This window comes from Erythrobacter sp. NAP1, from assembly GCF_000152865.1.
Classification (GTDB): domain Bacteria; phylum Pseudomonadota; class Alphaproteobacteria; order Sphingomonadales; family Sphingomonadaceae; genus Erythrobacter.
Genome location: NZ_CH672390.1, coordinates 2,588,600 through 2,644,769, shown reverse-complemented (window position 1 = coordinate 2,644,769; position 56,170 = coordinate 2,588,600). Strand labels below are relative to the sequence as shown.

Annotated in this window: 54 protein-coding genes (2 of these 54 cut by a window edge); 28 read left to right on the top strand and 26 right to left on the bottom strand. The window is 61.2% G+C overall.

Annotated elements, in window-relative coordinates; translation table 11 throughout:
* Positions 1-361: the 3' portion of a gamma carbonic anhydrase family protein gene (locus tag NAP1_RS12615; RefSeq protein WP_007165697.1), read on the top strand. The gene continues 206 nt to the left of window position 1, outside the view; 361 of the gene's 567 nt are visible here — the last part of the coding sequence; the start codon falls outside the window, past its left edge; it ends in the stop codon at positions 359-361.
* A 4-nt stretch (positions 362-365) separates the two neighbouring features.
* Here NAP1_RS12615 and NAP1_RS12610 read toward each other — a convergent pair whose 3' ends face one another.
* The 5 genes from NAP1_RS12610 to NAP1_RS12590 form a co-directional block, all read right to left on the bottom strand.
* Entirely contained in the window at positions 366-878 is a 513-nt protein-coding gene (locus tag NAP1_RS12610) for a DUF1993 family protein (protein WP_007165696.1), read from the bottom strand.
* A gap of 51 nt (positions 879-929) precedes the next feature.
* Positions 930-2,522 (bottom strand): cisplatin damage response ATP-dependent DNA ligase, encoded by a 1,593-nt coding sequence (locus NAP1_RS12605; RefSeq protein WP_007165695.1) that lies wholly within the window; start codon positions 2,520-2,522, stop codon positions 930-932.
* Positions 2,519-3,556 carry a ligase-associated DNA damage response exonuclease gene (locus tag NAP1_RS12600; protein ID WP_007165694.1) on the bottom strand — a complete coding sequence of 346 codons (1,038 nt, stop codon included), beginning with the start codon at positions 3,554-3,556 and terminating at the stop codon, positions 2,519-2,521. The genes NAP1_RS12605 and NAP1_RS12600 overlap by 4 nt, the downstream gene beginning before the upstream one ends.
* Positions 3,557-3,622: 66 nt before the next feature.
* Complete coding sequence (clpA, locus tag NAP1_RS12595; RefSeq protein ID WP_007165693.1) at positions 3,623-6,028, bottom strand: ATP-dependent Clp protease ATP-binding subunit ClpA; 2,406 nt, start codon at positions 6,026-6,028, stop codon at positions 3,623-3,625.
* Positions 6,029-6,150: 122 nt separating this feature from the next.
* Entirely contained in the window at positions 6,151-6,354 is a 204-nt protein-coding gene (locus tag NAP1_RS12590; protein WP_007165692.1) for a DUF1192 domain-containing protein, read from the bottom strand.
* A 149-nt stretch (positions 6,355-6,503) separates the two neighbouring features.
* Here NAP1_RS12590 and NAP1_RS12585 point away from each other — a divergent pair, with 149 nt between their 5' ends.
* The 6 genes from NAP1_RS12585 to NAP1_RS12560 all read left to right on the top strand — a co-directional run bounded on the left by NAP1_RS12585 (position 6,504) and on the right by NAP1_RS12560 (position 13,062).
* Positions 6,504-7,490 (top strand): NAD(P)H-quinone oxidoreductase, encoded by a 987-nt coding sequence (locus NAP1_RS12585; protein ID WP_040465020.1) that lies wholly within the window; start codon positions 6,504-6,506, stop codon positions 7,488-7,490.
* A complete protein-coding gene (locus NAP1_RS12580; protein ID WP_007165690.1) occupies positions 7,483-8,112 on the top strand; it encodes a glutathione S-transferase family protein in 630 nt (209 codons plus the stop codon). The genes NAP1_RS12585 and NAP1_RS12580 overlap by 8 nt, the downstream gene beginning before the upstream one ends.
* Positions 8,113-8,262: 150 nt before the next feature.
* Entirely contained in the window at positions 8,263-9,210 is a 948-nt protein-coding gene (locus tag NAP1_RS12575) for a UDP-2,3-diacylglucosamine diphosphatase (protein WP_371170297.1), read from the top strand.
* Complete coding sequence (locus tag NAP1_RS12570; RefSeq protein ID WP_007165688.1) at positions 9,207-10,304, top strand: glycosyltransferase family 1 protein; 1,098 nt, start codon at positions 9,207-9,209, stop codon at positions 10,302-10,304. The genes NAP1_RS12575 and NAP1_RS12570 overlap by 4 nt, the downstream gene beginning before the upstream one ends.
* Before the next feature lie 156 nt (positions 10,305-10,460).
* Positions 10,461-11,282: a DUF1013 domain-containing protein gene (locus NAP1_RS12565; RefSeq protein WP_007165687.1), complete on the top strand. Its 822-nt coding sequence runs from the start codon at positions 10,461-10,463 to the stop codon at positions 11,280-11,282.
* 112 nt (positions 11,283-11,394) lie between these two features.
* Positions 11,395-13,062, top strand: coding sequence for a long-chain fatty acid--CoA ligase (locus tag NAP1_RS12560; protein WP_040465017.1), 1,668 nt, complete (start codon positions 11,395-11,397; stop codon positions 13,060-13,062).
* Positions 13,063-13,130: 68 nt separating this feature from the next.
* On the opposite strand, the gene NAP1_RS12555 is transcribed toward NAP1_RS12560, so the two are convergent.
* Positions 13,131-13,541: a polymer-forming cytoskeletal protein gene (locus NAP1_RS12555; protein WP_007165685.1), complete on the bottom strand. Its 411-nt coding sequence runs from the start codon at positions 13,539-13,541 to the stop codon at positions 13,131-13,133.
* Between the two features lie 55 nt (positions 13,542-13,596).
* Positions 13,597-14,628 carry a M23 family metallopeptidase gene (locus NAP1_RS12550; protein WP_241761218.1) on the bottom strand — a complete coding sequence of 344 codons (1,032 nt, stop codon included), beginning with the start codon at positions 14,626-14,628 and terminating at the stop codon, positions 13,597-13,599.
* A 383-nt stretch (positions 14,629-15,011) separates the two neighbouring features.
* Between NAP1_RS12550 and NAP1_RS12545 the strand changes: the two genes are divergently transcribed.
* The 9 genes from NAP1_RS12545 (at position 15,012) to NAP1_RS12505 (ending at position 22,578) form a co-directional block, all read left to right on the top strand.
* Positions 15,012-16,301: a glutamate-5-semialdehyde dehydrogenase gene (locus tag NAP1_RS12545; protein WP_007165683.1), complete on the top strand. Its 1,290-nt coding sequence runs from the start codon at positions 15,012-15,014 to the stop codon at positions 16,299-16,301.
* 17 nt (positions 16,302-16,318) lie between these two features.
* The gene (locus NAP1_RS12540; RefSeq protein WP_007165682.1) at positions 16,319-16,960 is read left to right on the top strand and encodes a nicotinate-nucleotide adenylyltransferase; all 642 of its coding nucleotides are present in this window, start codon (positions 16,319-16,321) and stop codon (positions 16,958-16,960) included.
* A 90-nt stretch (positions 16,961-17,050) separates the two neighbouring features.
* Positions 17,051-17,464: a ribosome silencing factor gene (gene rsfS / locus NAP1_RS12535; protein WP_007165681.1), complete on the top strand. Its 414-nt coding sequence runs from the start codon at positions 17,051-17,053 to the stop codon at positions 17,462-17,464.
* A 117-nt stretch (positions 17,465-17,581) separates the two neighbouring features.
* Complete coding sequence (locus NAP1_RS12530) at positions 17,582-18,004, top strand: 23S rRNA (pseudouridine(1915)-N(3))-methyltransferase RlmH (protein ID WP_007165680.1); 423 nt, start codon at positions 17,582-17,584, stop codon at positions 18,002-18,004.
* A gap of 4 nt (positions 18,005-18,008) precedes the next feature.
* The gene (locus NAP1_RS12525) at positions 18,009-19,247 is read left to right on the top strand and encodes a murein hydrolase activator EnvC (protein ID WP_007165679.1); all 1,239 of its coding nucleotides are present in this window, start codon (positions 18,009-18,011) and stop codon (positions 19,245-19,247) included.
* 166 nt (positions 19,248-19,413) lie between these two features.
* A complete protein-coding gene (locus tag NAP1_RS12520; protein ID WP_007165678.1) occupies positions 19,414-20,817 on the top strand; it encodes a S41 family peptidase in 1,404 nt (467 codons plus the stop codon).
* Positions 20,818-20,850: 33 nt separating this feature from the next.
* Positions 20,851-21,303 carry a disulfide bond formation protein B gene (locus NAP1_RS12515; protein ID WP_007165677.1) on the top strand — a complete coding sequence of 151 codons (453 nt, stop codon included), beginning with the start codon at positions 20,851-20,853 and terminating at the stop codon, positions 21,301-21,303.
* A 29-nt stretch (positions 21,304-21,332) separates the two neighbouring features.
* Complete coding sequence (locus NAP1_RS12510; RefSeq protein ID WP_007165676.1) at positions 21,333-21,854, top strand: demethoxyubiquinone hydroxylase family protein; 522 nt, start codon at positions 21,333-21,335, stop codon at positions 21,852-21,854.
* Positions 21,855-21,960: 106 nt separating this feature from the next.
* Complete coding sequence (locus tag NAP1_RS12505) at positions 21,961-22,578, top strand: hypothetical protein (RefSeq protein ID WP_007165675.1); 618 nt, start codon at positions 21,961-21,963, stop codon at positions 22,576-22,578.
* A gap of 10 nt (positions 22,579-22,588) precedes the next feature.
* On the opposite strand, the gene NAP1_RS12500 is transcribed toward NAP1_RS12505, so the two are convergent.
* The 4 genes from NAP1_RS12500 to NAP1_RS12485 all read right to left on the bottom strand — a co-directional run bounded on the left by NAP1_RS12500 (position 22,589) and on the right by NAP1_RS12485 (position 27,000).
* Entirely contained in the window at positions 22,589-23,602 is a 1,014-nt protein-coding gene (locus NAP1_RS12500; RefSeq protein WP_007165674.1) for an SDR family NAD(P)-dependent oxidoreductase, read from the bottom strand.
* Positions 23,603-23,632: 30 nt separating this feature from the next.
* The gene (locus tag NAP1_RS12495) at positions 23,633-24,628 is read right to left on the bottom strand and encodes a UDP-glucuronic acid decarboxylase family protein (protein WP_007165673.1); all 996 of its coding nucleotides are present in this window, start codon (positions 24,626-24,628) and stop codon (positions 23,633-23,635) included.
* Between the two features lie 112 nt (positions 24,629-24,740).
* The gene (locus NAP1_RS12490) at positions 24,741-25,508 is read right to left on the bottom strand and encodes a glycosyltransferase family 2 protein (protein ID WP_007165672.1); all 768 of its coding nucleotides are present in this window, start codon (positions 25,506-25,508) and stop codon (positions 24,741-24,743) included.
* 82 nt (positions 25,509-25,590) lie between these two features.
* Positions 25,591-27,000, bottom strand: coding sequence for a hypothetical protein (locus tag NAP1_RS12485; protein WP_007165671.1), 1,410 nt, complete (start codon positions 26,998-27,000; stop codon positions 25,591-25,593).
* Between the two features lie 186 nt (positions 27,001-27,186).
* On the opposite strand from NAP1_RS12485, the gene NAP1_RS12480 reads away from it, so the two are divergent.
* The 5 genes from NAP1_RS12480 to NAP1_RS12460 all read left to right on the top strand — a co-directional run bounded on the left by NAP1_RS12480 (position 27,187) and on the right by NAP1_RS12460 (position 32,750).
* Positions 27,187-28,794, top strand: coding sequence for a lipopolysaccharide biosynthesis protein (locus tag NAP1_RS12480; protein ID WP_007165670.1), 1,608 nt, complete (start codon positions 27,187-27,189; stop codon positions 28,792-28,794).
* A gap of 403 nt (positions 28,795-29,197) precedes the next feature.
* Positions 29,198-30,361 carry a DUF6418 domain-containing protein gene (locus NAP1_RS12475; protein WP_241761253.1) on the top strand — a complete coding sequence of 388 codons (1,164 nt, stop codon included), beginning with the start codon at positions 29,198-29,200 and terminating at the stop codon, positions 30,359-30,361.
* 72 nt (positions 30,362-30,433) lie between these two features.
* Positions 30,434-31,078, top strand: coding sequence for an SDR family NAD(P)-dependent oxidoreductase (locus NAP1_RS16040; protein WP_007165668.1), 645 nt, complete (start codon positions 30,434-30,436; stop codon positions 31,076-31,078).
* Positions 31,075-31,791, top strand: a complete 717-nt coding sequence (locus NAP1_RS12465; RefSeq protein ID WP_007165667.1) for a metallophosphoesterase — start codon at positions 31,075-31,077, stop codon at positions 31,789-31,791. Before NAP1_RS16040 ends, NAP1_RS12465 begins: the two co-directional genes overlap by 4 nt.
* A complete protein-coding gene (locus NAP1_RS12460; protein ID WP_040465013.1) occupies positions 31,788-32,750 on the top strand; it encodes an ATP-grasp domain-containing protein in 963 nt (320 codons plus the stop codon). Before NAP1_RS12465 ends, NAP1_RS12460 begins: the two co-directional genes overlap by 4 nt.
* A gap of 127 nt (positions 32,751-32,877) precedes the next feature.
* Here NAP1_RS12460 and NAP1_RS12455 read toward each other — a convergent pair whose 3' ends face one another.
* The 13 genes from NAP1_RS12455 to NAP1_RS12395 form a co-directional block, all read right to left on the bottom strand.
* Positions 32,878-34,380: a surface carbohydrate biosynthesis protein gene (locus tag NAP1_RS12455; protein ID WP_007165665.1), complete on the bottom strand. Its 1,503-nt coding sequence runs from the start codon at positions 34,378-34,380 to the stop codon at positions 32,878-32,880.
* Entirely contained in the window at positions 34,377-36,626 is a 2,250-nt protein-coding gene (locus NAP1_RS12450) for an N-acetylneuraminate synthase family protein (RefSeq protein ID WP_007165664.1), read from the bottom strand. The genes NAP1_RS12455 and NAP1_RS12450 overlap by 4 nt, the downstream gene beginning before the upstream one ends.
* On the bottom strand, positions 36,623-37,306 hold the full coding sequence (locus tag NAP1_RS12445) for a cytidylyltransferase domain-containing protein (RefSeq protein WP_040464456.1): 684 nt from the start codon (positions 37,304-37,306) through the stop codon (positions 36,623-36,625). The genes NAP1_RS12450 and NAP1_RS12445 overlap by 4 nt, the downstream gene beginning before the upstream one ends.
* Positions 37,303-38,262, bottom strand: coding sequence for a hypothetical protein (locus NAP1_RS12440; protein WP_156777271.1), 960 nt, complete (start codon positions 38,260-38,262; stop codon positions 37,303-37,305). Before NAP1_RS12440 ends, NAP1_RS12445 begins: the two co-directional genes overlap by 4 nt.
* 349 nt (positions 38,263-38,611) lie before the next feature.
* A complete protein-coding gene (locus tag NAP1_RS12435; protein ID WP_007165661.1) occupies positions 38,612-40,870 on the bottom strand; it encodes a polysaccharide biosynthesis tyrosine autokinase in 2,259 nt (752 codons plus the stop codon).
* Positions 40,871-40,902: 32 nt separating this feature from the next.
* The gene (locus NAP1_RS12430) at positions 40,903-41,649 is read right to left on the bottom strand and encodes a polysaccharide biosynthesis/export family protein (protein ID WP_050750489.1); all 747 of its coding nucleotides are present in this window, start codon (positions 41,647-41,649) and stop codon (positions 40,903-40,905) included.
* A 46-nt stretch (positions 41,650-41,695) separates the two neighbouring features.
* Positions 41,696-43,129: an O-antigen ligase gene (locus tag NAP1_RS12425; RefSeq protein ID WP_083776290.1), complete on the bottom strand. Its 1,434-nt coding sequence runs from the start codon at positions 43,127-43,129 to the stop codon at positions 41,696-41,698.
* Between the two features lie 9 nt (positions 43,130-43,138).
* The gene (locus tag NAP1_RS12420; protein ID WP_007165658.1) at positions 43,139-45,217 is read right to left on the bottom strand and encodes a nucleoside-diphosphate sugar epimerase/dehydratase; all 2,079 of its coding nucleotides are present in this window, start codon (positions 45,215-45,217) and stop codon (positions 43,139-43,141) included.
* Between the two features lie 40 nt (positions 45,218-45,257).
* Positions 45,258-45,818 carry a sugar transferase gene (locus NAP1_RS12415; RefSeq protein WP_007165657.1) on the bottom strand — a complete coding sequence of 187 codons (561 nt, stop codon included), beginning with the start codon at positions 45,816-45,818 and terminating at the stop codon, positions 45,258-45,260.
* 41 nt (positions 45,819-45,859) lie between these two features.
* On the bottom strand, positions 45,860-46,777 hold the full coding sequence (locus NAP1_RS12410; protein WP_007165656.1) for an NAD-dependent epimerase/dehydratase family protein: 918 nt from the start codon (positions 46,775-46,777) through the stop codon (positions 45,860-45,862).
* 23 nt (positions 46,778-46,800) lie between these two features.
* Complete coding sequence (gene fabI / locus NAP1_RS12405; protein ID WP_007165655.1) at positions 46,801-47,613, bottom strand: enoyl-ACP reductase FabI; 813 nt, start codon at positions 47,611-47,613, stop codon at positions 46,801-46,803.
* A 23-nt stretch (positions 47,614-47,636) separates the two neighbouring features.
* Positions 47,637-48,734: a YihY/virulence factor BrkB family protein gene (locus tag NAP1_RS12400; protein WP_007165654.1), complete on the bottom strand. Its 1,098-nt coding sequence runs from the start codon at positions 48,732-48,734 to the stop codon at positions 47,637-47,639.
* A 35-nt stretch (positions 48,735-48,769) separates the two neighbouring features.
* Positions 48,770-49,765 (bottom strand): DnaJ C-terminal domain-containing protein, encoded by a 996-nt coding sequence (locus NAP1_RS12395; protein ID WP_007165653.1) that lies wholly within the window; start codon positions 49,763-49,765, stop codon positions 48,770-48,772.
* Between the two features lie 234 nt (positions 49,766-49,999).
* Between NAP1_RS12395 and pdxH the strand changes: the two genes are divergently transcribed.
* Together pdxH and NAP1_RS12385 are read left to right on the top strand one after the other, a co-directional pair.
* Positions 50,000-50,653, top strand: a complete 654-nt coding sequence (gene pdxH / locus NAP1_RS12390) for a pyridoxamine 5'-phosphate oxidase (RefSeq protein WP_007165652.1) — start codon at positions 50,000-50,002, stop codon at positions 50,651-50,653.
* Between the two features lie 7 nt (positions 50,654-50,660).
* Positions 50,661-51,467, top strand: a complete 807-nt coding sequence (locus NAP1_RS12385; RefSeq protein WP_007165651.1) for a PhzF family phenazine biosynthesis protein — start codon at positions 50,661-50,663, stop codon at positions 51,465-51,467.
* A gap of 97 nt (positions 51,468-51,564) precedes the next feature.
* Here NAP1_RS12385 and NAP1_RS12380 read toward each other — a convergent pair whose 3' ends face one another.
* The gene (locus tag NAP1_RS12380; RefSeq protein WP_007165650.1) at positions 51,565-52,701 is read right to left on the bottom strand and encodes a serine hydrolase; all 1,137 of its coding nucleotides are present in this window, start codon (positions 52,699-52,701) and stop codon (positions 51,565-51,567) included.
* Positions 52,702-52,737: 36 nt separating this feature from the next.
* On the opposite strand from NAP1_RS12380, the gene NAP1_RS12375 reads away from it, so the two are divergent.
* Positions 52,738-53,097 carry a hypothetical protein gene (locus NAP1_RS12375; protein WP_007165649.1) on the top strand — a complete coding sequence of 120 codons (360 nt, stop codon included), beginning with the start codon at positions 52,738-52,740 and terminating at the stop codon, positions 53,095-53,097.
* A 3-nt stretch (positions 53,098-53,100) separates the two neighbouring features.
* Here NAP1_RS12375 and mnmA read toward each other — a convergent pair whose 3' ends face one another.
* Positions 53,101-54,273 carry a tRNA 2-thiouridine(34) synthase MnmA gene (mnmA, locus tag NAP1_RS12370; RefSeq protein WP_007165648.1) on the bottom strand — a complete coding sequence of 391 codons (1,173 nt, stop codon included), beginning with the start codon at positions 54,271-54,273 and terminating at the stop codon, positions 53,101-53,103.
* Positions 54,274-54,429: 156 nt separating this feature from the next.
* Between mnmA and NAP1_RS12365 the strand changes: the two genes are divergently transcribed.
* The 4 genes from NAP1_RS12365 to NAP1_RS12350 all read left to right on the top strand — a co-directional run.
* Positions 54,430-54,828 (top strand): hypothetical protein, encoded by a 399-nt coding sequence (locus NAP1_RS12365; protein WP_007165647.1) that lies wholly within the window; start codon positions 54,430-54,432, stop codon positions 54,826-54,828.
* Positions 54,828-55,127: a DUF1153 domain-containing protein gene (locus NAP1_RS12360; protein WP_007165646.1), complete on the top strand. Its 300-nt coding sequence runs from the start codon at positions 54,828-54,830 to the stop codon at positions 55,125-55,127. Before NAP1_RS12365 ends, NAP1_RS12360 begins: the two co-directional genes overlap by 1 nt.
* A 118-nt stretch (positions 55,128-55,245) precedes the next feature.
* Positions 55,246-55,512, top strand: a complete 267-nt coding sequence (locus NAP1_RS12355; RefSeq protein ID WP_007165645.1) for a GlsB/YeaQ/YmgE family stress response membrane protein — start codon at positions 55,246-55,248, stop codon at positions 55,510-55,512.
* Positions 55,513-55,746: 234 nt separating this feature from the next.
* Positions 55,747-56,170, top strand: partial view of an efflux RND transporter periplasmic adaptor subunit gene (locus NAP1_RS12350; RefSeq protein ID WP_007165644.1) — the start only. Its footprint extends 776 nt past the window's final position; 424 of the gene's 1,200 nt are visible here — the first part of the coding sequence; it begins with the start codon at positions 55,747-55,749; its stop codon lies beyond the right edge, outside the window.

Here is a 56,170-nt window from a genome sequence, read left to right as displayed (position 1 = left end):
CCTTCATTGCGATCCACCAAGGCCAGATGATCCCGACGGCTGTCCGCTTATCATCGGTGACGATGTGTTGATCGGTCATATGGCGATGGTCCACGGCTGCACGATCCATGACCGCGGCTTTGTGGGCCTTGGTGCAATCGTGATGAACAAGGCAGTCATTGGATCTGACGCCATGCTGGCAGCAGGCGCAATGCTAACCGAGCGCAAGGTCATGGGCGAGCGCGAGCTTTGGGCGGGCCGCCCTGCGAAAAAGCTCAAGGACCTCTCCGATGCCGCAATCATGGGCATGAAGATCGGCACGGCGCACTACGCCGAGAACGCCAAGCACCACACCACGGCAGTCCGCGACGCGCTGGGCTAAACGGTCAGCCCGGCCCCTTGGTCATGTATTTCATCATGTGCGGCATGAAATCCGCCTTGCCGATCTCAAGGCCAGCCATCCTTAGAAGCGCGTAGGCCGTGGTCAGGTGGAAATAGAAGTTAGGCAGCGACCATTCGCGCACATATTGCTCGGCGGTCATCGTAAATTGCATGCCATTAGGAAGGTCGAGCACGATCGTGTCTTCGGTCCCGACCAACTCGTCTGGGTCGATCGAATCGAGCAGTTCTGCGGTCTCGGCAATCTGCGCCTTCGCCTCGGCCAAAGTCGTCGCGTTTTCCTCGCGCGAGGTGAAGCTGCGTTCGGTGAGACGCGGCAATGCCTCGCCTGGTAGGTTCGCGACGAAGCGAACCTGCGTTGCGAGCGGATGCATATCCTCGGCAAGCTTGGCCTCGAGCAGCGCATCGCCTTTCGGGTGCGATTCGGCCTTAGTCAGAAGTGCGGCTAGGGTGTCGAGCCGCGTGCGATAGACGGCGATGGATTGTTGGTGCAGGGTCATTCGGTTCTTCTCCTCTTTCTGGAGAATAACAAGCAAGTTGCGAATTGCAACTCAATCTCGGATGAGCGCGCGCAAGGTTTCGATCCGGTCGGCCTCATGCACGGGCTTGTCCCAACGAATGCGGTGAATGCGGGGGAAGCGCATGGCGAGACCTGACTTGTGCCGTTTCGAAGTGTGCACGCTGTCGAAAGCGACTTCGAAAACCAGCGTCCGCTCGACTTCGCGCACCGGCCCGAAGCGGTTGAGTGTTGTTTGCCGCACGAGGCGATCGAGCTTTTTGAGTTCAGCATCGGTGAACCCGGAATATGCCTTGCCGACGGGAAGCAGTTCCGCCCCTTCGTCCGGATCGCCATCCCAGCATCCAAAGGTGTAGTCCGAGTAGAAGCTCGACCTCTTGCCCGACCCGCGCTGCGCATACATCAGCACGCAATCGATCAGCAGCGGATCGCGCTTCCACTTGTACCAATAGCCGACCTTGCGTCCAGCGATGTAGGGACTGTCCTTGGCCTTCAGCATCAAGCCTTCGATCGCATCGTCGCGCGTGCCCTCGCGGATCTCGGCAAGATGGTCGAAATCGCGCGCCTCGACGATCTCCGAGATATCGAAGTGTGATGGTGGGAGCTTGCCCATCAGCTTTTCGAGCGCCGTACGCCTTTTCGTCCATCGGTATTCGCGCAGGTCATCTCCCTCGACAATCAGCGCGTCGTAAAGGCGGACAAATGCAGGAAACTCGGCCAGCATCTTCTTCGAAACAGTTTTGCGGCCCAGCCTTTGCTGAAGCGCGTTGAAGCTTGCAGCACCGCCTTGCTCGCCGCCCTGGACATTTCCGCGCACTAGCAATTCCCCATCCAGCACAGCGTCGATTGGCAGAACTTCGAGCAGTTCGGGAAAGGTCGCCGAGATATCATCGCCTGAGCGCGAGTAGAGCCGCGTCTCACCGCCGACGCGGACGAGCTGGATGCGAATGCCGTCCCACTTCCACTCGGCTGCGAAGTCCGCAAGATCAACTCGCGTATCCTCAAGCGGATGAGCGAGCATGAACGGCCGAAAGCGCGGCGTATTCGAAACGTCCGGAGGATCGGCCCCATCGGCTGCCCATGCGAAAAGATCGGGGTAGGGTGCCTCGAGAGCGTGCCAATATTCCTCGACTTCCTCCACTGACACGTCGAAGGCCTGCGCAAAAGCAGTCTTGGCGAGCCGCGCCGAAACGCCGATGCGCATGCCACCTGTCGCCATCTTGATGAGCGCAAAGCGACCATTGGCATCAAGCCGATCGAGAAGGCCGGGCAATTCCTTGGGCGCGGTGTTGCGATTGAGCGCCGACAATTGGTCGACCACTTGCGACACGCTGGGTGGATCGTCATCAACCTCGCCGCCGGGCCAAAGCAGGCTCGCCGTCTCGGCAGTGTCACCCACGAAGTCGCGGCTAAGCGTCCAGAGGACTGGATCGACGCGATCCTTCATGAAGTTGCGGATCGTCGAGCTTTTCACCGCGGGAAAGTCTAGCTCGCCTGTGAGAGCAGCGAGAGCCCAGCCCCGATCGGGATCGGGTGTTTCGCGCAAATACTCGGCAATTAGCGCGAGCTTGCGGTTGCGGCTGGTCGTGTAAACCAGCGTGTCGAGGAGGGTAGCGAAGTCCTTCACTCGTCCTCCTCCTCGCGGCCCACTAGTGCCAGCGCCCGCGCGCGGCGCTGGTGAAGCTCGCACCAGCGCAGCAGGGCCTCCTCGCGTCCATGAGTGATCCAGGTCTCTTGCGGATCCACCTCTGCAATCGTGTCTGTCAGTTCATTCCAGTCAGCATGGTCGGAGATTACCAGCGGCAACTCGACCCCCCGCTGCCGTGCCCGCTGGCGAACCCGCATCCAGCCCGAGGCCATTGCGGTGATGGGATTGGGCAGTCGCCTGCTCCACCGATCATTGAGCGCGCTGGGCGGAGCCATGACGATGCTGCCCTGCATTTCCTCTTTGGAGTGGTTGCTGACCAGCCGCAATTCCCCGAGGTTCACCCCGTGCTCCTCGTAAAGCCGACACATCTTCTCGAGTGCGCCGTGAAGGTAGATCGGGGCACTGTGTCCGGCTGCGCGCAATTCGGCGATTACGCGCTGCGCCTTACCAAGCGCATAGGCGCCGACGAGCACGCATTGATCGGGATGTGCCTCCAGCGCGGAAAGCAGTTTTGCCATTTCATCGGCGATCGGCGGGTGCGTGAAAACAGGGAGGCCAAAAGTCGCCTCGGTGATGAAGATGTCGCATGGCGCAACTTTGAAGGGAGCGCAGGTCGGGTCGGCGCGCCTCTTGTAATCGCCTGTGATGATTACGCGCTCCCCAGCATGTTCAAGCAGGATCTGTGCCGAGCCAAGAACGTGTCCAGCCGGAATGAACGTCGCATCGACACCGCCGCCCAGGCTTAAGGTTTCGCCATATTCAACCGGCACGGCCTTGTGCGGAATCTCACCCGCCTCGTCCTGCGAGCCCGTGCGGTATCGCAATTCCATGATTGCGAGCGTTTCGGGTGTTGCGATGGTTTCGCCATGCCCGCCGCGCGCGTGGTCGGCGTGGCCATGTGTTACCAGCGCGCGTGGGACGGCTCTGCCGGGATCGACCCAGACGTCTGCTGGGGCAACGTGGATCCCCCAAGGTTCGGGGCGGATCCAATGAGAGCCAGAAGTTTGTGCCATGGTGTACTTACGAAAAGGGCGCGAGAAGGTTTCCCTGCTCGCGCCCCCAATTCGTTTGAAGCTGGATCAGCTTTCCTTGTCGCTGCCTGATTCTTCGGGCTTCGTATCGCCCTTCGGATCTTCCTTGGCAGCAGGCGGCGCCTTCTTGGCTACGGGCTTCTTGCGAGCCGGAGCCTTGCGCTTTGGCTTCGCCTTGGGCGGTGACGGGGTGAGTTCAAAGGAGGGTTTGCCGTCCTTCATCGTCACCGACACCTCGCCACCATCAGCGAGCTTGCCGAAAAGAAGTTCCTCCGCGAGCGGTTGCTTGATCTTATCCTGGATCAGGCGGCCCATCGGACGCGCGCCGTACAGGCGGTCGTAACCCTTGTCCGCCAGCCATGCACGCGCATCGCTGTCGAACTGGATGTGGACGTTCTGTTCGGCGAGCTGGAGTTCGAGCTCGAGGATGAACTTGTCGACCACGCGGGCAACCGTGCTCTTGCCGAGATAGGCGAAGGGCACGATCGCATCGAGACGGTTGCGGAATTCGGGCGTGAACATCTTGTTCACCGCCTCGGTCCCGGCATCTTCCTTGGAAACGTCGCCAAAGCCGATGCCGCTCTTCGCCATATCGGCCGCGCCCGCATTGGTCGTCATGATGAGAACCACGTTGCGGAAATCGACCGTCTTGCCGTGATGGTCGGTCAGGCGGCCATTGTCCATCACCTGCAGTAGGATGTTGAACAGGTCCGGGTGCGCCTTCTCGATCTCGTCTAGAAGCAGCACGCAATGCGGGTTCTGGTCGACCGCATCGGTGAGCAGGCCGCCCTGGTCGTATCCGACATAGCCCGGAGGTGCACCGATCAGACGCGAGACGCTGTGGCGTTCCATGTACTCCGACATGTCGAAGCGCTTGAGCTCGATCCCCATGATCGATGCGAGCTGGCGCGCGACCTCGGTCTTGCCGACGCCGGTCGGGCCGGAGAACAGGAACGAGCCGATGGGCTTGTCCGGATCGCGCAGACCTGCACGGCTTAGCTTCATTGCGGTGGACAGGCGGGTGATTGCCTCGTCCTGACCAAAAACGACATGCTTGAGGTCGCGCGAGAGGTTCTCGAGCGCCTTCTTGTCGTCCTTGCTGACCGATTTGGGCGGAATGCGCGCCATTGTCGCAATCACGGCCTCGATTTCCTTGGCGGTAATCTTCTTCTTGCGGCGGCTCGGCGGCACAAGCATCTGCATCGCGCCGACCTCGTCGATCACATCGATCGCCTTGTCGGGGAGCTTGCGGTCGTTGATGTAACGCGCCGAAAGCTCGACTGCGGTCTTAAGCGCATCGGGCGTATACTTGACGTTGTGATGATCCTCGAAGGCGCTGCGCAGTCCCTTGAGGATCTTGACCGTGTCTTCGATCGTCGGCTCGTTCACGTCGATCTTCTGGAACCGGCGAAGCAGTGCGCGGTCCTTTTCGAAGTGGTTGCGGAATTCCTTGTAGGTGGTCGACCCGATGCAACGGATCGCACCCGAAGACAGCGCGGGCTTCAGCAGGTTCGATGCATCCATCGCGCCGCCGCTGGTTGCGCCGGCGCCGATGACCGTGTGAATCTCGTCGATGAAGAGGATCGCGTGCGGCATCCCTTCAAGTTCGGAGACGACCTGCTTGAGACGCTCCTCGAAATCGCCGCGATAACGCGTGCCGGCAAGCAGCGCGCCCATGTCGAGCGAGTAGATCACCGCTTCGGCAAGCACTTCGGGCACATCGCCTTCGACAATCTTGCGAGCCAGACCCTCGGCGATGGCGGTCTTACCAACGCCGGGATCACCGACATAAAGCGGGTTGTTCTTTGAACGGCGGCACAGAATCTGAACCGTGCGATCCACTTCAGGCCCGCGACCGATCAGCGGATCGATCCGGCCATCCTCGGCCTTCTTGTTCAGATTGACCGTGAACTGGTCGAGCGCAGTTTCCTTCTTGGAGCCAGCATCCTTGGCCTGCTCGGTCTCGGCTGCGGCCTCTTCGGAACCCTGCGGCGCTTTCGATTCAAGCTGACGGCCACCCTTGCCGATGCCGTGGCTGATATAGCTCACCGCATCGAGGCGGCTCATATCCTGCTGTTGCAGGAAATAGACCGCGTAGGAATCGCGCTCGGAAAACAGCGCCACGAGGACATTAGCGCCCGTCACCGTGTCCTTGCCCGAGGACTGAACGTGCAGGATCGCGCGCTGGATCACCCGCTGGAATCCGGCGGTCGGTTGCGGGTCGGCGTCTTCCTCGGTCTTGAGGCTCTGATATTCCTGATCGAGATATTGCTTCACCACCTCGCCAAGCTCGGCAAGATCGACCCCGCAAGCGGCCATCACCTGCGCGCCGTCTTCATCATCGATCAGCGCGAGCAGCAGATGCTCCAAAGTCGCATATTCATGGCGACGCTCCGAAGCGTGAGCGAGCGCGTTGTGCAGTGTCCGTTCGAGATTCTGGGCGAAACTTGGCATGGATTAAGGTCTCTATTCGGGGGCGAAGAATGCTCCGACTATCGAAGCACAAAGGAGGGTGTACGAATTATATGGTACGCGTCTGCATAATTGCGAATCCGAATGGAGCTTCGCAAAAACGATCATGAGCCGGGACCCTTAAAAAGTGCATCTGCCGCCGCGCGATGAGCACTTGCCTTGTCGCGGTGCGCCGTGACCCGATCAATCTCCGCTTCAAGCAACGCAATACGCTCGGTCAGTTCATCCTGAGAGTAGGGTGCAAGGTCCTCTGCTGCCAGCTTGCTGGCGGCGTCTCCTTTGGGGCGCGGGAGATCGAGATCATCCATTGACGCCAGCATCGCTCGACACGCGGCTTGCTGTCAATGCGCTTGGCCTGTATTTCCGCTCTCCGCATCAAGGGTCGTCGCATGTGCGATCGCCAAATCCGGGGGCAGAACTCATGCTAGAGGCGAAAGCGCCAGTCATTCCTGACACCATGCGGGCTGTGGGATTTGATTCGCCCGGTGGCCCCGAAGTCCTTCGGCTTGAACAGACAGCCACGCCTTCACCCAAGCAAGACGATGTTCTCATCAAGGTGGCTTTTGCAGGCGTAAATCGCCCCGATTGCGCGCAGCGTGCAGGAATGTATCCACCGCCGCCGGGCGCATCGCCGCTGCCCGGTCTTGAAGTAGCAGGCGAAGTGGTCGCGATCGGGAGCGGTGTCCCGGCCGAAATGCTCGGCCAGCGTGTCGCCGCCCTGACGCCGGGTGGTGGTTATGCCGAATTCTGCACCGCACCGTGGCAACATTGTCTCTCTCTGCCCGATGGCATGGACCTCAAGACCGCCGCCGCTCTCCCCGAGACGCTCTTTACCGTCTGGCACAACGTATTCGAGCGAGGGATGGCACGTGATGGTGAGCGACTCCTCGTTCACGGTGGAACTAGCGGCATCGGCACGATGGCGATCATGCTCGCCAAGGCGTTCGACATCGAAGTGATCGTGACCTGCGGCGATGAGGCAAAATGCCAGGCCGCGCGCGACCTCGGCGCAGATCTAGCAATCAATTACCGCGAGCAGGATTTTGTCGAGGTGATCAAGGAACACACGGGCGGCGAGGGCGTGAACGTGGTGCTCGACATGGTTTCTGGCGACTACGTCCCGCGCAACCTGCAGTGCCTTGCCGAAGATGGTCGCCACGTGACGATCGCCATGTTGGGCGGCGCCAAGGCCGAGCTGTTCATGCCGATGGTGATGATGAAACGCCTGACGCTGACGGGCTCGACGTTGCGCCCGCGCTCGGATGCTTTCAAGTCTGCCCTCGCAGATGAGATCGCTGCGAATGCGTGGCCGCTATTCACCTCTGGCGAATTGGCGCCGGTAATGGACCAGACCTTCCCGCTTGGCGAGGCTGCCGCTGCGCATACCCGGATGGAAGCGGGCGAGCATATTGGCAAGATCGTGCTGGAAGTCTCCGGTGGCTGAGCAATTCACGCTTCACGAAGATCCGCGCAGCGGCAACTGCTACAAGATCAAGCTCACCGCCGCACTGCTCGGTCTGCCGCTAGCGACCCGGCAATACGACATCATGAAGGGCGAGACGCGCACACCCGAATTCCTCGCCAACATCAACGCGAATGGCCGCATCCCGGTGCTCGAAATCCGCGACAGGGAAAGCGCCCGATTCCTGCCCGAGAGCAATGCGGCGTGCTGGTATCTGGCAAGCGATTCCGACCTCATCCCGCAAGACCGCTATGCGCAGGCCGACATGCTTCGCTGGATGTTCTTCGAGCAATACAATCACGAGCCGAACGTCGCGACTCTTCGGTTCTGGCTGACATTCGTGGGCAAGGCGAACCTGTCGGAACAGCAGAACGCCCAGATCATGGCAAAGAGAATCGCCGGTTGCGACGCGCTTTCGGTGATGAATGTCGAACTTGAGGACAGGCGCTTTTTATGCGGCGATAAGGTGACGCTCGCTGATATTGCGCTGTTTGCGTACACGCATGTCGCCGATGAAGGCGGCTTTCATTTGAGTGATTATCCCAATATTGCGCCCTGGATCGAACGCATCTGCTCGCTGCCGCGCTTCGTCCCGATGCAGTGAGGGTGTGGGTGCCGCTCTATTTGTGCACTGCAACATGACCGTCATCTAGCTGCCAAAAGACGCGGAACCGTCACCGCCTTGTGAATCGCCTGTAACATTGGCGTGCCATGGATGCCTTTGAAATGCATCGCATTGCGAAAAGGCGCGTTCATGACCGACTTCATGCTGCAGGATAAATCTGGCGACTTCTCCGATCTCGGAAATGTGGCAAATCTCCCCGTGTCGCAGATCAATTCTCGGTTCAGCGCCCCCGAGCCGGAAGGGATTAATCGCACCAAGTATCGCACCATATGGATCAGCGATGTTCATCTCGGCACCAAGGGGTGCAATGCCGAGATGCTGATCGACTTCCTCGACCACACCGACAGCGATGTCATGTATCTTGTCGGCGACATTATCGACGGGTGGCGTCTCAAGAAGAAGTTCTACTGGCCTTCCACTCACAACGACATTGTGTGGCGCGTGCTCAAGCGCGCCAAGCGCGGTACGCGGATCGTCTACATTCCGGGCAACCATGATGAGATGTTCCGCCAATTCACTGGGCTGAACTTCGGCGGCATCGAAATCCGCCGCGCTGCCTTTCACGACACGGTCGACGGACGGCGGCTGATGGTTCTTCACGGCGACGAATTCGATGCGGTCATGCTCTCACAACGCTGGCTCGCCTTCGTTGGTGACTGGGCATACATCACCGCGATGAAGCTCAACGTGCTGGTGAATGCCGTGCGAAAAGCGATGGGCCTACCTTACTGGTCTCTTTCGAAAGCAGCCAAGCACAAGGTGAAGAACGCGGTCGAATTCATCGGGAAATACGAAGAAGTCGTGGCCAAGGCTGCTGGAGAGCGCGGTGTCGACGGGGTCGTTTGCGGCCACATTCACACAGCGGAAGCCCGCGAGTTCGAATTTGGCGGAAAGACGGTCGAGTATTGGAACGATGGCGACTGGGTGGAAGGGTGCAACGCTCTGGTCGAGCATCACGATGGTTCGATGGAGATCATCAATTGGGCAGACGTGATCGCGGCACGCGCGCGCCATAGCGACCGCGCCGTTGTCCCCGATCAAGAACCGAGCGAAAGCCGCGAACAGGAGGCGGCATGAATATGTCCGCAAAGATCGCTCCCGCGCGATTAGCAGCGGCGGAACGACCACAATCAATCGCGATCGTGACGGATGCATGGTTTCCGCAGGTCAATGGGGTGGTCCGCACCTTGTCCACGACGTGCGAAATTCTGCGCCGCTGGGGCTATGACGTCACGGTCATTTCGCCTGAGCAATACCACAGCGTCCCCGCACCGACCTATCCCGAGATCCGGCTGGCCCTGACGCTTCCGGGTGCGGTGGGAAGGCAACTGGCGAGAATCACTCCTGATGCAGTTCATATCGCGACTGAGGGACCATTGGGATTTGCCGCGCGGCGATATTGCGCTGGGCGAGGGGTGCCGTTCACCACCGCCTATCACACACAGTTTCCTGACTATATCTCGCGTCGCACTGGCCTGCCAGCGAGCGTCTTCTGGCCTTACATCCGCTGGTTCCATGGCCCTGCCGAGCGTGTGATGGTCGCAACCGAAAGCATCCGCGAGGAACTGCGCGGTGAGGGACTTACGCAGCTCGCGCATTGGAGCCGCGGTGTCGACCTTGCCAGCTTCTCGCCTGATGCGCCCGTGCCGCTAGAGCTCGCCGACCTCGGTGGCCCCATCCTCCTTTATGTCGGGAGGGTAGCTGTCGAGAAGAACATCGAGGCTTTTCTTTCATGCGACCATCCGGGGACCAAGGTCGTGGTTGGCGACGGACCGGCGCGCGCTTCGCTTGAGGCGAAATTTCCTGAGGCCGTCTTCCTTGGTAAACGCACGGGCGCCGAACTTGCTGGCTGTTACGCTGCAGCTGATGTGTTCGTGTTTCCGAGCAAAACCGACACGTTCGGACTCGTTATGATTGAAGCGCTAGCATGCGGCACTCCAGTGGCTGCCTTTCCGGTGAGCGGACCGGTCGACATCCTGAACGAGACTGTCGGCGCCATGGACGCGGATTTGGCCAAGGCGATTGCAACGGCACGAACCCGTGACCGAGCGGCCTGTACTGCCCACGCTGCATCATTTTCATGGGAGGCGGCAACGCAGCAATTCCTCTCCGGTCTTGCACCTTTGGCCGATGAGGAATGCGTCTCGCTGCGGGCAGTGTCGGCGATTTGAAGGCCACGATACATCCGGATTGGGGCCATACCGATCACCAGTTTTAGGCGCGGAGCACCCTTTCCCTTGCCGCGCGCACCTCTTTAGCCTATCTGACACTCGCACAGTGGCCGCTCCGCAAGGGGCGGCCCTTATATTTTGAACGGAGATTTCCCCATGGCACAAAAGGATCAGCCCAAGCCGCTGATGCCGCACGCCACGGCTACCTGGCTGGTCGACCACACCGGCCTTTCGTTTGAGCAGATCGCCGCATTTTGCGGCCTGCACATTCTCGAAGTCCAGGCGATGGCAGACGACCTTGCAGGCAGCAAGTATACGGGCCGCGACCCTGTACACGCGGGTGAGTTGACCCTCGAAGAGATCGAGAAGGGTCAGGCCGATCCCGAATACGCGCTCAAGATGCACAAGGCGCCGGTTGAAGTCACCCGGACCAAGGGCCCGCGTTACACCCCGGTGTCGAAGCGTCAGGACAAGCCCGACGGGATCGCATGGATTCTGCGCAACCATCCGGAAGTGTCGGATGCGCAGATTTCGAAGCTGATCGGCACCACCCGCAATACGATCGGCGCGATTCGCGAGCGTTCGCACTGGAACATCCAGAACATCCAGCCCAAGGATCCAGTGACCCTTGGCCTGTGCTCGCAGCGTGAACTCGACGCAGTCGTTGCCAAGGCAGCCAAGCGCGCTGGCGTGACGGAAGAAGCCGAAACCGTCGTTGGCGAAGACAATCGCAGCGACAAGGACAAGCTGATCGAAGAGCTTCGCGCAGAACGTGAAGCCAACGTGAAGGCTGCTGCCGAAGCCGCTCAGGAAGCCGAAGCCGAAGCATGGCTCGCTCAGAAGCGCGCTGCCGAAGCTGCTGGCGAAGATGGCGTGACGCCCCCGGACAGCGTGACCCCTCCCGCCTTCGCTCCTTCGGAGCCGAGCGAGGAAGAGGCCGTCACCGCGCCCGAGCCGGAAGACGACGACAACGCCTGATTGCTCACTCAGTTAGAAAGGGCGGCCCCGCACATTGCGGCGCCGCCCTTTTTTGTGCCCGATGCCGCACCATTCGCTTGAGAATCGCTCGCAGATCGGTCATGTTATTGACATGAATGTAAATACCGCCAGCTATCACCATCCGACCCCCTGGGATGCGACATTCGAACCAATGTCCCTGCCCGAAATGCTGGCGCGTACTGTCGCTCACAATCCGGACGCGCCGTTCCTTCATTTTCTGGGGCGAACATATTCGTACAGCGAGATCGAGCGCGAGGCGAAGAGCTTCGCCGCCGGATTGATCGCGATGGGTGTGGAGCAGGGCGACCGCATCGGCTTGTTCCTCCCCAACGTACCGATCTACGCCTCGGCCTATTACGGCGCGATGATGGCTGGCGCGGTGGTGGTGAACTTTTCGCCGCTCTATTCGGTCGAAGAACTTGCATGGCAGGTTGGCGATAGCGGGACGAAAGTGCTTGTGACGCTCGATGTGCCTGAACTCTATTCCACGGCAGCGAAGGTTCTCGAGGGATCAGCGCTTGAAACGCTGATTGTCGGCTCGCTTTCGGAAATGCTTCCGGCGGTGAAGGGGCTGGCGCTCAAACTCTTCAAGCGAAGCCAGATTGCTGACGTGGCCTGGGGTCCCGATACGCTCAAGTGGAGCGAGATGCTGCGGTCATGGCCCGAGGGTGAGGCCACGCTCGACCGCCGCGATGACCTTGCGCTCCTCCAATACACCGGAGGCACAACCGGGCGGCCTAAGGGGGCGATGCTCGGCCACAGCCAGCTGACACAGAACGCGCAACAAGTCGCCGCGATCAACCCGTTCGAAGACCCGCGCAAGGAGGTCTTCATGGGGGCGCTGCCGTTTTTCCATGTATTTGCGAACACTGCGCTACTCAACCACGCGGTTGCGGCGGGCGCCTCGATCGCGATGGTGCCCCGCTTCGAGGCAAAGCAGGTTCTTCAGACGATCCAGAAATACAAGGCGACCGGCTTTCCCGGCGTGCCAACCATGTTTCAGGCGCTGCTCGATCATCCCGACCTGACGAAAACCGACCTTTCATCGCTCAAGGTATGCATTTCGGGCGGTGCCCCGATGCCGGCGCAGGTTCACACCAAGTTCGAAGAGGTCACCGGCGTGCGCGTGGTGGAAGGCTATGGCCTGACGGAGAGTTCGGGCGTGGTTTCGACCAATCCTTACGAAGGGACCCGCAAGAAAGGCACGATCGGACAACTCGTAGCAGGCACTGAAATCGTACTGCTCGACAAGGAAGACCCGACCAAGCTCGCGCCCGACGGTGAGCCGGGTGAGCTCGCAGTCCACGGCCCGCAGGTGATGCGCGGATATTGGCAGAGGCCCGAAACCGATGCTGACGTCTTCGTCGAGCGAGACGGCAAGCGCTACCTTCGCACGGGCGACGTCGCGGTGATGGACGAAGACGGGTTTCTCGAAATCGTCGACCGGATCAAGGACATGATTGCAGTGGGCGGCTTCAAGGTGTTCCCGAGCGTGGTCGAAGATGCGATCCTGAAGCACGAGGCGATCAAGGAAGCGCTCGTGATCGGTGTGCCCGACGACTACAAGGGTGAGGTACCACGCGCATACGTAACGCTTGAAGATCCCGAGACCGATATCGGGGCCGATGCTCTCAAGGGCTGGCTCAACGACCGGATCGGCAAGCACGAGCGGGTCGATCAGGTGGTGATCCGCAAGGAGCTACCCAAGACGATCATCGGCAAACTCGACCGCAAGGCCCTGCGCGCCGAGGTTCTCTGACAGACAAAGAAAAACGCCGCCGACCCTCCCGGGCCAGCGGCGTTATTGAATTCGCTAGGCTGTGATCGTCAGTTGGCGATCTGAAGCTTTGCCTGCGCGTCGTCGGCGCTCGATGCTTCTTTTTTCATTGGCGCAGGAGCCGGCTTGGTCTGGCGATGCGAGTTGGGTGCGAAGCGACCATCGACCTGCGCGCCCTGTTCGATGGTGAGCGCATCATAATGCACATCGCCTTCGATCTCGGCGGTCTTGAGAATAACGAGTTCCTTGGCGGCAATCGAACCGACAACCTTGCCCGACATGCGGGCGGTGTCTGCCATGACGGCGCCGTGAATAGCGCTGCCTTCACCCTGAACGATCGAAGCGCACTTGATGTCGCCTTCGATGGTTCCGTCGATGTGAAGGTCGACCGAGGCGCTGACATCGCCCTTGATCGTTACGTCTGAACCGATCACCGAAAAGGTGGAGTTACCGTTTGCCATGCTGCGTCCTTGGGATTTGGGGGCGGGTGCGCGCGGAGCGGGCGGGGCCGAATTATCAGTTGCCGCGGGCTTCTTTGAGAACATCGGGAGCTGTCTCCAGGAAAGGACGCGGATTTACGGGGCGTCCGTTGACTCGAACTTCGAAATGCAGGTGAGGACCTGTCGATCTACCTGTGCTGCCAAGACCGCCAAGAGTCTCACCCGCTTCGATGGACTGCCCGACCTTCGCGTCAATCCGAGACAGGTGAGCGTAGCGGGTCATGATGCCATTGGTGTGCGTGATCTCGACGCACTTGCCGTATCCACCCCTGCGGCCGGCGAAAGTCACGCGGCCCTTGGCTGCGGCATAGATCGGCGAGCCGTGCGGGCCCTTGAAGTCGATACCGTTGTGCATCGCGCTGCGGCGGGTGAAGGGATCGCGGCGATAGCCAAAGCGCGAAGAAATGCGCTGGTCGGCAGCCGGAACGACCTGCGGAACGCCTTCAAGCGCGAGCTCAAGTTCTGCCATGCGTGAGAGGCTGAACCCCAGACGCTCAAAGCGCGGATCGAGCGAGCCGTCAGCGGAAGTGGCGAGCAGTTCGAGCGGACCACCCATCGCGTTTTGCGCGACGCGGCGGGTGGCGCGGGTCATTTCGCGCGGGTCGAGGTTGAGTTTGCGAAGCGCTTCTTCTGCGCGTTTGGCGCGCCAGTCGGCATAGCGCGTCATGTTCTCGACATATGCGAGCTGACGCGCTTCCACCTGTGCAAGGCCAACGGCCTGCGGGAACATCGCGCCGACTTGCTTGACCGTCTTCGCGGTTTCATCCGAGGAATCGGTCACATTGGTGTCGACGGTCTGGATGTCTTCAGGAAGCATTTCGCTCATTGCATCGAGCACGTCCTGACGCGCCTTGAGGTCATCGACTACGCGTTCAAGATTGCCGCCATACGCTTCAAGCCGCTGACGGTGATCGGCGACCTCTGCTTTTTCGCTCTGGAACGATGCAAGGTTCGATTCAGCGACGTAGTTGTTCCACGCCATGACGCCCATCGAACCGGCCCAGCCGGTTGCGAACAGCACTGCGCCAAGTGCTGCACCCTTCTGCATGCGCGACGAGATTTTGATGAAGCGAACTTGCCCCTGTGACCGCATAAAGAATTCGCGGTCGGGAAACCACTCGCGCAGTTTCTCACTCCAAGAGCGTGAACTTTTTGATTCTGACAAAACGGCCCCGGCAACTGTTGTGTTTTTATTGCGAAGCGAGGGCTACCAAGTTGCACGCGGGTGGTCGAATCGAAGTGTTAATGCGAGGGCTGAGTTGAAGCCAAAATGCGGCGAAACGTTCACAACGATGGAACGATCCTAAAATTCGTGTGTTTTCGGCGTCCAATCCCTGTCCGAACGGTAAGTTCGAGCCCGCCAAGAGGCGGCTAGGTGATTCCCTTGCGGGAACCCTGACAGCGCCATCAATCACTGCTATCGGACGCCGCATGAACACCCTAGCTACCCCTATCGCCCCAATCGATACTCAAGATCCCGAACTCCTTATCGCAGAGCTCGCCCGCGCCGCTCGCAAGGCGCAGCGCGTGCTTGCCGCCATTTCTAGCGATGCGCGCGCCAACGCGCTCAAGCTTGCCGCCAAGCAGCTGCGCACGGATGCGGCAACCATCCTTGCCGAGAATGCCAAGGACATCGAGGCAGGCGAGGCGAACGGCCTCACAAAGGCGATGCTCGATCGGCTGAAGCTCGACGAAGAACGCCTCGAAGGCATCGCGTCGGCGGTGGAGGCCGTTGCTAATCTGCCTGACCCCGTTGGCCAAGTGATCGACCAGTCCGAGCGTCCTAACGGGCTCAAGATGTCGCGCGTTCGCGTACCGATCGGAACGATTGGCATCATCTACGAAAGCCGCCCGAATGTGACCGCTGACGCCGCTGCACTATGTGTGCGGGCGGGCAATGCTGCCCTGCTTCGTGGTGGAAGCGAGGCGGTTCACTCCAACCGAGCCATCCTCGCAAGCCTGGCGGCTGGCCTTGCCGAAGGCGGCGTGCCTGCAGAAGCGGTGCAGCTGGTCCCCACACAAGACCGTGCGGCGGTTGGCGCGATGCTGACGGCATCGGGCCTCATCGACATGATCGTCCCCCGCGGCGGGAAGAGTCTCGTCGCGCGGGTTCAGTCCGATGCGCGTGTTCCGGTGCTCGCTCATCTCGACGGCATCAATCACACCTACATCCATTCCGCGGCTAATCCCACGATGGCGCGCGACATTGCGCTTAACGCCAAAATGCGCCGGACCGGCATTTGCGGTGCGATGGAGACGCTGCTGATCGACAGCGACTTTTCGGACGCTTCGGCACTTATCAAGGCGCTGATTGATGCCGGTGTCGAAGTGCGCGGTGATGACCGCATTCAGGCACTCAACGACCGCGTCACTGCCGCGAGCGCGAATGACTGGGACACAGAATATCTCGATGCAATCGTCTCGGTCGCGATGGTCGACGGTTTCGATGAAGCAACAGCGCATATCGCGCGCCATTCATCGGCGCACACCGATGTCATCGTCACCTCCGATGACGCAGTCGCCGAGCAATTCTTCGCCCGCGTCGACAGCGCCATCGTCATGCACAACGCATCCTCGCAATTCGCAGATGGCGGGGAATTCGGGCTTGGCGCAGAAATCGGCATCGCAACCGGACGCCTGCATGCTCGAGGGCCCGTCGCTCTTGAAGGTCTCACCACCTACAAGTGGCTGGTTCGCGGCAGCGGGCAGGCGCGCCCTTAAGGGCAATCGGACGGGGCATGCGCACGGGGCTTCTTGGAGGCAGCTTCAATCCTGCTCACGGCGGGCACAGGCGCATCTCGCTCTTCGCCAAGGAGGAGCTCGGCCTAGATGAAGTATGGTGGCTCGTGTCGCCGGGAAATCCGCTGAAACCCAAGACGGGCATGGCGCCGCTTGCCGCCCGGCTCCTTTCCGCGCGCGAGCAGGCGCGCGGCGTGCCGATCGTGCCGACCGCGATAGAGGCACATTTCGGCACGCGCTACACCCACGAAACGCTGGGTCGCATCGTGCGGCGCTATCCCAAGCGGCAGTTCGTCTGGCTCATGGGATCGGACAATCTTGCTCAATTTCACCGGTGGAAAAACTGGCGCGCCATCGCGAGAACCATGCCGATTGCAGTCATCGATCGGCCCGGCTATAGTCGTGAGGCTATGACGAGCCCCGCCATGGCCTGGCTCAGGCAACATAAGGTGCCTGCCGCCAGCATTCGGAAACGGGGGCAATGGAGCGCACCGGCCCTGGTGTTAATGCGTTTCGATCCGGACCCACGATCGGCCACGGCCATCCGCCGTGACAACCCTGATTGGGCCCAGCGATATCGCGGTAAGGCGGTGCGTGACCGGCTGACTTTTCGCAACATATCGGGAGAAGGTACGGCATGAGGGGTAATCCCTTACGCTTGACCGTCACCCTTGCGAAACAGCGCGCCGGCGCCCATCTTAATCCCACAATCTGGAGATCTGAACTTGCCTATGACACAGGCACACACGGCTTCGGCCGACACACTCAAACCGGTTGCTTCAATGCCCGCTGATATAAACCATGATGACCTGCATGACCTCGTCATGCGCCAACTCGACGATGACCAGGCACAGGAAATTGTCTCAATCCCGCTCGAAGGTAAAAGCTCTGTTGCCGATCACATGGTGATCGCCAGCGGTCGCTCGACCCGTCAGGTGGCCTCGATGGCGCAAAAACTTGCAGAAAAGGTCAAGCAAGCCGGCTTTGGACCGGCACGGATCGAAGGGCTTCCCGCAGCAGACTGGGTGCTCATCGACGCAGGCGACGTTGTCGTTCACCTGTTCCGGCCCGAAGTGCGCAGCTTTTACAATCTCGAGCGCATGTGGTCGTTCGAAGGCGGCGAAAAGGCAGCCGGAAGCGCATAACTGTTCCTCGCTCATCCATCCGGGTGAGCATCCTCGGTGCTGCGTCAAGCCGTCCCGGCTTGGGCACCTGAAGGCGGGCAGCTGCCCGTTCAACCCTTCGTTTCAGGGTAAGTGCCTGTGCTTCTTCATGTCATCGCCCGCGGCAAGATTGCTCGCACTCCAGAGGCGGAGCTGGTCGCAAGGTATGAGAAGCGACTTACCTGGCCGGTCAAATTGACCGAATTGCCCGAAAGCGGCGGCAAGATTCCAGAGCCGCAAACTCCATACAAAACCGTACTGCTTGATGAGCGCGGGAAAGCGCTTTCGTCCGAAAAGCTTGCCTCAACGCTCGAGCATTGGCGGGACACGGGTACGCGCGAGACGCGCTTTGTGCTCGGCGCTGCTGATGGGCACTCCGAGGAGGAGCGCCTCGAAGCCGATTTGCTGCTTGCCTTCGGACCCGCAACATGGCCCCATCTGCTAGCGCGCGCGATGTTGATGGAACAACTCTACCGCGCCACCAGCATTCTTGCAGGCCACCCCTATCATCGGGCAGGTTGAGTCAATGAGCCGGGCTCGTTCTCTTCTTTTGGTTTCAGCCGGCGCGATTTGCGCTGCCCTGCTGTTCGCCGCTCCGCAGGGTTGGGCGCAGCGCGACCCGGTGTTGCTCGAACCGGACGAAGCTCAGGCCCAGCTTGAACGAGCAACCAGAGAGGGCCAGCAGGCCGAGGCGCGCGCCGACCGTTTCGCTCGCGAAGCTGAGTCGGCGACCGAGGCAGCCGAAAAGACCGCCCGCGAGGCCGCTTCATTGGCGGCGGAAATTCAGGCAGCCGAGGCTGGCATCGCGATTGCGCGCGCGCGCTATTCGCTTGCCCAATCGGACAGCGCCAAGCTTTCGGCCCGGCTTGCACAGCGTCAGCAACCGCTTGTTCGCCTGACCGGCGCATTGCAGACAAGCTCGCGCCGCCCGCTCGCGCTTTCGGCGCTCCAACCGGGGTCCTTGAAGGACCTCGTTTACGTCCGCGCAGTTCTCGCATCGGCTGTGCCGGAAATCCGCCAGCGCACCGCTGCGTTGCGCGGTGAGCTGGAACAAGGTCGGCGGCTCGAAGCGCGCGCGGCCAGAGCAATCGACAACCTTCGCTCGAGCGAGCAGGAATTGCAGACACGCCGCGCCGAATTGGCAGCGCTCGAGACGCGTCAACGCCTGACGTCACGCGAAGCCCGCAGCAACGCGGTGCGCGAGGGGGAGCGTGCACTCGCACTGGCAGAGGAGGCACGCGATCTCGACGGGCTGATTGATCGGCTGGACGAAGCGGCTGGGCTTCGGCGCGAACTCGCTGCGCTGCCCGGTCCGATCCTGCGTCCGCGCGATATCTCGAGAGCTGTCGAAGGGCAGGTCGGCGCAGCGCCATCGCCGAATACGGATGGCGAAGGTGCACGGCTCGGCTCATTTCAACTTCCCGTCCAGGGCCGCACACTCGCCGGTTTCGGTGAACTTCGCGAAAGCGGCCTCCGTGCAACCGGACTAACGCTTGCACCTGCTGCCGGCGCACTCGCAGTGGCGCCAGCGTCAGGCCGGGTTGCTTTTGCTGGCCCCTATCGCGGCTTTGGACGAATCGTGATCATCGAGCATCCCGGCGGCTGGACGAGCCTTGTGACCGGACTGGCGAGTGTTGATGCCGAGGTCGGTGACGAAGTCATCGGTGGAGCGCCGCTCGGCAATGCTGGAAATGCCGGTCAGCCGCTCACAATCGAGCTCCGCCGTGACGGCGAACCGGTCAACCCGCTCAATTATCTTGGTTAATCGCGCCGCCAATGGCTGCGAGTATGCGTCACTCTCGCAGCGCTGCACGTAACTTCACTATGGCTGACTGCCCCGTCGCGGGACGCAGCATAACGCTCGTCGATGTTATCTGGCGTTAATGCGCGCTTGCCTATACGTTAATATTCGAAAGGAGCCCTCCACTCACATGAAAATTGCCGCTCTGCTTCGTAGCGCCGCGCTTGTCACCGCTGTTGCGCTTGTTCCCGCCACCACGGCCACCATGGCGCAGGTCGATGCCCGCGCAGGAACCGAAATCGCCAAGATATTCACGATCATGCAGCGCGTGCAGGCCAACTATGTAGAGCCGGTGGAGGACGAAGTGCTCGTTCGCGGCGCGATCGATGGAATGCTCGCAGCGCTCGATCCGCACAGCGCCTATCTCGATGGAAGCGATCTTGAGCGTCTCAACACGCTGATCGACGGCAATTATTCGGGGCTTGGCCTTTCGGTGATCCTCGAAGACGGCGCGGTGAAGGTCATTTCGCCGTTCAAGGGCAGCCCCGCAGACCAGATGGGCATCAAGGCGGGCGACTTCATCACCCACCTTGACGGTGATCTCATCTATGGCGGCGATCTCGACGATGCAGTCGCCCGTATGCGCGGCAAAGCCGGCACTTCGATCCAGCTTACTATCTTCCGCCCAGGCCGCGACGAGCCGTTCGAAGTCGACGTGACCCGCGGCGTGATCGAGCTCGAGCCGGTCACTTACGAGCTTCAGGCAGGCAATATCGGCCTGATCTCAGTCAACGAATTTTCCGCCGATGTCGGTCGCGACGTTTTCGAGGCCTGGCAATCGCTTCAGACCGAAGCGACGGGCCGGATGAGCGGTCTCGTGCTTGACCTGCGTTCAAACCCCGGTGGCAGCCTCGACGAAGCCGTCGCGCTGACCGATCTCTTCATCGATGAAGGCCAGATTGTCTCGCAGCGTGGGCGTTCGTGGGGCGAGACGTTCCAGTTCGAAGCCGACGACATTAATTACTATCTACGCCGCCGGATGAGCCGCGATCAGGCACAGATCTTTATGGGCCAGATCGCGAAGGACGTGCCGATGATCGTTCTGATCGACGCAGGCTCTGCCTCGGCAAGCGAAATCGTGGCGGGCGCGCTGCAGGATCACGGACGCGCGCTGATCATGGGCCAGCGCAGCTTCGGCAAGGGTTCGGTCCAGTCGCTTCTGCCGCTCGGTCCGGACTCGGCGCTCAAGCTGACCACTGCTCGCTATTTCACGCCGAACGGCAAGTCGGTTCAGGAAGGCGGCATCGCGCCCGATATTCGGGTGCCGCAGCTTTCCGATCCGGATTATGCGCTACGCGAACGCTATCAGACGCGCGAATCCGATCTGCGCGGCCACCTGATCAACGAGCTGGGCATTGCTGACGAAGAAATGGAAGACGACCGGATCGATGATCCGCGCTTCCAGCTGACCTCCGAACAGCTTGAAGAGCAGGGTGTAGAGGACTTCCAGCTGCATTATGCGCTCGAAACCCTGCGCCGCACCACCGCCAGTTCGGTGGCGCTGCGTCCTGCTCCTGCGATGAAGCGCCCCTAGTCAGGAACGCGCTCGCCGCCTAAGGGCCTCGGCATGAATGGTTTGGATCAGGCGCGTGCGCTAGCGATGGCAATCCCGGCGGCTTTGCTGGGCGGAGCCTATATCGCGCAGTACGGCTTTGACCTTTATCCGTGCGAAATGTGCTGGTGGCAGCGATACCCGCACTTCGCTGCTGTTGGCCTCGCGATCGTATCCTACATCATGGTCCCGCACCGCGTCTGGGCGGCACTTGCAGGGCTTGCGATCATCACCTCGGGCCTGATCGGCGGGTTTCACGCAGGCGTCGAATATGGGTGGTGGGAAGGCATCACGGGATGCTCTTCCTTGCCGAGCTCGATTGACGTGATGGACGTCAATGCAGCGCCGATCGTGCGATGCGATGTTGCCCCTTGGGACCTGTTCGGCATTTCGCTCGCAGGCTGGAACTTCCTCATTTCCGGCATCGGCGGTGCAACAATTCTCGCGCTGGCTGCGTATAAGAAGTAGAAACAAAGCGATTTTTTCGGGAGCGATTGATGGACAAGGCCGAACTTCACCGAATGATCCGCGTCGACCAGGCTGGAGAGTTTGGCGCAACGCGCATCTACGAAGGTCAGCTCGCCGTGATGGGTGACCGTGGGCCTCATTCGGCAGAAATCCGCCACATGGCTGAACAGGAAGAAGGCCACCGCGCCCGTTTTGACGAAATGCTCGCCAAACGCGGCATTCGTCCGACGGCGCTGCAACCTTTCTGGTCGGTCGCCGGCTATGCGCTGGGTGCTGGGACCGCGCTGCTTGGTCCCGAAGCAGCCATGGCTTGCACCGCCGCAGTCGAGGAAGAGATCGACAAGCACTATTCCGAGCAGCTCGACCGCCTCGCGGAAACGAACACCGATCCGGAGCTTGCCGAAATGATCGAGGAGTTTCGCGAGGACGAGCGCGAACACCGCGATGCAGCGCTCGCCAACGGCGCGGAGAAAGCGCCCGCCTATCCGCTGCTCTCCGGCGCGATCAAACTCGGATGCCGCATCGCGATCAAGGTCAGCGAGCGCGTTTGATTATTTGAAAACGCTAGAGCTTCAGTACCGGTTCACCGAGTGCTATCTAGCGGTGAAGATATGAAGGTTTGCGCCCATCCCGGGTTGCGCCAGATAAGGAAAGACCATGGCTACGCTTGACCGTCTTGCGCTTGCAGCTTCTCTCGCAGCTTTCGCCATCGCCACCCCTGCCGCCGCGCAGGACGATATGGCGCCGCCTCCGGGTCAGGAGCGGGTCAATATGGTCATCGCCTACAGCGAAGACGAATGCCCTGAGCCGACCGACGCAAACGAGATCGTCGTTTGCGAAATCCTCGTCGAAGCAGATCGATATCGCATTCCCTCCAACCTTCGCCAGAGCAACTCGCCCGAAGGCACAGCCTGGACCGAGAAGGTCGAGAGCATCCGCTATATTGGCGAGTTCGGCACGATGTCATGCAGCCCAGCGGGCGCGGGCGGCATCACTGGCTGCACGCAGGCGATGATCGACGTCGCTTATGCCGAGCGTGATCAGGGCGATGCCGTGCGCTTCAGCCAGCTGATCGAGGAAGCGCGCCAGGAACGCCTGTCGACCATCGACGAAGACGCAGCTGAAATGCAGGAACGCGTCGAGCAGATCGAACGCGAATATCTCGAGCGGTTGGAGCGTGAACGCAGCGCTCCTTTGCCGGGCGAAGATGAGCTTCCTGCGACCACTACGCAAACGACCGGCCCTGAGCCCGAAACCGAAGGGCCGGGCCAGTAAGCTCGACCTTTCAAACCTGGTAATAGTCGCGATACCACGCGACGAAGTGCTTCACGCCGGTGCGGATATCCGTCTCCGGCGCGTATCCCGTAAGCTCTTTGAGCAATCTCGCGTCCGCCCAGGTGGCGGGGACGTCGCCCTTTTGCATAGGCATGAAGTTCTTCACCGCTTTGCACCCGCATTCGGCCTCAATCGCTTCGACGAAATCCATCAGCCGCACCTTGTCGGAATTGCCGATATTCGCGACGCGCCACGGCGCTGCAGGTGAGAGCGAGTCCCACTCAGTTATGTCGTCACGACTGTCAGGGCGCACCGGTGGCTGATCAAGCAGCAGCCGAATACCGCGCACCAGATCGGTTACGTAGGTGAAGTCGCGGTACATCTCCCCTTCGTTGTAGATGTCGATCGGCTTGCCTTCGAGGATCCCGCGCGTGAACTTGAACAGAGCCATGTCGGGCCTCCCCCATGGACCGTAGACCGTGAAGAAGCGGAACATTGTCGTCGGCAGGTTCCACAAATGCGCATAGGAATGCGCCATCGCCTCATTGGCCTTTTTGGTCGCTGCGTAGAGCGTCAGGGGGTGGTCGGTTTTCTCCCGCTCAGCGAAAGGCATGTCCTCGTTTGCGCCATAGACGGAGCTGGTCGAGGCCATCATCAGGTGATCGACGCCCAGCTCGCGCGCGCATTCCATTACGTTGAAGGCGCCAACCAGATTGGCATCGACATAAGCGCGGGGATTTTCGAGGCTGTATCGCACGCCCGCCTGTGCCGCGAGGTGGATAATCGCATCGGGTTTTGCATCCATGGCCAGCGAATGCAGCGCCTCGAAATCTTCGAGCATTCCGACCTTGCATGAGAAGTTTGCATTCTGAAGCAGCATCTGGTGCCGCCGCTCTTTAAGGGCCACTTCGTAGTAATCGGTCATCCCATCATAGCCGACCACCCGAAAGCCTTCGTCGAGCAGAAGCTGGGCGAGATGGTAGCCGATGAAGCCGGCCGAACCGGTAATGAGTACAGTGCGCATGGCAGCAAAGCCCCCTTGAGGACCAAGCGTCTACACCACGCAAACTTCCTGTGCCATGGCAGGCGCGTCCTCGCCCACGACTTTGCGGAAGTAAGCGATGGTGCGATCCAGCCCTTCATCAAGCTCGACCTTTGGCTCCCAATCAAGGAGCTGCCGAGCCTGAGTGATGTCAGGCTTTCTCTGGAGCGGATCGTCCTGCGGCAGCGGTTGTGTCACAAGGCGTGACGGACCGTCCACTTTGGAGAGGACCAGTTCGGCAAGCTCCCTGATCGTGAACTCGCAAGGGTTGCCGATGTTGATTGGACCGGAGACATCGGGGCCGGTGTCCATCAGTCGCAAAATTGCTTCGATCAGGTCATCACAGAAGCAAAAGCTGCGCGTCTGAGATCCGTCTCCGAAGATCGTAATGTCCTCTCCGCGTAGGGCCTGAACGATAAAGTTTGACACGACCCGGCCATCGCTTGCGTGCATTCGAGGGCCATACGTGTTGAATATTCGCGCGACTTTCGTGTTGATCGCGTGTTGGCGGCGATAGTCGAAGAAAAGGGTCTCCGCGCATCTCTTGCCCTCGTCATAGCAGGATCGCGGGCCGATCGGATTGACGTTGCCCCAATAGGCTTCGGGTTGGGGATGGATCGAGGGATCGCCGTAGACCTCGCTCGTCGAGGCCTGAAAAATCGGGACTTTCAGGCGTTTCGCGAGACCCAACATGTTGATCGCACCGTGAACGCTTGTCTTGGTCGTCTGAACAGGATCGTGCTGGTAGTGAATCGGCGATGCCGGGCAGGCGAGATTGAAGATCGCGTCCACCTCGACGAAAAGTGGGAAGCACACGTCATGGCGCATGAATTCGAAGCGCGGATTTCCGGCAAGGTGATCGATGTTGCTCTTGTCGCCGGTGAACAGATTGTCGACGCACAACACTTCGTCTCCGCGAGCGAGAAGCCGGTCGATAAGATGCGAGCCGAGAAATCCAGCCCCTCCTGTGACCAGTACGCGGCGGCGTCCATAAGACCTTTGTGACATGGGAGCCTCCCTCATCGATGGACTGTTTCGAAAGGCGAATGTGCTCACTGCCTTGACGCCGGTCCACGCGAATTGGCACCAGATCAGAGGCAGTTTGAGAGGCCCGCCGCCCTCAGAACTGCCTGTATTTGTGCAGCGCGCGCGCCGCGTATTGTGAGAAGTACCAGGCGCTGATCAGCGGCCCCAATTGCTCGATCTCTCGGTAGGCACGCCAGACCTGGGCTGCGCTCTTGCGCTTGTCGCGGCTGACCGAGGCATCCATTACACGGTAACGCATCAGGTCTTCATCAAGGCCAACCGCCATGCCGCCTTTCTTGAGTAGCGACAGCCAGCAGGCAAAGTCGTCATAGTAGGTGTGCCGCATCGCAAATTGACCCGAAAGCGCCCTGTCGACCAGCACGCTCGACGTCGCGATCGCCGTGTTGCCGAGAAGCCCGCGATAAGTCAGCCGACCGGGCACGGAAATGTAGGACCCTGTCCGCGAAGCGTCGTCCGATACCCGCCTGAATCCCGTGTAGCTAAGCACCGCATCGGGCTGAGAGCGGTGGAATTCGAGCTGTCTTTCAAGCTTCAGGGGCAGCCACATATCGTCGCTGTCGAGAAAAGCGATCCACCGTCCTTTTGCGTGGGCCAGAGCATGGTTGCGCGCTGCGGCTGGCCCTCCATTGCGATCAGGTTCGATCAACTTTACGCGCCTGTCCATGCTGGCAAAAGCGCGCACACACTGGCGCGTGTTATCCGGACCGCAATCTTCCGCGATCAGCATTTCCCAGTTTTCGTGTGTTTGCGACTGCACCGAACCGATTGCAGCGCCAATCACCCGCTCAGCCTTGTAAGCGGGGGTTATGATCGAGACGAGCGTTTCGATGTCGTTGGACATGACGTCTGGCTATCTCACCTGACCGCTCTCGGCTGCAGATGAAAGCACCACAATGGAGGCTTCTGCGTCGTGGCGGACGGCTTCAGGCTGAGAGCCTGACCTTTTCATCTTCAGAGTTCCGCCGATCGAGCGCCGCCAACAGCGAATCCGTGAATGCGGCAATGTTGGCCTGATTCGGCGCATAGAGTTCACCGGGAAGGCTGCGCTCCCACAGCGTGGCAAAGAAGCTTTGTGTCTCGTCCGCAGAGATTGCGGCGCGCGGCGTCGAAATCTGCTGAGCGATCGCAGGTCCAAGCTCAGAGATGTGATCGATCGTCCGTGCAAAAGGCGCCTCGCGATAGAAGGCGTCTCCCAGCACAATGGGCTGCTTTCCAAGCAATCCCGCCTCCGCTCCGCTCTTCGAGTTGATCGTCACTACGCATTCAGCAGCACGCAGGACGTCGTAATTGTTGGCGTCCGGACGGATGATGGCGAAGCGATCGTACTGTGTCTTGAGCGCGATCAGAGCCTTGCTAGGCACTGCGCCAATCATCGCAGGGTGCTCCTTGATCGCAATAGCGAGATCCACCGGCGCGACCCGGCACAGGTAGTCCAGCAGCGCGATCTGATCGCAAAATTCGGGCGAGCGCAGGGTCAGAGCGATATCGCCCGGAACGTGAAGCGGGAAGTACAGGAACCGGCCAAGTTCGCGAAAATCGCTGTAATGCCCGCGCATCTTGGCAGCGCCAGCAAGCATTTTGAGATGGCTGCGCAGCTGAAGCCCGATCGCGCCGAATTCCTGCTCTGCTCCAAGGATGTACTTGTCGCGCGCCTTTTCGACGAAGCGCCTGATATTGTGTGGTTTCAAAAGCTTGCTGCCGGGCCCAGCATAGAGGTGCCGATCCTTTGCCGGGATAACCACCGTGCCGCTCGCCAGCGCATTGTCGATATAGGCGGCGAGGTCTGCGGACGGACTGATGTTACCCTTCGCGGCGATCTTCGGGGCGTTTAGCGAGTTCGCGACAAACAGCATGCGTCCCTTGAAGAAGCTCGGCTCGATCATGATCGTGTCGATCTTGGCGCTGAGTGCCGCGTGGTGCAGTCCGAGCACCGAGGCAAATCCGCCAAGCTCTTGGACAAGCACGGGCTGGCCCTTACCGCGGGCCCTTTCGATTGCTGCATCGCCGACAATCAACGCTCCTGCCAATTTGCGAAGGGCAGTGGCAGTGCTTCGCTCGGCAAAGGCAATGCGCTCATGGGCGATAAGGGGGGCGGGATCGCTGATGCCGTGGGCAGCGCAAACCGATACCGGGTCAGCTGCGCCCAGGGCGGCGGCACGCGCGCTCACCGTTGCTTCGAGCACATCGAGGCCAGCTGCCTCCAGCATCCGCGTGCTGCGCGTGTCACACGAGACAAACGTCACCGCGTGTCCGCTAGCCTCCAGCGCCTTGCCAACCGGAACCCAGAATTCGGTCTGATACTCGGCAAGGGTCGAGATGATGATCGAGTGCATATCGAAGGCTCCTGCAAATTGGTCCTCAGCCTGAGGTCAAGGCGCGAGAAACGGGGTAGATAGGTCGTGAACGAACCTTTCTCCGGACCGTGACGGCTCGCCCCTCTGGTATCGCAAGGCTTGGCAAAGGGCGCTCTCATCTAGGTCCATTGCCGAGTTGTCTGAGGCGAAAGGATCGCAACGAACATGCCTTCGAGTGCCGCCGCCAATGCTGAAGAATTCAGGCAGCGCGCTGCGCAAGCGGAGTCGCGCTCGAACGGCCGGCTGGTGCGAAACACGGCTTTCAGCCTTGCACAGCAGGTATCTGCGATGGCGCTCGCGCTGTTGCTGGTCCCGTACATGTTGTGGATGCTCGGGCCAGAGCGCTACGGAATGTGGCTCAGCCTTCAATTGTTCAACATTCTGGGCCTCGCAGGGCTTGCGGAGCTTGGCTTTCAGGGGGCGATCGTTCGGTTTCTCGCTCGCTATCACGCGCAGGGCGACCGGGCGGCCTGCGCAGGGGTGATGATCGCCGGTCTCGCGCTGTTCTGCGCGATTGGGTGTGTTGTGGCAGCGGCCGTCATCCTTTTCGCCCAGACGGGGCTAGCGACGGTGTTTCCCTTTCCGGATGAAAACGCGGCAGAAATGCGGCTCGCGCTTTCGATCATGGGGGCCGGTCTCATCACGAGCTTTCCCGCGCTTGCGATCAAGGCATTTTTTGCCGGGCGTCAGGAGTTGTCGACCACCAAGGTTTGGGAGTTGTGTGACCGGCTCGCATTCGCGGTGGCAACGCTGGTGCTGCTGCAATTTACCACCAATCTGGCGATGCTTGTTCTCATCGAGCAAGCGATTGCCGTCTGCTTGGTGGCAATCTTCGGGGTTGTCGCATGGCGCAGCTCGGACAGCTGGCGAGACTGGAGCGCGGGCAAAGAGCTGCGGCGGCATCTTCGCGATATTGCTCGATTGTCGCGCCCGGTCTTTGCGGCGAACCTTGCAAGTCAGGGCTTTAGCCGCTTGCCTGACCTTTTTGTCGCGGTTCTGCTGGGGCCTGTTTCTTTGACCGCTTACCAGATTGCAACGCGCATCCCGCGAGCGATCAAAGTGCTGCAGGGCAGTCTCAATGCAGCCGTGCTCCCCCATGTCGCCAAGCTGGATAGATCGCTGGTCGAGCGCGAGCCTGGCTCCGCCTCGCCTGAGGCCCAGGCGGAGTTTGTCCTTCTTGGGCTACGCCTCAACATGCTTTTGGCGGTGCCGATCCTCATGGGCATGTCAGCGCTTGCCCCGCTGCTTCTCGCAATATGGGTAGGCTCGGATTATCGGGACCTTGCTGGCTACATGGCCGCGTTTGCGGTTTTTCAGGCGCTGTTTCTGCTGTCCAATTACGCAGGCGCCACGCTGACACAGCCGCATCACTTCAAGGTATTCGTTCGCATCAACTTGTCGCTGCTTGCCGCGCTAATCTGTGTCTTGGCGTTAGGGTTGCAGAAGGGCGGGATTGGCTTGCTTGTCGGCGCGCTGGTTTTGAGCGGAGTTGGCATGGCAGGCGCCGCGCTTTTCGTCTTTCACACGATTCACGGGCTGCCTCTGGCAAGGATCTATCGCGAGGCGATCGCCGGTCCGGTGCTTCTTTCGGCAATGTCGGGGCTGATCCTGCTCGCGCCCGGCGCTCTCATGCTGGCAAACGGGCAATGGCTCACAGGCGCGACGATAATTGCGGGCTCAGGTGTCTTCTATGCAGTAGTGCTTTATCGCGTGGTCCTGAAGGCGCCCGAGCGATCGTTTCTCACTGGCCGGCTCCGCAGGGCGCGCCGCTGATGCCGCCAGATTGAACCCAATGGTGCTGGCGCTCGCTCGCAATTCTCTCAAGACTTGAAGGGTCAAAAACCCGGACTGCAGGAGAATGGGCTATGCAAACAAACCGGAAGCCATGGCGCAACCTGAATAGCACTGAGTCCGGCTCAACAGCTGCAATCACCCGAGGATGAGCGCGTTCAGCCTTCTGGCGCTTGCGGCGTTCCTGGCGGTCATTGCTCACTTGGCCACAAGGCGCAAAGCCCTGCTTCTGGCCGGGTTCTTCACCATCTTTCCGCTGGTCTATCGCTCTATCGACGTGACTGTGCTTGACCTTTTCGGGCCAATGTACACCCGCGAACTTGGCGAGTTTGTAGGCGGCAACTGCGCAGCGCCAGTCTTCATATACTCGGCGCTCGCCTTGATTGTGCCGATGATGTGGCTGTTTCCAGATAAGGGGCGCAGATTTGCGAACCTTGCTCGACTGCGTCCGGTCTACTCCGCATATCACTGGATGATAGCCAACTGCGCCTTCGCCGTGGGTTTAGCTGTCATCGCCCTGCTCGCGGCGAATTTTGTGCTGACCGGCACCATTCCCATCCTACAAGGCATCGACAGGATCGCTTACGCAGCAAGCGCGGGGCCGGTTCATTCCATCGCATATGAATTCAATTTCCTGCTGAATTTCGCGTTTGGGGCCTTCACCGTTCTGCCCCGTCTGAACGGGCGGGGTTACGATCTCCGATTTGCGATGCTTGCGGCGATGCTGACCGCCTATTGGGTCATCACGGGCAATCGCTTCAGTGTCTTTTTCGTGCTGATCTCGTTCTACCTGATGCCGGCAGCGCTGGTGATCATCGCAAGCGCAGCCGGGCGTATTGGCGAACTAGACCGCAACCTGATCGGGCAACGCATCCTGACATCAAGGGTCAGCAAAGCCGGGGCCATACTGGGGCTGGTGCTGATGGTGTCGGGACTGCTCTACAACTCCTATTACAATGTTCGCGACTATCGCGAGCCGCTCCAGGAAATCGAAGAACGCGTTCTGGTTCAACCGGTTCACCTATGGGTCAACGCGTGGGACAGGGTCGATTTCGACAATGTCGCCGACCCGGTCAACGAGCATGCAGCTCGAGAGATCCTCGACCCGATCGATCCGAGCCGAAACAGTACGATCCAATACCTGATGACGCTGGAGCTCGGATACTTTCGTACCGCCGAGCTGACGCAGTTGGGGCAGGCGTATAACGGCGGCTATCCAGAGGTGCATTTTGAGTTGCTTGGCGCCTGGCTGCCTTTTGTGACGCTGCCTCTTGCTGGCATTATCACGGCGTGGTTCCTGAGCCTCTTTCTAAAGCTGCTTTACCGAAATCTGATCCTGACCTCGGTCTTGGGGCTCTACGTCTATTTCGGCATAACGCTCCACTACACAGGAGGGATGCTGACCTTTCTGCTGGCGCCGACATATTGGGTGAAGATCGCACTGTTCCTGATTTGCTGGGCGATTGAGCGGCATATCGTCGAACGTGGCGCGCAATCGCGCGGGCGAGTGCTTTCGAACATGCATCATCCAGTTGCCACTGCCGCCTGAAATGGATCGCAATCTGACCCAAGTCGCCATCGCTATTACCACGCATCAGGTAGTGGGTCGGCGCTGCAAGCGATGAGCGCGGCGGTCGTCATCACAGGAGCGCGAAGCGGTCTGGGGGCAGCCGTTTATCGCTCACTCAGCGAACAGCAGGTTCATTGCATTCCGATCGTGCGCTCGCCCATGCGCGACGGAAATGAACAACAAAGCATCGCCGACCTCGCAGAGCCGCAAGACTGGACCTCGAAACTTGCTCCATTCCTGAGCCACCTCGCCTTTGAGCGCCTTTGGTTCTTCGATATCGCTGCGGTCCTTCCCTTGGGCGGAATGCTCGATGATGGGGCTGCAGGGCGAATGGAGGAGGCGATGATGGTCAATGTTGCAAGCCCCTTCGCCATCGCTGATGTTCTCGCGCCAATTGCGCGGGCCAAATCCGCCTCGCTCGATGTGGTCCATATTTCAAGCGGGGCGGCGAGCCGACCAATCCCCGGCTGGGGCGCATACTGCGTAAGCAAAGCCGCAGCGGCTCTTGGCTGGCAAGTTCTCGCTGACGAAAACAAGGACGTCGCAGTCCACATCTTCCAGCCGGGCGTCATAGCGACCGGCATGCAGACCAGTCTGCGCGAGGCTGACGATCCCGCAGCAGCGCCTGAAGCGGTCTTGCAGACGCCCGAGGAAGTGGCGCGAAATCTTCTCTCGCAAACTGGCTTTGCGCCATGAAGGTCGCAGTCCTCGCTGACATTCACGCCAATCTCGCTGCGCTTGAATTGGTGATTGAGGACGTGCGCCGCGAAGGGATCGAGCACCTTGTCGTACTGGGCGATGTCGTCGGATATTATCACGAACCTAGACGGGTGATTGAAATCCTGTCCGAATTCGATTGCACCGTGATCCAGGGCAATCACGATCGGATGGCTCTGAACGCGCGCCACGATGCTAGCGTGCTTGACGATTATCGGCGGCGCTACGGCTCGGGTCTCGATGCCGTGTTCGAGCAGTTTGACGAGCCGCATTGGGATTGGCTGGCGCGAGCCCCTCAAACCCGCGAGATCGAGCTTGGCGCGCATCGGATTCTCCTCGCTCATGGATCGCCGCTTGATCCTGATGCCTATATATACCCTGATACTCCGCAGCGGATCTTGGGAGAGGTTGCTGGCCGGTTCGCGGGCGACCACATATGGTTGGGGCACACGCACTGGCCATTTCTTCGGCCAGGCGCTCCGACAATTTTCAACCCCGGCTCCGTCGGCCAGCCGCGCGATATCGGCGGGCTGGCAAGCTGGGCAATCTTCCACACCGAGACCGGAGCGATTGCACCGCGCCGAACCGAATTTCCCGTCAAGACACTGCTAGCGCAATGCGAGGTTCGCGACGCCGCCCGCGCTAGCCTTGCCAGCACCCTCACGCGCCGACGCATCGGATGCGGCGCATGATTTCGGGGCCGATCCTCCTCACAGGGGCTGGCGGAGACATTGGCGTCTCGCTCGCAGGCATCCTGCGTGAGGCGTTCCCCGATGCAATTCTGCTCGGAGCTGACTGCGATCCGGCTGCGCCAGGTGCTCTATCTTTCGACCAATTCTTCACGCTGCCGCGAGCTGATGCTCCCAACTATCTGACTGCGTTGCGTGGCCTCGTGCGTGAGAACGCAGCACAGGTCGTGATCCCACTGGCCGAAGCGGAGCTTGCCCGTCTTCTGGATGCAGGTGCAATCGGATTGTTTTTCGAAGGGGCCGTTATGATCACGGCAAACGATCGAGCGCTCTCGATTGGATTGGACAAGCTTGCCACCGCGCGTTGCCTGCAGAAAGCTGGCATTCCGGTGCCCGAAACCGGAATTGTCGGCGTGGATCAACCCGGCGACTATGACCTGATCGTAAAACCTCGCAGCGGACAGGGCAGCAAGGGCCTGCTCCGGATCCGCCGGGAAGACTTCGATTTTCACGCAAAGGCCCGTTCCGGTGACATTTGGCAGCGGTGGCTGAAACGGCGAGAGGACGAGTTTACCTGCGGCCTGGTCCGATTTGGGGGGATGCCAACGCGGAGCATCAGTTTTCGCAGAACTCTGAAGGGTGGGCTGACCGGAAGCGGAGAGGTCGTGCACGATGCGCGCATCGATGCGGTTTGCAGGGAAGTCGCCGACGCACTCGATCTTGATGGGGCGATCAATGTACAGCTGAGGATGGATAAGGGCGAACCGACTATCTTCGAGATCAATCCGCGCTTCTCAAGCACCGTAGGCTTTCGCCACCGGCTCGGTTTTCAGGACTGTGTATGGTCGATCGTCAATCGACTGTGGCTGGCTAGCGGCAGTTATGAGCCACCTATAGCGGGCACACTGATTGAACGCGGCGAACAAGAAATCATCCGGGTCCCCCAAGCCGCCGCCATATGAAAATCGATCTGCTCGCGAGCGCGCAGAGGCTGGAAGTCACGTCATCCCCGTAGAGTCTTTGAAAGCCGCGGCATTGTGGTGCTTGCGACCGGGCAAGCGCACAATTTGGCCGACTGGGGATATCCTGTCAGCGCAGGCGTTGAGCTTCGGTAAGGCGACATTCCGCAGGCTGCTTTCTGACCGGCCTTAGTCGCAAAGCCATCGTTGGGGCTCCTGATGCTGTTCGAACCGTCTCGACACTCGCAGCATTCGTTTCATGAACCGAGGCGAAGTGCTCAAGGCGCGGGCGAACATCGGCCGCATCGAACGCCTTGAGCGCGCGAGATGGTTTGAGCGATTGCCGGACCTTCTCAACACACCTTGAACCAAGAACCCTGCCAGCAATCAGGTTCAATCCCTTTCTTGTCAGTCGATAGCTCGCGGCCTGCGCCCCTGGGGCAACAAGCTCCGCCGAACTCAAAGCTTCAGCGGCACGCTCAGCTGCTCTCGCGTCTAGTGGCCCAAAAAAAGGTGAGATGTCTTTTGCGTTAGATGTGGCTGCGAGTGTGGGTGAGCGATCAATGAGAGCCAGTGCATGCGCGAGGTCTCTTGCATTGTGGCTGACTTTCGTGGGCAGGCTAGCCATAGCCTGCAGCTGCGGATCATTGATGAAGTCCATGGAAATGGCTGGGATGCCGCAAAGACTGGCCTCGACAGCGGTCGTGCAATTGACGTGGAGCATGCAGTCCGATTGCAGCAGCGCGCTCATGGCGCTGCCTTCCCTCACCACCGCGACATTGGGACGCGCTGAGAAAGCCTTTCGATAGGGCTCGCATCTCTCAAACGGGTGAGGGCGAATGACAAAGGAGCGCGAGGGTCTGGCTTCTGCAAGTCTGCCAACAGCCACGATCATGCGATCCATCACGGTTCGGACCGATTTCGCCAGTTCTTCAACTTCATCTTGAGTGAAGCCGGCGCTGCGCAGTGCCTTGTCATCGATACGCCTGCGACCGGTCTGCGCTGGATTTACGATCGGGAAGTTGGTGTTGACCAGCACGCAGTTATTGCGAACGCTGCCGCGCTTGTATCGGGTTGAGGCGAGGTCAAACCGTGGCGCCCCTGATACCACGGCGCGCGAGGGAGCTAAGGCGGTTTTTTTGACTATCGCGTCGCGCAGCCTCTCTCCCCAGAAGAGGTACACCGACAGGCGGGTGTCGAGGCCGCTCTCGCGCAGATAGGCCGCGATCCCGCTTCCAGAAGTCGGTCCTGTTTCCGGCAGCAATCCGCCTTCTGTATCGAGCACCGCCAGAGCGATCCCCCGCGCCGAGGCTGCTTCGACGAGTGCCCGGTTGGCCGGTCGCACGTAGTTGAGCACGATCAGGTCAAGTTCGAGATTGGGCAGGTCAAGATGCTGCGTGTAAAATGGCATGAGCACGACCTCATGTCCCCGCTCACACAGCAACTGAGCGAGCAGGCACAGGCCATCAAGGTCGCGCAGCGGATGGTCGACGACCAGGCCAATCCGCCGCGGCTTCGCGTCCGCAGCGGCGCCAATATTGGCAGCCCCATGCGGAGGGATCGAACCGCTTGCTCCGGAATAAGCGGCGGTGCCGTTCGGAGCATCGAGGCAAAGCGAGGCAGTGGAAGTCAAAACCACGCCTCCAGCCGGTCGAGCGCGGTCCAGAAGCCGGCTCCACTATCCTTGTGGCCCTGCCATATCTCGGGAATGAAGCTTGCCTGAGGGGCGCACTGATCGAGGACATTTGCGACCATTCGAAAGTCGATCGTGCCATCGCCAATCTGCAACCCCTCGCCATCAACGCCAGCTGCATCGACGATATGCAGATGGCGCGTATAGGGGGCGACCCGCTTGAGAAAGGTTTCGAAGCTGGTCTTCAGATGCGTCGCCGCCAGCGCCGAGTGCGAGATATCCAGGCAGATACGAGCATCGTAATCCTCGCAGTACTTGGCGATCTCGTGGGCATGCAGGAAGAGGTTGTGAAAGCGCTGGCCACCAAAATGCCAGGGGAAGGGCGGCATTGTCTGCGGGATGATTTCAACCCCATCGGTATCCAGGTTGGCGATGGCGTCTGCAATCCTGGCATAGCAACCCGGCCGGTCCGCGTCCGGCATCGGACGGTCGGCAGTGAAGCCGCCCGCATTGACGATGATCGGTATCTCGCCGTCAGTGTTGAAGCGTTCTGAGAGAGTGCGGGTCACGTCGATCACGCGCTGCAATTCGGCAATGGACCGCGCGCGATGATCGGCATCAACCGAGCAAAGATCCAACACATGGTCGCCCGCAAACAGTTCGGGGGCATGGACGACAAGATCGATGTCGATCTGCCGTGTTCCCAGAGCCTCTTTGATGTCGACTTCGAGATCCTTGAACGAGAAGTGAAACTCGACGAGATCAAGCTTTGAGGCATCCACCATATGCGTCAGGTCGTGATATCGGACCGGCACGCCAAAGGGCCTTTTGAACGTGTAATTGCGCGCCTTTGTTCTTTCCTCGTCGAGGTCGCTTGGGAAGAAGAAATCGCCGGCTTTCATGTCATGCTTGGCAGCGCAGCCTAGAAGGTCTTTGCGACGGTATGGCTCAAGCCCCTGTCCCGGGCTGCGCACGGCGAAATCCTCATCGCAAAGCATCGCGCCGCGCATGATCGGGCGCGCGGCGACCAGGCTTTTGCCGAGCACTTCGCGGTTCATCATCTCGCCCTGAGTGACGACGCGCGGACCGCTTGAGCCCATCGCGGCCTCTACCTCGCGCACCTGTTCGACCATCGCCTTGAACTCGGCAGGGAGCAGGCTCACGCGGTGATCGTTGCCTTCCATGCCGCGATCGAGCGTGAAATGTTTCTCCACCACTTTTGCTCCGCGCGCGACGGCTGCCACGGGAACATGGTATCCGCGTTCATGCCCGGAGTAACCGACCAGGCCATTCGAAAGCTTGCCGAGTCGCTCCATGAAAGACAGGTTGATGTCCTTGAACGGGGCGGGATATGTCGAATTGCAATGCAAGAGCACAAATGGCGATCCGTGGCGCCGGAGGAGGTTCGCCGCGTCTTCTATCTCGGCCTGGCTCGACATGCCGGTTGAGCAGATGAGCACCTTCCCGGTCCGCGCAAGCGCACCCAGCAACTCGTGGTTGGTCAGGTCGGCCGACGCCAGCTTGTACGCTGGCAAGCCATAGTCTTCGAGGATGGAAAGGCTGGCCTCGTCCCACGGCGTGCACAGCGGCTGGATACCGACCGATTTGCAGTGATCGAAGGCCTCCAGCATCTCCTCGTTGGTAAGCTGCATGCGCGCCAGAAGGTCGAGCGTGTACTGAGCGCCCAGATCCGCGCTCTGATCGCCGGCATCACCTCCTCCCCGGTAAAGCGAGGCCATGTCGCGCATCTGGAACTTCGCGCAGTCGGCGCCAGCTTCGGCGGCAAGCTCGATCAGGTCCTTGGCAAGATCGAGGCTGCCGTTATGATTGTTGCCGATTTCTGCGATGATGTAGCACGGCTCATCCTCGCCAATCGAGCGCGCGCCGATCGAGATCCGCCGCGCATCTTCCCAAGCGACGGCAACCACGCGGTCCTGTGCATCAAGCACCGGCACGAAGCTCACCCGGTCTGAGAACATCGCCTCGATTGCGCCATCATCCATTCCATCGCGCGCGGCAGTGAACCGCGTGTTGGCGACGCTGAGCGCGGTCACATCGAAATCGAACCGGTCTGCCTCCACCAGCCAGCGGCGAACATCGCCGTCGGTCAGCACCCCTTCAAGGCGACCAGACTGGGAGATGCACAAAACGCTGCCTCGGCGATTGTCGCTGATCTTGCGAAGCGCCACCAGAAGGTCTTCTTCGGCAAAGACCACATAGGGCCGCAGGTTGGTGTCGATAATCATGCCGGGATCGCCTCCGACATCAGTGTTTCGAGCAGGCGGAAATCGGCAAGGCTGTCTATCTCGAAGCCTTCCTCCTCGCTGGTTTCTAGCAGCGCGATTTTACCGCCGAGACGATTGCGCTCCCTGACGAGCACGTCGCGCCGGGTCAGATAGAGCGATCCGGTTTCCCGGTAATGGCGCTTGTCAGGGGCGATGTCCTGACGTCGCGGCCGGTTGTCATAATCATATAGCGCACGCACCGGCGATTGCCGCCAGAAGAAGGCGTGGCTCTCCGTTACGGTGAGCAAGCTATCCGCATTCTCGGAATTGAGCTGGGCGAGGGCGCGGGCACTCATTTCACGGGCGCGTAGCGGGGAGGTTGGCTGGAGCAGCGCAACACAATCGTAGCTGCGCCCCATGTCCTCCATCGCATGGAGAGCGTGGAGCATGACGGGCTCGGTTGGAGCCGTGTCCGTCGCGAGATCCGCAGGTCGCAAAAACGGCACCTCAGCCCCGCACCCGCGCGCGATTGCAGCGATTTCGGGCGAGTCGGTGCTTACGACGACATCGGCGATCGCATCGCAATTGACCGCATGCTCTATCGACCAGACGATCAGCGGTTTGCCGGCCAAGATGCGAAGGTTTTTGCCCGGAAGACCCTTCGATCCACCGCGTGCTGGAATAATAGCGAGTACTCTCAAAGCGTCTCTCCGTCCGTGGAATTTGGAGTGGCTGCCCGCTCGAACCGGGCGCTTTCGATCAGGACGCTGATCGCTTCGCCGTTCGCGGCTATTGCAAGTCTGAGCGATTGGTATGGGCAGCCCGGTGGAACGGTGATTGCAAGGGCGGCGCCGGGCGAAGCGATCAACGCCTGCGCTGTGCCGGCGGTCCACTCACGCCCTTCAGCCAGGCAGACAGTCTCGAGCGAGAGCCGCCCCCCTTCGCCGCGCAGATCGCCGAGCGACAGGCCCAGAACATATTGCCCCGGATCAAGCCGCGTGATTAGGCGCGCTGCTTCACCTGACCTGTGTGTCTTGGCGAAGAGCTCGACCACTCGATCGCGCGATCCGACCTGTCTTGCACCTGTGTCGATGTTGTCGATTAGTCGCCAATCCAGCGGGGGAAGCCACGTGTTGATAAGGCGGCCCGGGTCTTGGGGCATGGGGGAATAGGCTTCGTATGCGCCGAACGCTCCATCGAAATCGCGGCTACTGACAAGACGGTCAACCAGAGGAGCGCCGTAATCGATTGAGCGCGCACGGGAGCGTTCTGGAAAGTGCCGGGCGATGCGTGCGAATAGCGATGCTGAACCGCCTGGCCCGACGGCATGCTGGGCGAGCCTTTCGCCCCAAGCAGGATCGCGCTCCAGAATTGGCCGAAACGCTGGCTCGAAGTCTTCGAACCGTGTTGCGCTTAAAAGCAGCGGGAATATTGGATCATCCAGTGCCCGGGAAATGACGAGCGCTTCATTGAGCGTCTCAAGACCGCGTCGCAGGTTGCCATCTCGAAATTCGAGTTCGGCAGTGTGCGCAGCGGCGCCAACGTCGCGCCGCGAAACTCGGCGGGAAAGAGCGAGCAGGCTGCGCTGCTGAGCGCGAGAGGGGCTGGCGATTGCAAGTTGGCGCAGGGCGCCGGGCGAATAAGGAGTGTTCGCCAAGCTCGAACGGGCACTTGTTTCAAGTCGCGCCCGAACGTTCGGCGAAAGCCTGTCTAGTCGTGCAGGGAGCGAGGAGAGCTCAGTCGGCTCGCCTCCGTGTGCGATCGGCGCTGCCGCGGTCTGCAGGGATTGAGCCAACACCGCGTCAGCTGCCCTTACCTTCGCCTTGGCATGCGCCGGATAGAGCCGTTGAGCTGTTACAGGGTCGGTGGCGACCAGTGTATCGGCAAACGACAGGGCGCCGCTCACAAAAGCGAGCGGCATCAGGAACAGAGCCGTAACCGCGACCCGCCTCGGTCGCAGTTGAGGCGCGCCAGGACGCTTTGTGCGAAAACCGCTGGAGGCGCGCTCAGGCTGCACCGCGCTCATCCTCCAGTCGGTCTGAGTAGGAATAGGAGTAGCTGTACCCGTACCCGTAATGCGAGGATCGCTGATCGAGTTTGGTAAGGATCGCGCCGACAATTGGCGATCCGGCTGCAGCCATGCGCTCAAGAGCGGAAGTCAAACCACGTACGGATACGCGTCCAGCCTCGGCGACGAATATGACAGCCTCGACCGCCTGGCTGACCAGGGGAGCATCTGCGAGCCCGATGACGGGTGCTGAATCAACGATGACGTGGTCGTATTCCTTCGCCATTCGCGCCGTAAGCTCTCGCAGCCGATCGCTCGAGAAAAGCTCCGCTGCGCTGGGAACGCTCGGGCCTGAGGCCATCAGGTCGATATTGGGACGAACGTTCTGGATCAGAGCGCCGACTTGATCATTTCCGGCAAGGTAATTCGACAGGCCGACCTTCCGGTGCGTGCCAAGATATGCGTGCGCCGAAGGATTGCGCAGATCGGCATCGATCAAGAGCACCCGCTTACCCATTCGGCCAAGCACAAGCGCGAGAGCTAGCGCGCTCAAACTTTTGCCCTCGGCCGGTTGCGAGCTCACCAGCATGAAGCTTTTGGGGACGCCTTGTGTGGTCGTGAACGCAAGGCTTGAGCGGATCGCGATATAGCTTTCGGCAATTTCGGTCTTGGGATCGGCGACCAGCTCGACCGGATCTTCATGATCCGGCACCTGCGGGACACTTCCAAGAAGGGGAATGCCGAGCGCTTCGTGCACCTTGCTTGGATCACTCAACCCCTCGGTGCTCTGTTCAAGAAGGAAAACCAGTCCGCCAGCGCCGATTGTGCCTGCAACGAGGGCCAAAGCCATGTTCAAAAGCAGGTTTGGCGAGGACGGGCGCTGGGGCGGCTGGGCTGTATCGATGACGGCGATATTGCTGGCCGAGACCGCGGCCACTCCGATCTCTTTGTAGCGTTGAAGCAGGCTGTCGTAGAGTTGGCGATTGGTGTCGGCTTCGCGCTGAAAGATGTTGTACTGGATCGCGTCGCGGCGCTGCGACAGCACCTGGCCGGACAATCCTGCAACCCTTGAGCGCAGCTCTGCCTCCCTCCTTTGAGCGGCGAGAAAAGCTTCGTCGGCGGCGCGGCTGATCCGCGCTTCTTCGCCCGAAATCGCGCTGTCGAGTTCGGCTATCTGGTTTTCAAGAGCCAGAGCGCGTGGATAGCCGGGCTCGAACTGGACCATCAGTTCGGCAAGCTCGGCAGCGCTTACCGCACGCTGTTCGCGGAGCCTGGCGAGGGTGGTGTTTGTCTGCGCAGACCCGCTATTTCGCGCGAGAGCCTGCGCCTCGACGCGCTCACCGGTTGCGGCGATCAGCTGAGCGTTCAGTCCCTGAAGGTTTTCAGATGCCAGCGTGTGTTCGCGGATCTGCGCTGTGCCCTGACCGCCGCTGTCCGATGTCAGGGTGATGATCCCCTGCTGCGTGGCGAAGTCGACCAGCGCTCGCTCGGATTGTTCGACCTTTGCGCGGAGTTCATCGAGGCGGCCTTCAAGGAAGTTGCGCGCCTCGGCAGTGGAGTCGAATTTGCGCGCAATCGACTGCGCGATGAATTCATCGACCCAGACATTGGCGATGCGGGCTGACATCTCGGGATCGTAGGAGGAATAGTCGAGGTCGATCAGCGATGAGCCGCGGATCGGATTGACCGAGACGTTTTTGAGGAGCGTCTCGATAGCGATCCGCTCGCGAGCACTCACGCTGCGGCGCGCATCCGTGAGCGGGGCGCTCGCGGCTCTGGCGCGTGCGTTCACCTGATCCGGCTGTGCGAGTGACGATTTATCGATGGCAGCCGGATCGACGCCGTGCGCGTTCCAGAAATCTTCGTTGCGATCGAGCTTCAGGCTTCGCACGACCCGTTCCGCAAGGGAGCGCGCTTCGAGCAATTCATATTGCGTCTGATAGAATTCGAGATCGCGCCCGGCATTTTCGGATTCCACGCCTTGGACATTGGTCACATTGGCCTGTTCGCGGCTGACCTGAACCTGTGTGGTGGCCGTGTAGGTCGGGCGGGTCAGCAAGGTGATGACGAGCGCCGCCATCACTGCTGCCAGGGTTACGGCCAAGATGACCCATTTGCGCCGCCGTAGCACGTCGAGATACTCAACCAGCACCGGCCGCATGCCGCCTCTCTCTCCACTGGCAGAAAGGTCTGGGGGGAGCAGGGCCGCGGGCGCTGCGAGCGGGCGCATCGGGACGAGATTGGTGCTGTCGGTCATGATTGCCTCACCGGCCCGTTCGGGCGCGCTTGTTAGTTCTGCAGCAGTGCGATGATCGGGGCGGTCAGCAGCGGAGTAGCTGCAAGGATGTCGCGGAAGAGGCGACGCGAATTGGATTCGCCCACCACCACAACGTCACCGGCGTAGATCTCGGGATCGGAGTAGATGCCGCGCCTGATCGCACCCAGATTGTAGAGCGCGGCATAGCGTTGTCCGCCTGCCTCTCTGAAGACGACGACGTCATTGACCTTGGCAAATTCGGTAAGGCCGCTTGCCGTTGCGACGCCCTGCATCAGTGTCATCCGTCCGATAACCGGGTAAAGCCCCGGCTCACGCACCTGACCGTCGACCGTGACCACCTGGCTGACGGTTTCTTCAAGGTTCACCGTGACCTGGGGGTTGCGGATGAATTGTGCGCTGAGCGCGCTTTCCAGTTCAGCTTCGATTGCGCTTGGCGTTTTACCTGCCGCTTCGAAACTGCCCACGAGCGGAAATGACACCCGCCCGGCAGCGTCGACTTGCACTTCGCGGTCGCTGAGCTCCTCGATGCCGAATACGTCGATCCGAAGCTTGTCGAATGGACCGACATGGTAGGGGCGCGCCGCATGGCTCGCAGCGCCGGGCACGGGCGTGGGCAGCTGTGAGGCGGAGACGACATCAAGCCCCGGAGCGCCGCCAAGGGGCGGGGCCGATGCGCAGGCTGCGAGCAAGTACGATGCGCACATCAGGACGCCAATCCGTGCGAAAATGCCTTTATGCGATGCCGGTGTCGTAGCCATGATGCATTCCCCCTCGGTCATTCCCGACCGCGAGGGCGGCCATGGATCATGCCGCCAGTTTCGCGGCCGGATCGGCTGTGCGAGCCGTCTGTTTGAGCGGGCGCATCGCCGATGCATCAGGGCTACTCTCTGGCGCTCGGCCTGCAATCCAGACCAGCGCCAGAATGGAGACAGTCGCGAGCGATGGAGTTCTCAACGGATAGTCATAAAGGCAGGCCAGGGCGACCAGACCGACAGTGACCATGCCGAGGTGACGCAAGGTGCGGTCAGCCCCGGAGCTGTGCGAAAATGCGCGCAATCCCCTAAGCGAAAGCCAGGAAACGCCGACCACGGCAAGTAGGGCCGCGGGCAGCCCTCCGGTCAGCGCGATCTCGAGAAAATCGTTGTGCGCGTGATTGATGTAGGAAGGACCCAAAGTGGAGGAAGTCTCACCCGCTTCGAACACTTCAACAAAGGTGCCGATGCCAGAACCGACGGGGAAATGCTCCGCAGCAAGCTCAATCACGCGAGGCCAGATTCGCATCCTCAACTCATCGTCCGCGTTGCCGCCCGAAATCAGCCGCCCGAATGCATTGTTGGCTGTCAGAACGCCTGTGAGAGCTGCCAGCGCAAGGGTTCCTGAAGCTGCGGCGAACAGTCCTAGTACGGTTCTGCGCGAGCTCTTCCTCGCCCCATCAGCTGGGCGCGCACTGCTGTGAAACCACCAAGCAGCGCCGAGCGCCAGGATGCCCAAGGCTAGGCCAGCACGCGACTGCGTGATGATCACGAATGGCACAAGCGAGAGCGCCCCGAACAGTGCAATCACCGGCAATCGCAGCGCATGCCGTCGCTCGACGGTGATCAAGCCTGCAAGCCCGCCAAGCAATGCGATACCGATGGCGAGGAACACCGCGTTGTGGTTGCGATTGGCGAACAGGCCGACTGCGGAATCGGCATTGGTGATCCGGTAAAGATAGAAGGCATTTCCCGGCCCTCCGATTATCTGAAGAAGGCTTACGAAGGCGCTGGCAAAGGCGAGCAGCGCCAGCGCGAGCGCGGTCAGGCGCAATTGGCTGCGCGAAAGGCTCAGCGCAAGCATCAAGGCCGCCGCCGGAACCGTGAGAGAGAACAGGCTGTTCATCGTGCGGTGCGGGACGAGACTTATCGGGCGCCACTTGTCTTCCAACCCCGTGGCGGCGTCGATCGCGACGGCAAGCTCGCGGCCGGGGAGTTGGTGCCATAGGGCTGGTGGCAGTGGGACAAGGTGAATTGCTGTCAAAGCGATCCAGGCCGCGGCGAGCGCTACAAGGCTCTTGTTGGCGCGCAGCTGGTCAGGATCGAGGATGGCAATTGCGTAGCCTAGCACCGCGATAGACCCGACCCGCAAAACCGCGAGCGATCCAATGTCGGCCCGCGCGCCCCCTCCAAGCAGGAACACGAAGGCAAGGTAGAAGAGCATTACCGCCAGCGGTGGCGAAATCGACGAAGCTCTGGGCATCATCGAGCGTTCCTAGACCTGCGTCGGCTGTTGGTTCGGAGCGTCGACAACGGCCCCGCTAGCGCCGCGTGAAGAGCCGCTCTCGAGTATCCGCACCGCTGGCCGGGAATAGGCTCTACCCCGCGCAGTCCGCTCTTGGGCCGAGAGGCGCAAGGTCGGCGCCACAATTCGCAGCGCGCGTTTGCAGGCGCCTACATCTGCGCGCGCGATCGCGATCTCGATTTGTGACAGCACCTGCGCAACAGTTGCCGCATGAGGAGCGGTGTCTGCACCCTGCATGATGCGTGGGTGTTCGGTGGCTGCGGTGGCTGCGTCGATCAACAATTCCTCGAAGAGCTTTTCACCCGGCCGAAGTCCGCTTTCGATGATCGCTATGTCGCCGGTCGGATTAGCAGCATCGCGCACCGACAGGCCGGACAGACGCACCATCGAGCGCGCGAGATCCCAGATCTTCACCGGCTCGCCCATGTCGAGAAGAAAGACCTCGCCCCCGCGCGCCATCGCGCCCGCCTGGATGACAAGCTGCGCAGCCTCGAAAATGGTCATGAAATAGCGAGTTACCTTGCGGTCGGTGACCGTTACCGGTCCGCCCGCTTCGATCTGGCGTTGGAAAGTCGGGACAACCGAGCCGCTTGATCCCAGGACATTGCCGAAGCGCACGATAGCAAAGATTGCAGCCCCGCGGCGGCGCGCAAGGTCCTGAAGGACAACTTCGCACAAACGCTTGCTCGCACCCATCACATTGGGAGGGCGCACCGCTTTGTCAGTGCTGATGAGCACGAAACGCTCTACGCCATGCCGCTGCGCAGCCTCAGCCATCAGGCGGGTTCCAGTCACGTTGTTTCGCACCGCTTCGAGGACGTTTTCCTCGACCAGCGGGACATGTTTGTAGGCTGCCGCATGGAAGATCGCATGCGGGGTAAACTCGGCAAACAGTCGATCGACCGCGCTCGCCAGTGAGACGTCGGCAAGGCGTTGATAAACAGAGGGCCGCGTTGCGGTGTCACGCGCGGAAAGGCTCGCCTCAAGCTCACACCCGATGGAGAAGAGCGCAAATTCGTTCGCTTCGACGAGGATCATCGCTGCCGGGTCCTGCGCAAGGACTTGGCGGCAGATTTCTGAACCGATCGACCCGCCAGCGCCGGTCACCATCACGACTTTCCCTGAGATTTCACGAGATAGCAGGTCGCCATGCTCGGGCACGGCCGCGCGTCCGAGCAGGTCTTCGATCGCGACCGGGCGCAGCGCAGCAGCTGAAATCCGTCCATCCATCACTTCGCGCACCGGCGGCAGGGTTTGCACGTTCACGCCCATCGGTTCGAGCGCGGCGATGATGTGCTTGCGCCGTGCAAAACTAATCGCGGTGATCGCGATGACGATATCGGTGACGCCAAGCTGTTCGACGAGCGTGCAGGTCTGCGACGAGTGATAGACCCGCGCGCCGTCGAGAAAATGCCCGTCCTTGGCTGGGTCATCGTCGACGAACCCGACCACGCGCATCGCGGGCTCTGCAGAAAGCGACGAGGCAAGCTGCTGTCCGGCGGCGCCTGCGCCGTAGATGATGACCCGTTTGACGTTTGCATGGCTCGCACGCGCGCTGAACAGGTCGACCAGCACATAGCGCCCGACAATTCGGGAGAGGGTGACGGCCATGAAGAACAGGAGCGGGGCAAGGATCGCGAGGGTGCGCGGGATGCCGTCGTGAGCGACCACCGTAAAGCCCGCGATCAGCGGCAGTGTCACCAGCATCGCCGACACCATGAGGGACACAATCGCCCCGCGCCCTGCAAAGCGAAAGATCGAGCGATAGGTGCCGCGCCGTAGCGCTATCGGAAACCAGAGAGCGGTCATGGCAAGCGTGAGGAGCGCAAACCCCTCTCCCGGAACGTGGAATTCCCCGAGCCTCAGCGAGAAAGCGGCCCAGACTGCGAGAGCAGCGAGGCACACGTCCAGCGACATGACCGCAAGTCTCTTGAGCCGGCGAGGCCAGAGCATGGAGCCGGCTGCGAGGTTGACCCCAATGTCGACAAGCGCCGACACGCGCGCCTCAAGCGCGCTCGCCATATCGCCCGTTTTTGCGCTGCTTTGCATGATCTGCCCCCTTCCGGCGCCCAAGGTGCAAGTGTCGCGCCTAGTGCTGGATGCTGTCGGCGCGAACCACCTTGACGAATGTCAGAGCCAGAATGCGACAATCGAACAACAGGCTCTGACGCCTGTGATATTCGCCATCTAGAGCGACCTTGCGTTTGAGTGTCAAAACGTCGCGCCCGTTGACCTGCGCCCATCCTGTGATGCCCGGAGTGAGCGCGTACGATCCGTTTTCTCTACGCATTTCAATAAGATCGTCCTGATTGAACAGGGCCGGGCGCGGGCCCACGAGGCTCATGTCGCCGACGAGAACGCTCCAAAGCTGAGGCAATTCATCGAGGCTGGTACTGCGCAGAAAGCCTCCGATCCCGGTCAGAAGGCTCGCGCTGTCTTGAACCAGATGGGTTGGTAGCTGCGGCGCGTCTGTGCGCATGGTCCGAAATTTGGGCATTGCAAAAAGGCGCGCGCCGCGACCGTAGCGCTGTGACCAGAAGAGCGCCGGGCCGGGGGAGTCGAGCCGGATTGCGATCGCGATCAGAACCATCAGCGGGGTGAATAGAAAGAGACCCGTCGCAGCAACGATGATATCCAGCAAACGCTTCATTTCTTTGCCCTTTTGCCGTTGGCGCTCGCAGCGCCCTGCGGTTAGGCAAAGCTCAGCGTAAGCGCCTCATCCATGTCGACCCGCGGCTCCCACCTGAAAATGCGGGCAAACCTCGAGCCATCGAAAGCGGCGTTACCGGTCAGGCTGCTTGCCCTCTCGCCCAAAGCGGCGCGCGCAAGTGGCTGCACGAGCGGTCTTGGCCAGTTCCATACGCGCCCCGAATGGTCGGAGAGCGCGTTTAGCTTTCGATAGAGGGTGCCTACGCTGATCGGGACGCTGTCGGTCACGATAAATGATCCGTTCCGGTGGGACCGGGCGCTTGTCACGACGGCGTCAGCGATATTGCCGACGAACGCGATGCTCCGCGCATTGTCGATGCGGCCGATGGGCAAGGGCACGCCAAGCCGGGCAGCACGCGCGAGCATTGCGAACCATGCGCCCACGTCCGGGCCGTAGATCGCGGGCGGACGCAATGAAACCACCGAGAAGTTCTCGCTGACCAACTCGGCAAGCGCCCTGTCAGCCGCCAGCTTGGCCTGCCCGTAAGGTGTGGTGGGGGAAGGAGCGCTTTCATCGTCGAGCACCTCACCCGGCGCGGTTGCACTGGCAAGCGCGGCAACCGAACTGACTTGAACGAACCGTCCAACCCCGGCGTCGCGTGCGGTCTTGGCCAGTTGGACCGGCAGTTCGGCATTCATCGCATGGAAGGCGGCCCGAGCCTTGGCGGGGTCCTCGCGCTTCAACACGTGGACCCGCGCGGCGCAGTGGATCACCGCATCGACGCCATCAAAGTTCAGACTAGACCCACCGAGCAATTCTCCGCTCGCCTGCACGTCGCCGGCGCCCGGCACAGCCGCGCCCGAACGGCTGGCGGCGATCATGTGGTGCCCGTACTCGGCCCCGCTCGCGACGACGGCGCGGCCCAGAAAGCCGCTCGCTCCCGTCACCAGCAGGCGCATGGCGCGCGTCGTTCCTTATACGCTCAGGATACGGCGATGTCGGGTGCGTCGACCTGCTTCATGCCGACGAGGTGATAGCCTGCATCGACGTGATGAACTTCTCCCGTCACGCCCGATGACAGGTCGGAGAGGAGATACAGGCCTGCGCCGCCCACGTCGTCCAGCGTGATGTTGCGGCGAAGCGGTGCGTTGAGTTCGTTCCACTTGAGGATATAGCGGAAGTCGCCGATCCCGCTCGCCGCAAGCGTCTTCACCGGCCCTGCGCTGATCGCGTTTACGCGGATGCCCGAGGAGCCGAGATCGTTGGCGAGGTAACGCACGCTCGTCTCCAGCGCCGCTTTCGCCACGCCCATGACGTTGTAGTGCGGCATGACCTTTTCCGCGCCGTAATAGGTCAGCGTCAGGATCGATCCGCCGCTTTCTGGCATCATCTCGGCCGCGCGCTTGGTCACCGCGACCAGCGAATAGGCCGAAATGTTCATCGTCATCAGGAAGTTGTCGAGGCTGGTATCGACATATTTGCCGCGCAGCTCGTTCTTGTCGGAAAAGCCGATGGCGTGGACGACGAAGTCGAGGCCGTCCCAGTGCTCCTTCAGCGTGTCGAACGCCGAGTCGAGCGAGGCCATCTCCGACACATCGCACGGAATCGTAATGTCGCTTCCTAACTGTTCGGCGAGCGGCTTCACGCGCTTGAGCAAGGCTTCGCCCTGATAGGTGAAAGCCAGCTCGGCGCCTTGTTTGGCGAGCTGTTTGGCAATGCCCCAGGCGAGCGACTTGTCATTCGCAAGCCCCATGATCAGCCCGCGTTTGCCCTGCATCAGCCCTTGACCCGACATCTGTGTACTCCCTTTTGTCGCCCTTACTCGGGCCCTCCGTGCGCGCCTGTCTTCGCAAGCCCGGCGCCGATTTGCGCACCCGCATCGGGCCTTGCTGCATCGGCCGGCACGATCGAGCTGTCCTTTTCCGGTTCAGCCAGCGCCGCATTCAATTCTGCCCCGATAACGAGGCCGAGGCCAACGAGCCAGAAAAAGAACAGTGCAATGATGATCCCCGCCATGCTGCCATAGGTGAGATCGTAAGTGAAAAAACTGCGCATGATCGGCGGCAGCGCGATAGTAACGCCAAACCACCAGACGGCGGTGAATAGAGCGCCGGGCCACTTTGGATAGACCTTCGCGCGGTATTCAGTCGGCGTCAGCGTGTAAAACAGCAGATAGAGCGAGAGCATCAGGCCCGCAGCGGGAACGACCCGCGACAGCCGCAAGGTGCCGAGCGCTTCGAGCAATTGCGGAAAGCGCTCCATGATGACGACCTGCGCGGTCCCGATCATGACCTGCGCAAATAGCGAGGCCATCAGCACCACCACCGCGCCAAGGATGATCCCGGCAGACAGCAGGCGATATCGCACGAAGGAATGGCGCGCGCGTGTGCCATATGCGCGGCGCAGGATGTCGCGGATCGATTCGATCAGGCTCGAAACGGTCCACAGCGCAACCGCTGCACCGAACCACAAGAGCCAGCCGGTCCGCGCATAGACGACGTCCTCTGCAACCGGCGCAATCACCTTGGCCGCGCTGGGCGGCAGGCCCGCCACGACCGTCTGCACCATTGAAACGGCGAGATCGCGCCCGCCAAACAGCTCGAACAGGGCAGCGCCGAGGATGAAGAACGGGAAGATCGCCAGCATCGAAAGATAGGCGAGATTGCCCGCGTGAATGAAGCCGTCCTGCCACGTCCCAACCAGCGTGCGACGCACCGTTTCGTAGATGCGCGTTCCGGGCCCCACATGGTGGAGGATGAACCAGAAGACGCCCGGCTGGCGAGGCGCCGGTTCACCCGGATCGGAGAAGAAAGCCTGTCGTTCGAGCGCGCGGACGCGGCGCGCCTCGGGCGAGAGCGAGCGGACTTCCGGCCCGCTCCACGGGTCGTCATAGACCTGCAATTGCTCTGGGCGCATCGTCACGAATGCTTCGCCTTTCGCCCTCTAGGCTCTCAGAGCCCGAATTTCTCGCGCGGTTTGGCCGGATCGGTCCAGTCGCCGAGACGATCCTTCAACCCGTCCAGATCCTCTGGCATCTGGATCTCGAGCGTGACCAGCTGGTCGCCGCGCGCCGGTCCGCCATCCTTTGCCTTGCCGCTTTTCTTGGTCCAGCCCTTGCCAGACAGACGCATCACCGTGCCGCCATTTGCTCCCGGCTTCAACGTCAGCATCACCGGACCATCGACCGTCGGGCATTTGACCTTGCCGCCGTTGACCGCCTCGTCGAGCGTGATCGGCAAGTCCATGCGAATATGGTCGCCATCGCGGCGGAAAAAGGGATGCGGGCCGATCTCGACCATGACGATCCCGTCGCCCTTGCCGCCCGGGCCGTCGTGGCCCTTGCCCTTGAGACGCATCTGCGTTCCGTCTTCTACACCGGCTGGCAGTTTTAGGCTGATCGCCTTGCCATCGGCCAGCGTGATCCGCTGATCGCGGCCCGTCGCCGCATCGACGAAGGGAACCGCCAGCCGGTATTGAATGTCCGCGCCCCGTTTGGGCGGAGGTGTCGGCCGAGCGCCGAAGCCACCGCGCCGGGGTGGCGGGTCATTCTGGCGCGCGCGTGTTCCGAAGAGCCCTTCGAACAGGTCGCCAAGGTCCATGTCCTCTGTGCCGAAGCCGCCGAATTCCTGGTCGCGATAGCCGCCGCGTGGGCCGCCCCCTCCATAAGCGCCGCGCGAAAAGCCGCCGCTGCGAGAGCCGCCCATGCCCGCAAACGGGTTCATCGGGTTGCCGTCCGCGTCGATTTCTCCTCGATCAAACTGCGCGCGCTTGTCCTTGTCCGAAAGCAGGTCATAGGCCTTGGTCGCCTGAGAAAACTTCTCGGCGGCTTTCGGATTTTCCTTGTTTCGGTCGGGGTGGAATTCCTTGGCGAGCTTGCGATACGCGCTCTTGATCTCTTTTTCGGACGCAGTGCGCGCCACGCCAAGGGTGGAATAAGGGTCGGACATCGTGTGTTAGCTAGGTCAGACAGTTGGAAGGTGCAAGCGGCAGCTTGGAATCGGGAAAGATGTTCGTCTTTCCTACTCGCGAGAACGTAGATAGCTGAAGTTAAATGTCGATCGCCCGATCATATTGCAAGCCGCGCCAAGGTGACACTTTTCGCAGCCAAAGTAACACTTTGCGGCTTTTCCCTCTGGACCGTGTAACATGCGGTCCACTTCTCAAGTAAGGTGTTGAAATCAATGGGAACCTCCGAAGCGCTCAACGACGCGCAATTGGCCGACAGTGTCATCCCCGCAGGCGCGGACCCCTATGCCTTGTTCGATGAGTGGTTTGCCGAGGCCAGGGAAAGCGAGCCCAACGATCCCAACGCCATGGCGCTTGCAACCGCGACGCCCGATGGCAGGCCCTCGGTGCGCATGGTGCTCCTGAAAGGGCACGGCGCGGATGAGCGCGGCTTCACCTTCTTCACCAACGCCAACAGCCGCAAGGGCGGCGAGATTCGCGCCAACATGCACGCCAGCCTGCTGTTCCACTGGAAGAGCCTGCGCCGCCAGATCCGGATCGAAGGGCCTTTGGTCGAGGTGACGCCGGAACGCGCCGATGCCTACTTCCACTCGCGCCCCTACAAGAGCCAGGTCGGCAGTGCAGCGAGCGACCAGTCGAGCCCTTTGCCAGAGCGTCAGGACTATCTCGACCGGGTGCAGGAGCTGTGGGGCAAGCACGAACAGGAAGGCGAGGTGCCTCGTCCCGATCATTGGACCGGCTTCACGTTGCGCCCGGAGGCGATCGAGTTCTGGATCGACCGCGATAACCGCTTGCACGACCGCCGCCAGTTCACCCTTCAGGGCGCCGGCGATGCGCTCAAATGGACCGACACCCTCCTCTATCCGTGAGACTTCTATGACCCAATCGATCCCTTACTGGCACGTCGATGCCTTCAGCGCGAAGCCGTTTGGCGGTAATCAGGCGGCCGTCATGGTGATGGACGAATGGCTGCCGGACGAAACGCTCGTCGCGATTGGCGGTGAGAACCTGTTCGCCGAGACAGCCTTCGTCATTCCCGATGCAAGCGGAGAGGCCGACTGGGAGCTGCGCTGGTGCACCCCGACTTGCGAGATCGCGCTGTGCGGCCATGCGACGCTGGCGAGCGGGCATGTGCTGCTCACCCATCATGAATGGGGGAAGGGCAGGGATCGCGTGACCTTCCGCACGCGCAAGTCCGGCGTCCTCGAAGTGCGGCGCGATGGCGAGGGCTATGCGCTCGCGCTGCCAGCAATCGCAACCGAACCGGCAGAGCATCCGCAGGCCTCGGCGCTGATGGGGGCCGAGCCGCAGAGCATTCACCGATCAGAGCTTGGCTACAACATCATGCTCTACCGTGATGAAGCCGAAGTGCGCGCGCTTACCCCTGACATTCGCGGGCTGGAGAGGCTGGGCGCAGACCAGTTCATCGCCACCGCGCCCGGCGATAACAGCGACATTGCGAGCCGCGTCTTCGTACCGGGCGGCGGTGTCGATGAGGACAGCGTTACCGGCTCTGCCCACGCAGCGCTCACGCCCTACTGGGCGGCGAAACTGGGCCGCGATGCCTTCACCGCGCATCAGGCAAGCGAGCGCGGCGGAGATCTGACGCTCAGGCTGGACGGCGACCGGGCATGGCTTGGCGGGCCTTGCGTGACCGTGGTGGAAGGCCGCTTCCTGTTGTGAAACGGGTTCGGTCGCGAAGCGACCGCGCGCCCGCAGCGACGCGAGCTTTAGGTCGTATGAGCGAGGACTTCGCATCCCGGATGGGATGCGCCGCGCGTCAGCGCACGGGGTAGAGCGCCATCACGTCGGCGGCTTCCTGGAGCATCCGCGGGCGCTCTTCGCTGGTCGAGTGGCCGAGGCGAACGAGAGTCAGGCGCTGGTCGGGCGAGACCAGCACGTACTGACCCATATGACCGATGAGCGAAAACATGCTCGTCGGTGCGCGGTCGGGGAACAACGGGTGCGGCCATTCGAGGTCGGGTTCGGGCCGGTTGAGCCAGATCTGGTAGCCGTAATGCTCGGACACCGGGCTCGGCGTGAGCATCGCCTCTACCCAGCGGCGCGGGACGAGCTGCTCACCGCTCGGCGCCTGCCCGCCAGCGCGCAGGAACTCGCCAAAGGCCGCATAATCGCGCGCCGATGCGTGCATCAGGCTGCCACCGATGAGCGTACCCGAGGCATCGAATTCGGGCACGATGGAGGACATTCCGAGCGGGGCGAACAGACGCTGCTGCAGGTAGGACGCGACCGCCTCGCGCCGCGCGGCGGGCTCTTCGCTGTCGGTCAGAGCGCGCGCCGCGATGTCAGCGAGGATGACGGTGGTGTTGGACGAATACTCGAACCGTTCGCCCGGCTCCGCTTCGAGCGGCTGCTCCTTCGCCCAGCGGGCCATATCGTCGCGCCCGTCGAGGAACAGCATCCGCACTTCCGAGCTCTCATAGGGCGGATCGCCCGCCTCGGTGTGGCGCAAACCGGCGCGCATCTGGAGGAGGTGGCGCAGCGTGATGTCCGAGCGCGGATCGCCGCTGCGCTGCCACATTGGGACAGGTGCAGGCTCATCGACGCTGAGGAGGCCATCGGCCACCAACATCCCGATCAGCACGGCAGTGACGGTCTTCGCCATCGACCAGCTGATGTGGCGGGTCTCCTCGTCATAGCCATCGGCATAACGCTCGGCCGCCAGCTTGCCATCGGCATAGACCAGCACCGCGCGCGTTTCGCCAAGCCCCTCCTTGGTGAAAAGCTCGTCCACTGCGCGGGCCAGCTGATCCTTCGGAGCGCCCGCATTGTCGGTGACGGCGGCAAGTGCTTCGCCCGTCAGCGGAGGCAACTCGGATGGCGGACCCTCGCCACACGAAACGAGCACTGGAATGCAGGCGATGGCGGCGATAGAGGAAGCGAAACGCGTGATCATGGTCACGCTCAATCGAACAAGGGTCCGGACAAAGCAATGGCAAATCGCAGGCCAAATTCAGGAGCCAAGCGCTCGCTCGCATCGCGCCTAATCCTCTGGCTGCTCGTGCTGGCCGCGATCGGGGTGGCTGCGGCTGTGTGGGCCAATCGCGCACCCATCGAAGGCTATGCCAAGGTCGGCACGTCCTATGCCGCGCGGGTCGCGTGTTCGTGCCGCTTTGTTGCCGGGCGCAGCCTAGAGGACTGCGAGAAGGACAAGCTTGCTGGCATGGAACTCGTCTCGCTCAGCGACGATGCCGATGCGCGCAGCGTTACCGCGAGCTTCCCTCTAGTAACAGCCAACACCGCCACCTATCGCGAGGGATACGGCTGCGTGCTGGAAGAGTGGGAAGGCTAACGCTTAAGACGCGACCGAGGTCGTCGCATTAATCCAGCCGCCGCCGATCACACGATCATCGGCATAGATCACCGCCGCCTGGCCCGGTGCAACGCCGAACTCTGGCTGCTCGAAGTGCAGCGTCACTGTCGCGCCATCGCCCAGATCGCCCTCGAGCGTTACCGGAACAGGCTTTGCGAGGCTGCGGACCTTAGCGGTCAGCTGCGCTCCATCAGGGATCGCGCCGATGCGGTTGGTCTCGATCACTTCAGCACTCTCGACACCGAGCATGCGCTTGGGGCCCACGCGGACCTCACGCGATTCGGCGTCTAGCGAGATGACGTAGAGCGGTTCGGGCTGGCCGCCGATCTCGAGGCCTTTGCGCTGGCCGACCGTGTAATGGATGATGCCTTTGTGGTCGCCCAGCGTCTCGCCGGTCGCGGCATGGACGATAGCGCCGGGTACGCCGCCTTCGGGGCGCAGCTTCTTGACGATGCCGGCATAGTTGCCGTCGGGCACGAAGCAGATGTCCTGACTGTCGGGCTTTGCCGCGTTGCGAAGGCCAGCGGCCTCGGCGAGCTCGCGCACCTTGGTCTTCGGCAGTCCGCCAAGCGGAAAGCGGATGAAGTCGAGCTGCTCCTGCGTCGTTGCATAAAGGAAGTAGGACTGGTCGCGGCTCGGATCGTTGGCGCGGTAGAGGTGCGGCCCGCCTTCGGCCTCGACCCGGCGGACATAGTGCCCGGTCGCCAGGCAATCCGCGCCAAGCTCGCGCGCCATGCGGAACAGGTCGGTGAACTTGGGGCCCATATTGCAGCGGATGCAGGGCACCGGCGTGCGTCCGGCGAGATATTCGTCGGCGAACTGCTCGACCACGTCCTCGCGAAAGGCGCTTTCATGGTCGAAGACATAATGCGCGATGCCAAGCCGGTCTGAAACAGCGCGCGCATCGGCGATGTCGTCGCCAGCGCAGCACGCACCCTTGCGACCCGTCGCGGCTCCATAATCATAGAGCTGCAGCGTGATGCCGATCACTTCCGCTCCGGTGTCGGCGGCAAGCGCGGCAACCACGGACGAATCGACCCCGCCGCTCATCGCGACCACGATCCGGCACTCGGACGCAGGGCGCGGCAGGTCGAACAGGGCGGCGGTGTCCAGCCCGAACGGGCCGGTCGTTTCAAGGGCAGTCTGGGTGTTCATGATTGGCGCGCCATATAGGGGCAAGCGCGCCGGATCGCCAGCCTCGCTGGTCGCGGGTGGGGTCTGACTGCTTGCTCAGAGCATCTGCGTTCTTCCTAAGCATTGGTAAAGGCGGGTTTTACCTGATCTTGACGACCGGCCCTTATAGCCGCCCGCATGTTCGAAAATGCACAGCCAATTCAACATGCAAGCGAAGACCGATTCGTGCAGGGCCAAGCGGAAGTATCCGCCGGTGGCGGCTCGGCCTTGCGCATGATGGACTGGAGCGAACTGACCGCCCGGCTCAACGCTGCGCGCGATATTCGCCATGTCCTCAGGCGCGATGCGTCACGCAGCATCGAGGCCTCGGCGAACTGCTTTGCCGACGCTGCGGCTCGCTATTTTCGCACTAAGGAAGAGGGGGAACGAGACGTTAACCCTGTTGCTTTAGAGCACAGCAAAGGCTCGCCCGGCATTGTCCCCGAAAGTCAGGGGGTTCCGGCATATCAGGGGCTTGAAGACCAAGACCAAGTAAATCCGGGGCAAGCTGCAACAGGCGATGCGAGAGAAGATTGATGATTGAGAACCAGGACATCCGCCCGGCACAGGTGATTGGCCCCCTCGGCGAGCCGTTGACGATCGACGACCTGCCTTCGCCCAACACCAAACGCTGGGTCGTTCGCCGCAAGGCGGAAGTGGTCGCAGCGGTGAATGGCGGCCTGTTGACGATTGACGAAGTGCTTGAGCGCTACGGCCTCACGCTTGAGGAATTCGCCTCGTGGCAGCGCGCGGTGGACCGTTCAGGTATGCAAGGTCTTCGTGTGACCCGCATCCAGCACTATCGCGACCTCTACGAGCGCCAGCTCAAGTACTGACGCGCGGCGCTCGCCTGACGCCCGATCTCTACAATCCGGAACAATCCCGACCGCTTCTTGTTTGAGTGGCAAGAGCCATTGCGTCTATAGCAATGGCTGGGCTTCAAGGAGGAAGAATATGGGTTGGATTATTGCACTTATCGTCGGCGGTGTTGCCGGTTGGCTGGCGAGCCTTGTCATGAACCGCGATGCCTCGATGGGCATCTTCTGGAATATCGTCGTGGGCTGCATCGGCTCGGTTGTCGGCAACCTGATCGCTGGCCCGCTGCTGGGTATCAGCGGCAGCGTGCAGGAATTTTCGCTGGTCGGATTGGGCGTCGCCGTCCTCGGCGCGGTTGTCCTGCTGGGCGTGATGAACCTCATCCAGCGTGGCCGGGTGCGCTAAAGCCCTGACGACGTTATAGAGTATCGGAAAGGCGGTGCGACAGAGATGTCGCGCCGCCTTTCTCATGTCGCTTGCCGCGCTAGGCCCTTCGTCTAGGCTCAAAGTCATCAGTCGATGCACGGATTGCCCTTCGCTCGCCCTTGATTAAGAGGGATTGCGAAGGGTGACTTATACGTATAACACACTTGGGCCCGTTGAACCGGCCACAAAAGCCACCCGCATAAGGGAAGTATAATGAACTACGCGACCACGATCACAGCCGAGGCACAGGACGACATCCCCGCCGATGTCGCGACCCGGCATGGTCTCAACCGGTCCAATTCGCTGACCCGCACTCTGCTGATTGCAGGGGGCGGCCTTTTCGCCTTGTTGCTTGCGATCGCGGCCTATTTCGCTCTTCAGGGCGGCGAGCCTGCCGCGATGGCGGACGACAATGAGCAGGCACCGGTGGTCACCGTGATCACTCCCGGCCGTACAAGCGTCGACGGCACTATAGAAGCGCCCGGAACTCTGGCTGCACGTCGCCCGATGCCGGTGGGTGTCGTGGGTGAGGGCGGCCAGGTCCTGTCGGTGCGAGTCGATGCAGGTGATTGGGTGCGCCAGGGGCAGGTGCTCGCCGTGATCGACCGCTCGGTTCAGACACAGCAGGCAGCGGCGC

Excerpts from the sequence above, each read along its gene's own strand:
- NAP1_RS12610 (WP_007165696.1), bottom strand. The coding sequence starts at position 878 with ATGACCCTGCACCAACAATCCATCGCCGTCTATCGCACGCGGCTCGAC.
- NAP1_RS12600 (WP_007165694.1), bottom strand. The coding sequence starts at position 3,556 with ATGGCACAAACTTCTGGCTCTCATTGGATCCGCCCCGAACCTTGGGGG.
- clpA (WP_007165693.1), bottom strand. The coding sequence starts at position 6,028 with ATGCCAAGTTTCGCCCAGAATCTCGAACGGACACTGCACAACGCGCTC.
- NAP1_RS12590 (WP_007165692.1), bottom strand. The coding sequence starts at position 6,354 with ATGGATGATCTCGATCTCCCGCGCCCCAAAGGAGACGCCGCCAGCAAG.
- NAP1_RS12585 (WP_040465020.1), top strand. The coding sequence starts at position 6,504 with ATGCGGGCTGTGGGATTTGATTCGCCCGGTGGCCCCGAAGTCCTTCGG.
- NAP1_RS12575 (WP_371170297.1), top strand. The coding sequence starts at position 8,263 with ATGACCGACTTCATGCTGCAGGATAAATCTGGCGACTTCTCCGATCTC.
- NAP1_RS12570 (WP_007165688.1), top strand. The coding sequence starts at position 9,207 with ATGAATATGTCCGCAAAGATCGCTCCCGCGCGATTAGCAGCGGCGGAA.
- NAP1_RS12565 (WP_007165687.1), top strand. The coding sequence starts at position 10,461 with ATGGCACAAAAGGATCAGCCCAAGCCGCTGATGCCGCACGCCACGGCT.
- NAP1_RS12560 (WP_040465017.1), top strand. The coding sequence starts at position 11,395 with ATGAATGTAAATACCGCCAGCTATCACCATCCGACCCCCTGGGATGCG.
- NAP1_RS12555 (WP_007165685.1), bottom strand. The coding sequence starts at position 13,541 with ATGGCAAACGGTAACTCCACCTTTTCGGTGATCGGTTCAGACGTAACG.
- NAP1_RS12550 (WP_241761218.1), bottom strand. The coding sequence starts at position 14,628 with ATGCAGAAGGGTGCAGCACTTGGCGCAGTGCTGTTCGCAACCGGCTGG.
- NAP1_RS12545 (WP_007165683.1), top strand. The coding sequence starts at position 15,012 with ATGAACACCCTAGCTACCCCTATCGCCCCAATCGATACTCAAGATCCC.
- NAP1_RS12540 (WP_007165682.1), top strand. The coding sequence starts at position 16,319 with ATGCGCACGGGGCTTCTTGGAGGCAGCTTCAATCCTGCTCACGGCGGG.
- rsfS (WP_007165681.1), top strand. The coding sequence starts at position 17,051 with ATGACACAGGCACACACGGCTTCGGCCGACACACTCAAACCGGTTGCT.
- NAP1_RS12525 (WP_007165679.1), top strand. The coding sequence starts at position 18,009 with ATGAGCCGGGCTCGTTCTCTTCTTTTGGTTTCAGCCGGCGCGATTTGC.
- NAP1_RS12520 (WP_007165678.1), top strand. The coding sequence starts at position 19,414 with ATGAAAATTGCCGCTCTGCTTCGTAGCGCCGCGCTTGTCACCGCTGTT.
- NAP1_RS12515 (WP_007165677.1), top strand. The coding sequence starts at position 20,851 with ATGAATGGTTTGGATCAGGCGCGTGCGCTAGCGATGGCAATCCCGGCG.
- NAP1_RS12510 (WP_007165676.1), top strand. The coding sequence starts at position 21,333 with ATGGACAAGGCCGAACTTCACCGAATGATCCGCGTCGACCAGGCTGGA.
- NAP1_RS12505 (WP_007165675.1), top strand. The coding sequence starts at position 21,961 with ATGGCTACGCTTGACCGTCTTGCGCTTGCAGCTTCTCTCGCAGCTTTC.
- NAP1_RS12500 (WP_007165674.1), bottom strand. The coding sequence starts at position 23,602 with ATGCGCACTGTACTCATTACCGGTTCGGCCGGCTTCATCGGCTACCAT.
- NAP1_RS12495 (WP_007165673.1), bottom strand. The coding sequence starts at position 24,628 with ATGTCACAAAGGTCTTATGGACGCCGCCGCGTACTGGTCACAGGAGGG.
- NAP1_RS12490 (WP_007165672.1), bottom strand. The coding sequence starts at position 25,508 with ATGTCCAACGACATCGAAACGCTCGTCTCGATCATAACCCCCGCTTAC.
- NAP1_RS12485 (WP_007165671.1), bottom strand. The coding sequence starts at position 27,000 with ATGCACTCGATCATCATCTCGACCCTTGCCGAGTATCAGACCGAATTC.
- NAP1_RS12480 (WP_007165670.1), top strand. The coding sequence starts at position 27,187 with ATGCCTTCGAGTGCCGCCGCCAATGCTGAAGAATTCAGGCAGCGCGCT.
- NAP1_RS16040 (WP_007165668.1), top strand. The coding sequence starts at position 30,434 with ATGAGCGCGGCGGTCGTCATCACAGGAGCGCGAAGCGGTCTGGGGGCA.
- NAP1_RS12465 (WP_007165667.1), top strand. The coding sequence starts at position 31,075 with ATGAAGGTCGCAGTCCTCGCTGACATTCACGCCAATCTCGCTGCGCTT.
- NAP1_RS12460 (WP_040465013.1), top strand. The coding sequence starts at position 31,788 with ATGATTTCGGGGCCGATCCTCCTCACAGGGGCTGGCGGAGACATTGGC.
- NAP1_RS12450 (WP_007165664.1), bottom strand. The coding sequence starts at position 36,626 with ATGATTATCGACACCAACCTGCGGCCCTATGTGGTCTTTGCCGAAGAA.
- NAP1_RS12435 (WP_007165661.1), bottom strand. The coding sequence starts at position 40,870 with ATGACCGACAGCACCAATCTCGTCCCGATGCGCCCGCTCGCAGCGCCC.
- NAP1_RS12430 (WP_050750489.1), bottom strand. The coding sequence starts at position 41,649 with ATGGCTACGACACCGGCATCGCATAAAGGCATTTTCGCACGGATTGGC.
- NAP1_RS12425 (WP_083776290.1), bottom strand. The coding sequence starts at position 43,129 with ATGATGCCCAGAGCTTCGTCGATTTCGCCACCGCTGGCGGTAATGCTC.
- NAP1_RS12420 (WP_007165658.1), bottom strand. The coding sequence starts at position 45,217 with ATGCAAAGCAGCGCAAAAACGGGCGATATGGCGAGCGCGCTTGAGGCG.
- NAP1_RS12415 (WP_007165657.1), bottom strand. The coding sequence starts at position 45,818 with ATGAAGCGTTTGCTGGATATCATCGTTGCTGCGACGGGTCTCTTTCTA.
- NAP1_RS12410 (WP_007165656.1), bottom strand. The coding sequence starts at position 46,777 with ATGCGCCTGCTGGTGACGGGAGCGAGCGGCTTTCTGGGCCGCGCCGTC.
- fabI (WP_007165655.1), bottom strand. The coding sequence starts at position 47,613 with ATGTCGGGTCAAGGGCTGATGCAGGGCAAACGCGGGCTGATCATGGGG.
- NAP1_RS12400 (WP_007165654.1), bottom strand. The coding sequence starts at position 48,734 with ATGCGCCCAGAGCAATTGCAGGTCTATGACGACCCGTGGAGCGGGCCG.
- NAP1_RS12395 (WP_007165653.1), bottom strand. The coding sequence starts at position 49,765 with ATGTCCGACCCTTATTCCACCCTTGGCGTGGCGCGCACTGCGTCCGAA.
- pdxH (WP_007165652.1), top strand. The coding sequence starts at position 50,000 with ATGGGAACCTCCGAAGCGCTCAACGACGCGCAATTGGCCGACAGTGTC.
- NAP1_RS12385 (WP_007165651.1), top strand. The coding sequence starts at position 50,661 with ATGACCCAATCGATCCCTTACTGGCACGTCGATGCCTTCAGCGCGAAG.
- NAP1_RS12380 (WP_007165650.1), bottom strand. The coding sequence starts at position 52,701 with ATGATCACGCGTTTCGCTTCCTCTATCGCCGCCATCGCCTGCATTCCA.
- NAP1_RS12375 (WP_007165649.1), top strand. The coding sequence starts at position 52,738 with ATGGCAAATCGCAGGCCAAATTCAGGAGCCAAGCGCTCGCTCGCATCG.
- mnmA (WP_007165648.1), bottom strand. The coding sequence starts at position 54,273 with ATGAACACCCAGACTGCCCTTGAAACGACCGGCCCGTTCGGGCTGGAC.
- NAP1_RS12365 (WP_007165647.1), top strand. The coding sequence starts at position 54,430 with ATGTTCGAAAATGCACAGCCAATTCAACATGCAAGCGAAGACCGATTC.
- NAP1_RS12360 (WP_007165646.1), top strand. The coding sequence starts at position 54,828 with ATGATTGAGAACCAGGACATCCGCCCGGCACAGGTGATTGGCCCCCTC.
- NAP1_RS12355 (WP_007165645.1), top strand. The coding sequence starts at position 55,246 with ATGGGTTGGATTATTGCACTTATCGTCGGCGGTGTTGCCGGTTGGCTG.